The 43,751-nt window shown below is 64.6% G+C and carries 40 protein-coding genes; 19 read left to right on the forward strand and 21 right to left on the reverse strand.

Annotated features, from left to right (window positions below; genetic code table 11):
- Positions 1–160: 160 nt before the first annotated feature.
- On the forward strand, positions 161–970 hold the full coding sequence (locus AC0L3P_RS31665; protein ID WP_473308061.1) for an SDR family oxidoreductase: 810 nt from the start codon (positions 161–163) through the stop codon (positions 968–970).
- 208 nt (positions 971–1,178) lie between these two features.
- Here AC0L3P_RS31665 and boxB read toward each other — a convergent pair whose 3' ends face one another.
- The 4 genes from boxB to AC0L3P_RS31685 all read right to left on the reverse strand — a co-directional run bounded on the left by boxB (position 1,179) and on the right by AC0L3P_RS31685 (position 7,001).
- Positions 1,179–2,630, reverse strand: coding sequence for a benzoyl-CoA 2,3-epoxidase subunit BoxB (gene boxB, locus AC0L3P_RS31670; RefSeq protein ID WP_473308063.1), 1,452 nt, complete (start codon positions 2,628–2,630; stop codon positions 1,179–1,181).
- Between the two features lie 121 nt (positions 2,631–2,751).
- Positions 2,752–4,440 (reverse strand): 2,3-epoxybenzoyl-CoA dihydrolase, encoded by a 1,689-nt coding sequence (gene boxC, locus AC0L3P_RS31675; RefSeq protein ID WP_473308065.1) that lies wholly within the window; start codon positions 4,438–4,440, stop codon positions 2,752–2,754.
- A gap of 81 nt (positions 4,441–4,521) precedes the next feature.
- Positions 4,522–5,343 carry an alpha/beta fold hydrolase gene (locus AC0L3P_RS31680; RefSeq protein WP_473308066.1) on the reverse strand — a complete coding sequence of 274 codons (822 nt, stop codon included), beginning with the start codon at positions 5,341–5,343 and terminating at the stop codon, positions 4,522–4,524.
- A gap of 116 nt (positions 5,344–5,459) precedes the next feature.
- Positions 5,460–7,001 carry a benzoate-CoA ligase family protein gene (locus AC0L3P_RS31685; protein ID WP_473308068.1) on the reverse strand — a complete coding sequence of 514 codons (1,542 nt, stop codon included), beginning with the start codon at positions 6,999–7,001 and terminating at the stop codon, positions 5,460–5,462.
- A 151-nt stretch (positions 7,002–7,152) separates the two neighbouring features.
- Between AC0L3P_RS31685 and AC0L3P_RS31690 the strand changes: the two genes are divergently transcribed.
- Entirely contained in the window at positions 7,153–8,061 is a 909-nt protein-coding gene (locus AC0L3P_RS31690) for a helix-turn-helix transcriptional regulator (RefSeq protein ID WP_354254598.1), read from the forward strand.
- Between the two features lie 12 nt (positions 8,062–8,073).
- Positions 8,074–8,466: a group II truncated hemoglobin gene (locus AC0L3P_RS31695; protein WP_473308071.1), complete on the forward strand. Its 393-nt coding sequence runs from the start codon at positions 8,074–8,076 to the stop codon at positions 8,464–8,466.
- Between the two features lie 5 nt (positions 8,467–8,471).
- Here AC0L3P_RS31695 and AC0L3P_RS31700 read toward each other — a convergent pair whose 3' ends face one another.
- Positions 8,472–9,257: an IclR family transcriptional regulator domain-containing protein gene (locus tag AC0L3P_RS31700; protein WP_473308074.1), complete on the reverse strand. Its 786-nt coding sequence runs from the start codon at positions 9,255–9,257 to the stop codon at positions 8,472–8,474.
- A gap of 109 nt (positions 9,258–9,366) precedes the next feature.
- Here AC0L3P_RS31700 and AC0L3P_RS31705 point away from each other — a divergent pair, with 109 nt between their 5' ends.
- The 4 genes from AC0L3P_RS31705 to AC0L3P_RS31720 all read left to right on the forward strand — a co-directional run bounded on the left by AC0L3P_RS31705 (position 9,367) and on the right by AC0L3P_RS31720 (position 14,051).
- Complete coding sequence (locus tag AC0L3P_RS31705; RefSeq protein WP_473308077.1) at positions 9,367–10,725, forward strand: aromatic ring-hydroxylating dioxygenase subunit alpha; 1,359 nt, start codon at positions 9,367–9,369, stop codon at positions 10,723–10,725.
- A 149-nt stretch (positions 10,726–10,874) separates the two neighbouring features.
- Complete coding sequence (locus tag AC0L3P_RS31710) at positions 10,875–12,323, forward strand: glutamine synthetase family protein (RefSeq protein ID WP_354063930.1); 1,449 nt, start codon at positions 10,875–10,877, stop codon at positions 12,321–12,323.
- A 56-nt stretch (positions 12,324–12,379) separates the two neighbouring features.
- Positions 12,380–13,363: an FG-GAP repeat domain-containing protein gene (locus tag AC0L3P_RS31715; RefSeq protein ID WP_473308080.1), complete on the forward strand. Its 984-nt coding sequence runs from the start codon at positions 12,380–12,382 to the stop codon at positions 13,361–13,363.
- A 322-nt stretch (positions 13,364–13,685) separates the two neighbouring features.
- Positions 13,686–14,051 (forward strand): hypothetical protein, encoded by a 366-nt coding sequence (locus AC0L3P_RS31720; RefSeq protein WP_473308082.1) that lies wholly within the window; start codon positions 13,686–13,688, stop codon positions 14,049–14,051.
- A 176-nt stretch (positions 14,052–14,227) separates the two neighbouring features.
- Here AC0L3P_RS31720 and AC0L3P_RS31725 read toward each other — a convergent pair whose 3' ends face one another.
- The 7 genes from AC0L3P_RS31725 to AC0L3P_RS31755 all read right to left on the reverse strand — a co-directional run bounded on the left by AC0L3P_RS31725 (position 14,228) and on the right by AC0L3P_RS31755 (position 19,573).
- Positions 14,228–14,956, reverse strand: coding sequence for an ABC transporter ATP-binding protein (locus AC0L3P_RS31725; RefSeq protein WP_473308084.1), 729 nt, complete (start codon positions 14,954–14,956; stop codon positions 14,228–14,230).
- Positions 14,949–15,716 (reverse strand): ABC transporter ATP-binding protein, encoded by a 768-nt coding sequence (locus tag AC0L3P_RS31730; RefSeq protein WP_473308087.1) that lies wholly within the window; start codon positions 15,714–15,716, stop codon positions 14,949–14,951. Before AC0L3P_RS31730 ends, AC0L3P_RS31725 begins: the two co-directional genes overlap by 8 nt.
- Positions 15,709–16,653, reverse strand: a complete 945-nt coding sequence (locus AC0L3P_RS31735; protein ID WP_473308090.1) for a branched-chain amino acid ABC transporter permease — start codon at positions 16,651–16,653, stop codon at positions 15,709–15,711. Before AC0L3P_RS31735 ends, AC0L3P_RS31730 begins: the two co-directional genes overlap by 8 nt.
- Positions 16,650–17,567: a branched-chain amino acid ABC transporter permease gene (locus tag AC0L3P_RS31740; protein ID WP_473308092.1), complete on the reverse strand. Its 918-nt coding sequence runs from the start codon at positions 17,565–17,567 to the stop codon at positions 16,650–16,652. Before AC0L3P_RS31740 ends, AC0L3P_RS31735 begins: the two co-directional genes overlap by 4 nt.
- Positions 17,568–17,878: 311 nt before the next feature.
- Positions 17,879–18,097, reverse strand: coding sequence for a hypothetical protein (locus AC0L3P_RS31745; protein ID WP_275168472.1), 219 nt, complete (start codon positions 18,095–18,097; stop codon positions 17,879–17,881).
- A 1-nt stretch (position 18,098) separates the two neighbouring features.
- Positions 18,099–18,758, reverse strand: coding sequence for an acyl-homoserine-lactone synthase (locus tag AC0L3P_RS31750; RefSeq protein ID WP_473308095.1), 660 nt, complete (start codon positions 18,756–18,758; stop codon positions 18,099–18,101).
- Between the two features lie 86 nt (positions 18,759–18,844).
- The gene (locus tag AC0L3P_RS31755; RefSeq protein WP_473308097.1) at positions 18,845–19,573 is read right to left on the reverse strand and encodes a helix-turn-helix transcriptional regulator; all 729 of its coding nucleotides are present in this window, start codon (positions 19,571–19,573) and stop codon (positions 18,845–18,847) included.
- Between the two features lie 166 nt (positions 19,574–19,739).
- On the opposite strand from AC0L3P_RS31755, the gene AC0L3P_RS31760 reads away from it, so the two are divergent.
- The 9 genes from AC0L3P_RS31760 to AC0L3P_RS31800 all read left to right on the forward strand — a co-directional run bounded on the left by AC0L3P_RS31760 (position 19,740) and on the right by AC0L3P_RS31800 (position 28,573).
- Positions 19,740–19,916 (forward strand): hypothetical protein, encoded by a 177-nt coding sequence (locus tag AC0L3P_RS31760; protein ID WP_007597932.1) that lies wholly within the window; start codon positions 19,740–19,742, stop codon positions 19,914–19,916.
- Between the two features lie 135 nt (positions 19,917–20,051).
- Positions 20,052–20,990, forward strand: coding sequence for a LysR family transcriptional regulator (locus AC0L3P_RS31765; protein WP_473308099.1), 939 nt, complete (start codon positions 20,052–20,054; stop codon positions 20,988–20,990).
- 144 nt (positions 20,991–21,134) lie between these two features.
- Positions 21,135–22,013 carry a shikimate dehydrogenase gene (locus tag AC0L3P_RS31770; RefSeq protein WP_473308101.1) on the forward strand — a complete coding sequence of 293 codons (879 nt, stop codon included), beginning with the start codon at positions 21,135–21,137 and terminating at the stop codon, positions 22,011–22,013.
- A 59-nt stretch (positions 22,014–22,072) separates the two neighbouring features.
- Complete coding sequence (locus AC0L3P_RS31775) at positions 22,073–23,203, forward strand: ABC transporter substrate-binding protein (RefSeq protein ID WP_354206093.1); 1,131 nt, start codon at positions 22,073–22,075, stop codon at positions 23,201–23,203.
- 142 nt (positions 23,204–23,345) lie between these two features.
- Complete coding sequence (locus AC0L3P_RS31780) at positions 23,346–24,221, forward strand: branched-chain amino acid ABC transporter permease (protein ID WP_354101187.1); 876 nt, start codon at positions 23,346–23,348, stop codon at positions 24,219–24,221.
- Positions 24,218–25,216 (forward strand): branched-chain amino acid ABC transporter permease, encoded by a 999-nt coding sequence (locus AC0L3P_RS31785; protein WP_354063906.1) that lies wholly within the window; start codon positions 24,218–24,220, stop codon positions 25,214–25,216. The genes AC0L3P_RS31780 and AC0L3P_RS31785 overlap by 4 nt, the downstream gene beginning before the upstream one ends.
- Positions 25,213–25,956, forward strand: a complete 744-nt coding sequence (locus AC0L3P_RS31790) for an ABC transporter ATP-binding protein (RefSeq protein WP_473308106.1) — start codon at positions 25,213–25,215, stop codon at positions 25,954–25,956. Before AC0L3P_RS31785 ends, AC0L3P_RS31790 begins: the two co-directional genes overlap by 4 nt.
- 11 nt (positions 25,957–25,967) lie before the next feature.
- Complete coding sequence (locus AC0L3P_RS31795; RefSeq protein WP_473308109.1) at positions 25,968–26,705, forward strand: ABC transporter ATP-binding protein; 738 nt, start codon at positions 25,968–25,970, stop codon at positions 26,703–26,705.
- Positions 26,702–28,573, forward strand: a complete 1,872-nt coding sequence (locus tag AC0L3P_RS31800) for a bifunctional sugar phosphate isomerase/epimerase/4-hydroxyphenylpyruvate dioxygenase family protein (RefSeq protein ID WP_354063903.1) — start codon at positions 26,702–26,704, stop codon at positions 28,571–28,573. The genes AC0L3P_RS31795 and AC0L3P_RS31800 overlap by 4 nt, the downstream gene beginning before the upstream one ends.
- A gap of 154 nt (positions 28,574–28,727) precedes the next feature.
- On the opposite strand, the gene AC0L3P_RS31805 is transcribed toward AC0L3P_RS31800, so the two are convergent.
- Positions 28,728–29,900: an ABC transporter substrate-binding protein gene (locus AC0L3P_RS31805; protein WP_275168483.1), complete on the reverse strand. Its 1,173-nt coding sequence runs from the start codon at positions 29,898–29,900 to the stop codon at positions 28,728–28,730.
- 308 nt (positions 29,901–30,208) lie between these two features.
- Between AC0L3P_RS31805 and AC0L3P_RS31810 the strand changes: the two genes are divergently transcribed.
- On the forward strand, positions 30,209–31,471 hold the full coding sequence (locus AC0L3P_RS31810) for an NAD(P)/FAD-dependent oxidoreductase (protein ID WP_473308112.1): 1,263 nt from the start codon (positions 30,209–30,211) through the stop codon (positions 31,469–31,471).
- Between the two features lie 166 nt (positions 31,472–31,637).
- Here AC0L3P_RS31810 and AC0L3P_RS31815 read toward each other — a convergent pair whose 3' ends face one another.
- Together AC0L3P_RS31815 and AC0L3P_RS31820 are read right to left on the reverse strand one after the other, a co-directional pair.
- The gene (locus AC0L3P_RS31815; protein WP_473308114.1) at positions 31,638–32,849 is read right to left on the reverse strand and encodes an ABC transporter substrate-binding protein; all 1,212 of its coding nucleotides are present in this window, start codon (positions 32,847–32,849) and stop codon (positions 31,638–31,640) included.
- 35 nt (positions 32,850–32,884) lie between these two features.
- Complete coding sequence (locus AC0L3P_RS31820) at positions 32,885–34,105, reverse strand: cytochrome P450 (protein ID WP_473308116.1); 1,221 nt, start codon at positions 34,103–34,105, stop codon at positions 32,885–32,887.
- A gap of 84 nt (positions 34,106–34,189) precedes the next feature.
- On the opposite strand from AC0L3P_RS31820, the gene AC0L3P_RS31825 reads away from it, so the two are divergent.
- A complete protein-coding gene (locus AC0L3P_RS31825) occupies positions 34,190–34,696 on the forward strand; it encodes a MarR family winged helix-turn-helix transcriptional regulator (protein WP_275168487.1) in 507 nt (168 codons plus the stop codon).
- A 364-nt stretch (positions 34,697–35,060) separates the two neighbouring features.
- Here the strand turns inward: AC0L3P_RS31825 and AC0L3P_RS31830 are convergent, their stop codons facing one another.
- A complete protein-coding gene (locus AC0L3P_RS31830) occupies positions 35,061–36,911 on the reverse strand; it encodes a feruloyl-CoA synthase (protein WP_473308121.1) in 1,851 nt (616 codons plus the stop codon).
- Between the two features lie 307 nt (positions 36,912–37,218).
- On the opposite strand from AC0L3P_RS31830, the gene atzF reads away from it, so the two are divergent.
- Positions 37,219–39,024, forward strand: a complete 1,806-nt coding sequence (atzF, locus tag AC0L3P_RS31835; RefSeq protein ID WP_473308137.1) for an allophanate hydrolase — start codon at positions 37,219–37,221, stop codon at positions 39,022–39,024.
- A gap of 110 nt (positions 39,025–39,134) precedes the next feature.
- On the opposite strand, the gene AC0L3P_RS31840 is transcribed toward atzF, so the two are convergent.
- Genes AC0L3P_RS31840 through AC0L3P_RS31860 form a run of 5 tightly spaced genes read right to left on the reverse strand, consistent with a single transcriptional unit; the run spans position 39,135 to position 43,605 of the window.
- On the reverse strand, positions 39,135–39,857 hold the full coding sequence (locus tag AC0L3P_RS31840; protein ID WP_473308123.1) for a GntR family transcriptional regulator: 723 nt from the start codon (positions 39,855–39,857) through the stop codon (positions 39,135–39,137).
- Between the two features lie 4 nt (positions 39,858–39,861).
- Positions 39,862–40,254: an oxalurate catabolism protein HpxZ gene (hpxZ, locus tag AC0L3P_RS31845; protein ID WP_473308125.1), complete on the reverse strand. Its 393-nt coding sequence runs from the start codon at positions 40,252–40,254 to the stop codon at positions 39,862–39,864.
- 1 nt (position 40,255) lies between these two features.
- On the reverse strand, positions 40,256–41,653 hold the full coding sequence (locus tag AC0L3P_RS31850; RefSeq protein WP_473308127.1) for an AtzE family amidohydrolase: 1,398 nt from the start codon (positions 41,651–41,653) through the stop codon (positions 40,256–40,258).
- Between the two features lie 7 nt (positions 41,654–41,660).
- The gene (locus AC0L3P_RS31855) at positions 41,661–41,840 is read right to left on the reverse strand and encodes a DUF4089 domain-containing protein (protein ID WP_473308129.1); all 180 of its coding nucleotides are present in this window, start codon (positions 41,838–41,840) and stop codon (positions 41,661–41,663) included.
- A 19-nt stretch (positions 41,841–41,859) separates the two neighbouring features.
- Positions 41,860–43,605, reverse strand: a complete 1,746-nt coding sequence (locus AC0L3P_RS31860) for a dipeptide ABC transporter ATP-binding protein (RefSeq protein WP_473308132.1) — start codon at positions 43,603–43,605, stop codon at positions 41,860–41,862.
- Positions 43,606–43,751: the final 146 nt, after the last annotated feature.

The following is a 43,751-nucleotide window of genomic DNA, read 5'->3' on the forward strand; positions in this document are numbered from 1 at the left end:
CCGCCGCCCGCCCCGTGTGGGGGGGTGTTTCTCCCCCCCCTCCCCCCCCCCCTCCCCCCCCCGCGGGGCCGGCCCCCCCCCCCCCCCCCCCACGATGCAGCGCCTTCCTTGACTCCCCTCCCCGCCCGCGCTCAAAACGTCGCCAACAAAGGGAGGCACCATGTTCGACGATCTGTTCTCGCTCAAAGGCCGTGTCGCGCTGGTGACCGGCGGTTCGCGCGGCATCGGCAAGATGATCGCGGCGGGATTTCTCAGCGCAGGGGCCGCGAAGGTCTACATTACCGCGCGCAAGGCCGGGCCTTGCGAAGCGACCGCGAACGAGCTCTCCGCGCAGTATGACGGCGAATGCATCGCGCTGCCGATCGACATCTCGACGCTGGCCGGTGCCGAGCTGCTCGCAAGCGAATTCGCCAAGCGCGAGCCAAGACTCGACATCCTCGTCAACAATGCGGGCGCGGCCTGGGGCGCGGAGTTCGACGAGTTTCCGGAGAGCGGCTGGGACAAGGTGATGAACCTCAACGTCAAGGCGCCGTTCTTCCTGACCAAGGCGCTGGCGCCTACGCTGCGCGCGGCGGCCTCCGCAGAGCGGCCGGCGAAAGTGATCAACATCGCCTCGATCGACGGCATCTTCGTCAATCCGGGCGAGACCTATTCCTACGCGGCGAGCAAGGCGGGGCTGATCCATCTGACGCGGCGCATGGCCGTGAAATTGATCGGCGACCATGTCGTGGTCACTGCAATCGCTCCGGGCCCGTTCAAATCCGACATGAACCGCGCCGCACGCGATCATGCCGACGAGGTCTCGACGCGCGTGCCCGCGGGCCGCATCGGCACCGACGAGGACATGGCGGGCGCTGCGATCTATCTCGCCTCGCGCGCGGGGGACTATGTGGTTGGCGCGACCATCGCGGTGGACGGCGGCATTGTTTATGCGAACCCGGGGATCAAGGGGAGCGGGTGGGATAGTTGAGGCAACGGCCCGCGCCTCAAATTCCGGCGTCGTCCCGGCGCAGGCCGGGACCCATACCGCGTGATCTATCGGTTGCGGTTGGTAGGAGTACCGAACAAGTAGCCCGCCGCCAAACTTCTCCCTGTGGTTATGGGTCCCGGCTTTCGCCGGGACGACATGGGAGGCTTTGCGCCTCCCTCGCGTGTATCAGCCGGCAGAGAACCAGCTCCTACGACTCGATCCTCACATACTCGAAATCGCCCGGCTTGTTGTCGATGCCGACTTTCGGGGGCGAGATCCAGGAGGCGAACTGGCCGGTCTCGGTGACGGGCTGCATCAGCGAGGTGATGAAGTCGCCGTCCGCGGTGGAGGGCAGCCATTCGTCCTTGCGCCGGGCCCAATTTGCGTCGTCGATCAACAGACCATCCGGCGTCGCGTGGATGCCCTTGAACTCGCCGATATGGCGATGGAAGGCGACGTTGGGCAGCTTGAGCTGAAACTGGTAGCCCGCGGTCGAGATCACCTTGTTCCAGCGCAGCATGCCCTTGACGCAATCCTGGCTGTAATCGTCGCGCAGACGCATGTTGAGCGCGGTCAGCGCCGGCTCGTCCACCAGCTTGATCTCGCCGTCGATGAACTTCAGCACCGGATAGGTGGCGTTCTTGAGCTGATGATCGTCGTCGATCTGGGTCTCGTGATAGCGACCCTTGATGCCGGTGTTGAAGGCGTTCGCCGCGTTGGTCGAGACTTCCGAGCCAAAGAGATCGAGCGACAGCGTATAGTGCAGGTTCAGCTTCTTCTGGATGGTCGGCAGGTCGATCACACCGAGCGCGCGGACCTTCGCGATATCGGTGGGATCGGTGATGCCGGCTTCCCGCATCGCATCGCAGGTGCGCTGCACGACACGGGTGATGCCGGTCTCGCCGACGAACATGTGGTGCGCTTCCTCCGTCAGCATGAAGCGGCAGGTGCGCGACAAGGGATCGAAGCCGGACTGCGCCAGCGAGTGCAGCTGCATCTTGCCGTCGCGATCGGTGAAGTAGGTGAACATGAAGAAGGACAGCCAATCCGGCGTCGCCTCGTTGAAGGCGCCCAGCATGCGTGGCGAGTCGGCGTCACCCGAGCGGCGGCGCAACAAATCGTCAGCCTCTTCACGTCCGTCGCGACCGAAGTACTTTTGCAGCAGGTACACCATCGCCCAGAGGTGACGGCCCTCCTCGACATTGACCTGGAACAGATTGCGCATGTCGTACAGCGAGGGCGCGGTCTTGCCGAGGTGGCGCTGCTGCTCGACGGAGGCAGGCTCGGTGTCGCCCTGGATCACGATCAGGCGGCGCAGCATGGCGCGATATTCACCCGGGACTTCCTGCCAGGCCGGCTCGCCAAAATGCTCGCCGAACGGCACGACGCGGTTCTCTTCCTGGGGAGCAAGGAGAATGCCCCAGCGATACTCGGGCATTCGCACATAGTCGAACTTGGCCCAGCCGCGCGGATCGACCGAATAAGCGGTTCGCAAGTACACCAGCGATTCCTGGAAGCCTTCCGGCCCCATGTCTTTCCACCAGTCCATGTAGCCGGGATGCCAGCCTTCCAGCGCCTTGAGCACCTGGCGGTCTTCGGCCAGATTGACGTTGTTCGGAATCTTGGTCGAGTAGTCGACGTTCATGATGTTCATGTTCATGGCCGTGCTCCTTGGATTTCTTTCGTCATGCCCGGCCTTGTGCCGGGCATCCACGTTCTGGCTTGCTCAGCCAAGGACGTGGATGGCCGGGACGAGCCCGGCCATGACGCAGCAAATGTCATCACACCCGCGTCATATCGAATTTCGGCTTCTGACCGCTGCCGTAGCGGCGCAGCGCGCCTTCCTCGCCGACCGCGTTCGGGCGCTGGAAGATCCAGTTCTGCCACGCGGTGAGGCGCGAGAAGATTTTCGATTCCATCGTCTCGGGGCCGACGAAGCGCAAGCTCGCTTCCATGCCGGTGAGGCTGTCGGGCGAGAAGCTGGCACGCTCCTCCAGGAACACGCGGACCTCGTCGTCCCAGTCGATGTCGTCGAGCGCGAAGGTGACGAGACCGAGCTCTTCGGCCTGCTCGGCGTCCAGCGCCGTGCCCATCGTGGCTTCCGTGCGTTCCACATCGGACGGATCGGCCTGGAAGCGCGACTGAAGCCGCGTCAGGCCATGGCTCATCGGATAGGGGCCGAAATTCATGGCTGACAGTTCGATCGACGGCGGCGGGCGGTTGTCGCCCTGGCGCGTGCCGATCAGCATGTAGGAGCGATCGGCGGCGAAGACGAGTTCGGCGAGCGTCCCGGCGAAGCAGGAGCCGGGCTCGACCAGCGTCACCAGCGTGCGCGAGGTGACGTCGATGCGCTTCAAGACGCGCTTCCAGTAATGCCTGATTTCGTTGACCAGCCAATGCGCCTTGTTGGCTTCGAGGAAGGCATCGCAGGCGAGCACATGGGCGCGGTCGCCATGGCTCTTGAACACCAGCATGGCGATCTCGAGCTCGTTGATGCGCAGATGCAGGATCGCGTCGTCGAGTTCGCGCGCGACCTGGAGCGGCCAGAACGCGACACCCTGTGCCATCATGCTGTCGATGTCGGCGGGCGGCGCGGCTTCAGGCGCCTTGATCGCGATCGTGGCGATGCGCGCGGCGCGGTCGATGTCGACGGTGACAAAGTCATAGCGGATGCTGGTCTCATCGATGATGCGCTTGAGCGGCGTCAGCGCGATGCCCTTGCCGCTCCCCTTGCGCTTCGAGGCCTGGGCGAATTCTTTGGCGCGCTCGGCAACCTTGCCTTCGAGCTTGCTGTTCGGCGCGATCTCGTCGACCAGCCGCCATTGCACGGCGCGCTTGCCCTTCACGCCTTCCTCGATGGTGCAGAAGAAATCTGCGTGATCGCGGCGCACCTTGCGCTTGTCGACCACACGCGTGAGGCCGCCGGTGCCCGGCAGCACCGCGAGCAGCGGCACTTCGGGCAAGGCGACGGCGGACGCGCCGTCATCGGCGAGCATGATGTAGTCGGTGGCGAGCGCGAGCTCATAGCCGCCGCCCGCGGCCGAGCCGTTCACGACGGTGATGAAGCGCTGGCCGGAATTCTCCGACGAGTCTTCCATGCCGTTCCGGGTCTCGTTGGTGAACTTGCAGAAATTGACCTTGTGGGCGTGCGTCGAGCCCGCGAGCATGCGGATGTTGGCGCCGGCGCAGAACACGCGGTTCTTGGCCGAGCGCATCACCACGACCTTCACCTCGGGGTGCTCGAAGCGCAGGCGCTGGACCGCGTCGGCAAGCTCGATGTCGACGCCGAGATCGTAGGAATTGAGCTTGAGCAGATAGCCCTCGAACAGGCCGCCATTCTCGTCGACGTCCATGGTCAGGGTGGCGACGTCACCGTCGACCGCGAGCTTCCAGTGCCGGTAGCGGGACGGCTCGGTCTGGAAATCGATGAATGTCGCGCCGCCTGCGAGGCGCCGATCTTCCCCGGCCATGGGCCACCCTTGAGCTTGATTATGCGTCTTGGCTATAGCGTTAGGTGCACAATAGTGCACATTCCTGAGCGCGTCTACCCCTTAAGCGAGTGAACATGCATTTTGTTTCATGTCTTCGCGCAGGGCCGCTGCTGCAAATTGCTCAATCGCGTCAAGCGTCTGTCCCGGAGCTTCGCGGTGGGGAGAATGCGCCGCGCCTGAAATGACTTCCAACTCGACCGGGCAATAGCATTCTTGCTGCGCGATCTCGGCCTGATGCAGCGTCCCGTATTGGTCGTCCACGCCTTGAAGGACCAGCACCGGAACGCGGATATAGGCGAGATATTCCGAGATATCCCAGTCGCGGAATTTCGGATCGAGCCAGGCGGCGTTCCAGCCGTAGAAGGCGTTGTCGACGTCCTTGTGCCAGCGCGCGAGCTTCGCCTTCAGGTCGGTGGTCTCGAAGGTCGTCTTGATCGCGGTGATGGATTTCACTGAGATGTCCTCGACGATGAAATGCGGCGCGATCAGCACGAGGCCGCTCAGGCGATGATCCTGATGCGCGCCGGCATAGATGGTCGCGATCGAGGCGCCGTCGGAATGGCCGAGCAGCAAGCCGCGCCTGAAGCCGATCGCATCGAGGATCTTCGGCAGTACGTCCAACGCCTCGCGCTGCATGTAATCGAGCGGCCGCGGCAGCGAGACCTTGCTCGACTGGCCATAGCCTGCACGCGAATAGGCGAAGATGCCGGCGCCGGTCGCCTGCTGCAGCTTCTCGGGGAAGTCACCCCAGAGCCCGACCGAGCCGAGGCCTTCATGCAGCATGACGATGGTGGGTGCATCGGCGGATTGCGGCGCCAGCCATTTGTATTCGAGGCTGGCGTTGTCGATGCTGAGAAAGCCGGTGGGGGTGAGGTCGGTCATGTTCTGTCGCTCTTCTCTCAGTCGTCATGCCCGGGCTTGACCCGGGCATCCACGTCTTCCCTCAATTGCAGACGCACGTGGATGGCCGGGTCAAGCCCGGCCATGACGACCTGTTGTCAATTCGCCCCGTCCCGCAGCTTGAACCGCTGGATCTTGCCCGTCGCCGTCTTCGGCAGCGAGTCCACCACGTCGATCCAGCGCGGATATTTCCACGGGCCGATCTTCTGCTTGACGTGGTCCTTGAGCATCTCCTGCAGGCCCGTCGTCGTCGCGCCGGGGCGCAGCACGACGAAAGCCTTCGGCTTCAGCAGACCTTCCGGATCGGCTTCCGGCACGACGGCAGCTTCCAGCACGGCGGGATGCGTGATCAGCGCGCTCTCGACCTCGAAAGGCGAGACCCAGATGCCTGAGACCTTGAACATGTCGTCGGCGCGGCCGCAGAAGGTGTAGCGGCCCTCGGCATCCCTGACATATTTGTCGCCGGTGCGGGTCCACGGTCCCTCGAACGTGCGGCGGCTCTTGTGGCGCTGGTTCCAGTAGCCCTCGCCGGCGGAGGGCGCATCGACCAGGAGCTCGCCGACCTCGCCGTCGGCGACATCCTGTCCGGCCTCGTTGACGAGCCGCACCGCATAGCCCGGCACCGGTTTGCCGGAGGAGCCGTATTTGATGTCGCCGGGAGCGTTCGACAGGAAGATGTGCAACAGCTCGGTCGAGCCTACGCCGTCGAGGATGTCGACGCCGAAGCGCGCCTTCCAGCTGTTGCCCACGGATTCCGGCAGCGCCTCGCCGGCCGAGGTGCAGATGCGCAAAGACTTGCCGCCGCGCTCGCCCTTCATCGCCTCGTCGTTGAGCATCGCCGCGAACAACGTCGGCACGCCGTAGAAGATCGAGGGATTATAGCGGTTCATCAGATCGAACATGCGCGCCGGTGTCGGCCGCTCGCTGTTGAGCACTACGGTGGCGCCGACCGACATTGGAAAGGTCAACGCATTGCCGAGACCATAGGCGAAGAACAGCTTTGCCGCAGAAAGACAAACGTCGTTCTCGTGGATGCCGAGCACCTGCTTGGCATAAGTGTCCGCGGTCGCCTGCATGTTCGAATGGATGTGGCGTACGCCCTTGGGCATGCCGGTCGAGCCTGACGAGTACAGCCAGAACGCCGGCTCGTCCGGATGCGTCGCAGCGGTGGTGAACCGGTCGCTCTCGTCCGCAATCTCCTCGGCGAGCTGCTTGTGGCCGTTCTGCTTGGCGCCGGACACCACGACATGCTCGAGATCCGGCATGCGACCGACGACGTCCTTGATGACGGGATAGAGCGCTTCCGAGACGAACAGCACGCGCGCGCGACAGTCGGCGAGGATGTAGGCGTATTGATCCGATGTCAGCAGCGTGTTGAGCGGCACCGGCACAATGCCGGCGCGGATCGCGCCCAGGAACACGATTGGGAAATCTATCGTGTCCAGCATGATCATGGCCACGCGCTCTTCGCGGCGGACGCCGAGCCGGCGCAGCATGTTGGCGGCGCGCCGCGTTTCGCGCTGGAGCTCGCCATAGGTGAGCCGTGAGACGGTGTCGTCGAAGGCGAGCTTGTTGCCGCGTCCCTCCTCGACATTCCGGTCGAGCAGCCAGGTCACCGCGTTATAGGATCCCTCGCTCACGGACTTCTCCCCTGAATTTAGAATTATAATTCATAGAAAGACACCGCATCGGCTTGCTGTCAATGCCAGCAGGCACTATGTTTCATTAATACGCGCCGCAGGACACCCCTAAAAGAAGACCTCCGCACAAGAAGCCCGTGATCCGTAGTCCATGACCGACAGTCCCGACGCCGAATCCCGATTTCTCGAACAGCTCGGCCAGCGCGTGCGCAACATGCGCGCGCTGCGCGGCATGTCGCGCAAGGTGCTCGCCAAGGTATCAGGAATATCGGAGCGCTACATCGCGCAGCTCGAAAGCGGCAAGGGCAATGTCTCCATCGTGCTGCTCCGCCGCGTCTCCGACGCGATGGGCGCGCATCTCGAAGATCTGCTTCCCTCGGTCGATCCGACCCCGGACTGGCAGATGTTTCGCGATCTCTTGCGCAAGGCGACGCCGGCGCAGATCGCGCAAGCCAAGGATTTACTTGCGGGCGGCAGCGCAACCGCGCCGCGGCGCGCGCCGTTCTGCGGCATCGCGCTGATCGGCCTGCGCGGCGCCGGCAAATCGACGCTCGGCAGGATGCTGGCGAAGAAGGTCGGCTGGAGTTTCGTCGAGCTCAACAAGGAGGTCGAACAGCAGAACGGCCTCTCGGTCGCCGAGATCATCGCGCTCTATGGCCAGGAAGGTTTTCGCCGCATGGAGCAGGCGGCGCTGCAACAGCTGCTCGCGCGCAACGAGCTGATGGTGCTGGCGACCGGCGGCGGCATCGTGTCGGAGCCCTTGACCTTCGACCAGATCCTGTCGTCGTTCTACACGATCTGGCTGAAGGCCGAGCCCGAGGAGCACATGGCCCGCGTCCGCCGCCAGGGCGATTTGCGCCCGATGGCCGACGACCGCTCCGCCATGGCGGAGCTGCGCAACATCCTCCTGAGCCGCGAGCCGCTGTATGCACGCGCGACGGCGGTGGTGGACACGGCCGGGCTTTCCGTCGATGCCGCCGCGGCAAGGCTGATCGATGCGGTGCGGCCGGTGCTGCAGAACGAAGCGCGCAGCTTCGGGCTGCGCAGCGTGGCGCTGTAGGTCCGAACTCCCATGACCGATAGCGACGTCGCAATCTCCATGTTCGAGCGGATCGGCGGCAGCGCCACCGTCGAGCGGCTGGTCGATCGCTTCTACGAGCGGATGGATGCGCTGCCGGAGGCCCAAATGATCCGCGCGATGCACGCCGCCGATCTCGGCCTCATCAGGGACGTACTGAAGCGCTATCTTACCGAATGGACCGGCGGCCCAAAACTCTATTCCCCCGAGAAAGGCCATCCACGGCTGCGCCAGCGCCACATCGGCTTTGCCATCGGCGATGCCGAGCGCGACGCGTGGATGCTCTGCATGCGCGGCGCGCTGGAGGAGACGGTGACGGACGCCGCTGCGCGACAGGACCTCGATCACGCGATATCGGGCCTCGCCGACTGGATGCGCAACCGGTAGCGCAGCTACAGCAGTTGCGAGCGCACCGACTCCGCCCCCTCTCGCAACAGCGGCAGGAAGCGATCGATCAATTCCTGTGCCGGCACGCGATCGACATGCGCGCCCATGTTGATGGCGGCGACGATCACATTGTCGTAACGGCGCACCGGAACCGAGATCGAGCGGAAATGCGGCTCGGCCTCGCGGTCCACCAGCGAATAGCCCTGCGCGCGGTCGGCGACGATGCGCGCGAGCAATGCCTTCGGATCCGTCACCGTCTGCGGCGTCAACGCCTCGCGCTTCATCGCTTTCAGCCGTGCGGCGAGATCGGCATCGCCGAGCTGGCCGAGCATGGCGCGACCGACGGAGGTGCAAAACGCTGGAAGCCGGTAGCCGATGTCCAGCCCACCCGAAAACATCCGCGCCGGACTGCTGCGCGCGATGAACACGACCTCATTGCCGTCGAGCACCGCGAGTGAGGAGATTTCGTTCGCCGCGATCGCGACGCGATCGAGTACTGGTTGCAGGACCGTGACGAGCTGATTGGATCGCAGATAGGACGCGGCGAGTGTCAGCACATGTGGCGTCAGCGAGAACAGCTTGCCATCGCCGCTGACGAAGCCGCCGCGCTGGAGCGTGAACAGCATGCGCCGCGCGGTGGCACGTGGGAGCTCCGCGGCGCGGGCGAGATCGCTGAGCGTCATCGGCCCGGCCGTGGTGCCGAAGCACTGCAGCAGGCGCAGCCCGCGGTCGAGGCTCTCGACGAAATCCGTCGCGCGCTCGTCGCTCTCGCTTCGTTTCAGCTTGGGCATGATGTCAGGGTCCTGCAAAATAGTGCTTGCTGGCGGATCAAGGCATGTCATAATTCGCCCATTCGTTCAATAGGCGAACAACCGCCACTCCACAGAGGATGCACTCGCCATGATGAGCCAGGAGCAGAACGACTTGATCACCCGCACCGGGCCGAAGGACCCATGCGGCAAGCTGATGCGGAGCTACTGGCAGCCGGCGGCGCTGGTGGACGAGCTCGACGGCGATCGTCCGATCCGTCCCATCAGATTGCTCGGCGAAAACCTGGTGCTGTTCCGCGACGAGACCGGGCGCTACGGCCTGATCGATCGCCACTGCGCGCATCGCGGCGCCGATCTCGCTTTCGGACGGCTCGGGCACGGCGGCCTGCGCTGCGCCTTTCATGGCTGGCTGTTCGACGCCACCGGCCAATGCATCGAAACCCCGGCCGAGCCGAAGGACTCGAAGCTCTGCCAGAACATCCGTCAGCGCTCTTATCCCGTGGTGGAGAAGAGCGGCATCCTCTGGGCTTATCTCGGCGAAGGCGAGCCGCCGGCATTTCCCGAGCTCGATTGCTTCGTCGCCCCCGGCACGCACACATTCGCGTTCAAGGGGCACATGGCCTGCAACTGGCTCCAGGCGCTCGAAGTCGGCATCGATCCCGCACATGCCTCCTATCTGCATCGCTTCTTCGAGGACGAGGACACCTCGACGGCCTACGGCAAGCAGTTCCGCGGCGCATCGGCAGGCTCCGACTTGCCGATGACGAAGATTTTGCGCGAATACGATCGTCCGATCATCAATGTCGAGCACACCGAATACGGCCTGCGGCTGATCGCGCTGCGCGAAATTGACGAGGAGCGCACCCATGTGCGCGTCACCAACCAGCTCTTCCCGCACGGCTTCGTCATCCCCATGAGCACGGAGATGACGATCACGCAGTGGCACGTGCCGGTCGACGACGAGAACTGCTACTGGTACGCGATCTTCACCAGCTATTCGAATCCGGTCGACAAGAAGAAGATGCGCGACCAGCGGCTCGAGCTCTATGAGCTGCCGGACTACAAATCTCGCAAGAACAGGACCAACGATTACGGCTTCGACCCGCACGAGCAGCAGACGGCGACCTATACCGGCATGGGCACCGACATCAACGTGCACGACCAGTGGGCGGTGGAATCGATGGGCGCGATCCAGGATCGCACCAAGGAGCACCTCGGCACGAGCGACAAGGCGATCGTGCAATACCGCCGCCTGCTGCGGCAGGAGATCGAGAAAGTCGCAGGCGGCGAGAAGCCGATGCTGCATCTCGACGAGGCCACCGCACGTTCGATCCAGGGCCCGGCGACCATGGACGGCATCGGGCCGACACGAGGCTGGGAGATCTACTGGATGGAAGTCGACGTCAAGCGCCGCCGCAGCGCGCCGTGGACGGCGCCGGTGCCGAAGGAGATCGCGGACAACGTGCATCGGCTGACGGCGGCGGAGTAGCACGGAATGCAGGTGCCTCCTTCGTCATTGCGAGCGCAGCGAAGCAATCCAGATTGTTTCCGCGGAGGGAATCTGGATTGCTTCGCTGCGCTCGCAATGACGGAATGTGTTGCAGCAGCGTCGCGCCTAACGACCAAGGAGCAATCAAAGTGACTTTCGTCGCGCGTCATGCGCTGTGGTCGGATGAGCAGACGGACGCTGCATCGCGCATGCGCCGCATCGTCGAGGAGAAGAACCTCGAGGTCATCCGCCTCGCCTTCCCGGACCAGCACGGCATTTTGCGCGGCAAGACCATCGTCGCCGCCGAGGCGATCGCGTCGCTTGAGAGCGGCTGCTCCATCACCACCACCATGCTCGCCAAGGACACCTCGCACCGCACGGTGTTTCCGGTGTTCACCTCGGGCGGCGGCTTCGGCATGAAGGAGATGGAGGGCGCGGCAGACGTGCTGATGGTCGCAGATCCCACCAGTTTTCGCGTTTTGCCATGGGCGCCGACCACGGGCTGGGTGCTGTGCGACCTCTATTTCAATGACGGCCGTCCCGTGCCATTCGCGACGCGCGGGCTGTATCGCAAGGTGCTCGACGAGCTCGGCACGCGCGGCCACGATTTCGTGGCGGGCCTCGAGGTCGAATTCCACATCTTCAAGCTCGAAGACGCGCATATGCGCCCGGAAGATGCCGGCCAGCCCGGCACGCCGCCTTCGGTGAGCCTGCTCAGCCATGGCTATCAATACCTCACCGAGCAGCGCTTCGATCAGATGGAGCCGGTGCTGGAGATCCTGCGGCGTGACATCGTCGCGCTCGGATTGCCTTTGCGCTCGGTCGAGGTCGAATTCGGGCCGAGCCAGTGCGAGTTCACCTTCGCGCCGAAGAAGGGTCTGGAGCCTGCCGACAACATGGTGCTGTTCCGCTCCGCCGTGAAGCAGATCGCGCACCGCCACGGCTATCACGCCACCTTCATGTGCCGGCCGAAGCTGCCGAATTTGTTCGCGAGCGGCTGGCATCTGCACCAATCGGTCGTCTCACGCGCGAGCGGCGAGAACCAGTTCATGGCCAAGGGAACGGCCAAGGAGGGCGGCGAGCCGCTCAGCGCGTTCGGCCGGGCCTGGCTTGCGGGCCTGCTCGACCACGCCCGCGCGTCGACCGCGTTCACCACCCCGACCATCAATGGCTACAAGCGCTACCGCTCCTATTCGCTGGCGCCGGACCGTGCGATCTGGGGCCGCGACAATCGCGGCGTGATGATCCGCGTGCTCGGCGCTGCCGGCGATGCGGCCACGCGCCTGGAAAACCGCATCGGCGAGCCCGCCGCCAATCCCTATCTCTACATGGCCTCGCAGATTCTCTCCGGCCTCGACGGTGTCGACCGCAAGCTCGATCCCGGCCCGTCGGCCGACACACCCTACGAAACCAAGGCGCCGCTCTTGCCGAAGTCGCTGCGCGACGCGGTCAGCGCGCTGAAGGACGATCCGTTTTTCCGCGAAAAGCTCGGTGCAGAGTTCGTCGATTACTACACCCACATCAAGAATGCCGAGATCGACCGCTTCCTGTCCGAGGTGACCGACTGGGAGCACCGCGAATATTTCGAGGTGTTTTGAGCCGCCGCCAACCGGCCGCTGATCCCCGCAACACGGCCGGATTTTCCAGGAGTACCATGATGCGGTTGCGCCCGGCGGTCCTGCTATTTTCCCTGACCCTGTCCGCGCCAGCCCTGTCCGCGCCAGCCCTGGCCGACTGGCAGGCGGGCACCGTGCGCGCCCCCGGCCGCGTCAGCGAAATTGACTTAGCGGATAGCGACGTCCGAATTGCAATCGGCACGAATTGGTACCAGTTCGACGCGAAAGCGATGCGCATGGTGCCGGCCGCGGCGCTCGAACGTCCGGCGCCGCCGCCCGGGGCCCTTGCGGATGGGCGCGTCGCGACAGGCCGCGATACCGTCGCGCGTGCCTGGCTCGCTGAGCCGACCGAACGCTATCACCACGGCGTCCTCGGCGATGCCATCGAGGCCGGTAGCCTGGTGATCGAGCCGCGCGGGGGCGGACAACGCACGCTGCGCCTGGATGGTGACGCCGTGTTCGAAGACCTCGAGCCGCGCGTCGCTGCGATCGGCGGCCGCGAAAGGATTGTGCTGGTCAAATCCTATCTGAAGCGCGGCTCCGCGCTGGCTGTCATCGATCCCACCTCGGCGGCCATCGTTGCGGAGACGCCTCCGATCGGCCACGCCCATGCTTGGCTCAATCCGGCCGGTATCGCCGATTTCGACGGCGATGGCACCACGGATATCGTGCTTGTCCGCCAGCCTCATGTGGCCGGGATTCTCGAAATGTGGTCGTGGCGGCATGATCGTTTGGAAAAATCGGCGGAAATTTCCGACGTATCGAACCATTTCATCGGCTCGCGGTCGCTGCACATGAGCTTTACGGCCGATTTTGATGGCGACGGCCATCCAGATCTCGCGGTGCCGGACCTCGAACGGCGAACGCTGCGGCTCATCGGGTTCGTCGCTGGCCCGCATGACATCGCGCGCATCAGACTTCCGGCAAGGATCGCGACGAATATCGGCGGCGTGAAATACCGCGATCGTCCCGCACTCGTGTTTGGCCTCGAGGATGGCCGGCTGATGTTGGTCCACGATTAGGATCGCCGGGGGGCCGAGCCCACGATCGTTACCGACAGGCCCTCACGCCGGCGTGAGCCGGTTTCGCGCCGGTGCTTCCGACGAAACCTTTGACATTGCCGACGAAGTCATTTTTCCGCCCCCGCGAAGATGGCCGGAAACGATGGAGGGTCACAATCCCCGGACTGATCAACAACGGAGTTCGATCATGTGGGGCCATCTGTTCAGCTTGATCTATCGCCTGTCCTGCCGTGCCACCCTGATCGAAATCGGGATGGGCCGCTCGTCGCGATAGAGGCAAGCGAGTTAGGTAAGACGGATTGTCCAGATAACGGAGGGTGTCATGCGAAAGCTGATCCTGATCACGGCAATGTCGCTGCTGGCAAGCCAGGCCTATGCCGGCGGACCGCGGAGCCTCAGCCTTGCAGCGACAAATGCGAGCCAGCAGACCGCCGACCCGGCAACGGCAGCAGCAACGCCGCCACAAGCTCCGGCGGCAGCGCCTACGAATGTCCAGACGGCGACCACCGCCCCAGCTTCAACGCCTCCGGCAGCGACTGCCACAACAAGTGCGGCCGCTCCGGCCGCAACTCAGCCCAGCGCCGCGCCGGTTGCCAGCGCGAGAGAAACGGCAAAGCCGAAACGTCGCCAGCCATCCACCGAGGCACGCGTGATCCGCGAACTGCATCGGCATGGGATTTATTGGTGATTGCCAAGGTCGTCCTGGCGAAAGCCAGGACCCATTACCCCAAAAAGTGTTTGGCGAAGACCGTTGTTCGGTACTGATACTGCCCTCATAGGGAGACCTCGCGGTATGGGTCCTGGCTTTCACCAGGACGACACCATGGGAAGCGGCCACGGCGTACCTCACCTCACCGCCCAGCCTCAGATCCCCAGATATTTGTGCTGCAGATCCGGCTCTGCCATTAGCTCTTCAGAGGTGCCGCTCCACACCGTCTTGCCGCGCTCGATAATGGTGTGGCGGTCGCAGATGCGGGCAAGGTGGTCTACGTTCTTGTCCACGACCAGGATCGACTGTCCCCGGCTCTTGAGCAGCGACAGGCAGCTCCAGATCTCTTCGCGGATCAGGGGCGCCAGGCCTTCGGTCGCTTCATCCAGGATGAGGAGCTTCGGGTTGGTCATCAGCGCGCGGCCGATTGCGAGCATCTGCTGCTCGCCGCCGGAGAGCTGGTTGCCCATGTTGGAAGCGCGCTCGGCGAGGCGCGGAAACATCACGTAGATCGCCGCCAGCGTCCAGGGATTGCTGCTGTCGAAACGATCGGCGGCGGCTGCAACCAGGTTCTCGCGCACGGTGAGGTTCGGGAAGATCTGCCGCCCCTCGGGGACGAGGCCGACACCGAGTTGCGCTATCCGGTAGGACGGTTGCGTCCGCACTTCCGAGCCCGCAAAGCGGATGCTGCCTGCGCGCGCCGGCGTCAGGCCCATGATGGAGCGGATGGTCGTGGTCTTGCCCATGCCGTTGCGGCCCATCAGCGAGACCATCTCGCCTGATTTGACCGACAGGGACAAGCCGAACAGCACCTGGGACAGGCCGTAGCAGGTCTCGATGCCGTCGACCTCGAGCAGCGTGTCAGCCACCATTTTTTCAGACATGGTGCGTCACCACATGCGCCTCGCCGAGATAGGCGCGCTTGACGTCCTCGTTCGCCCGGATCGCGGCCGGATCGCCGGAGGCGATGACGCGGCCATAGACCAGCACCGAGATACGGTCGGCCAGCGCAAACACCGCCGGCATGTCGTGCTCGACCAGCACGATGGAGACCTCTTTGCGCAGCTCCTGGAGCAGCTGCACCATGCGCTGGGACTCGGTGACGCCGAGGCCCGCCATCGGTTCGTCGAGCAGCAAAAGCTTCGGCTTGCTTGCCAGCGCAACCGCCAGCTCGATCTGGCGACGCTCGCCATGGCTGAGCCTGGACACCAGGACATCGGCACGATGGGCGAGACCGACGCGGTCGAGCGCGGCATGCGCGGCATCGCGCAGGCCCTTCTCCTTGCGCGCATTGGCGAAGAAGCGGAACGAGGTGCCGGCATGCGCTTGCGCCGCGAGCGCAACATTGTCAGCGGCGGTGAAATCGAGCAGCAGCGAGGTGATCTGGAACGAACGTGCCAGGCCCAGCGCGCAGCGGCGATGAGCCGGCAGATAGGTGATGTCGCGCCCCGCCAGCGAGACGCTACCGGAATGCGGCTCCAGATGCCCGGTGAGCTGGCTGATCAGCGTGGTCTTGCCGGCGCCGTTCGGGCCGATGATGGCGTGCAGCTCACCCGCCGCGACGTCGAGCGAGACGTTGTCCGTCGCAATGATGCCGCCGAAGCGGCGCACCAGCCTGTCGACGCGAAGCAGCGGCTCAGCCACGATTGAGTCTCCCGAGCAGGCCCATGATGCCGCCACGGCCGAACAGCACGATCAGCAGCAGCATCGGGCCCATGATCAGCGCCCAATATTCGGTGAGCTGCGATAAAAACTCTTCCAGCAGCAAATACACCACCGCGCCGATGACCGGACCGAGCAGCGTGCCCATGCCCCCGAGGATCACCATCACCATGAGGTCGCCGGAGCGCGTCCAGTACATCACGGCCGGGCTGACGAAATCGGTGTTGTTGGCGAGCAGCGCGCCGGCGAGGCCGCACATCATGCCCGAGATGACGAAGCAGACCAGCTGGTAGCGTTTCGAGGGAAAGCCGATCGCCTGCATGCGCTGCTCGTTGGAGCGCAGGCCCTGCAGGACGAGACCGAAGCGCGAATTTACGATGCGCCAGATCAGGAAGACCACGCCGAACAGGCAGGCGAGGCAGAGATAATAAAACTGCGTGCGGTTCGACAGATTGATCAATCCGGAGAAGTCGCTGCGCTTGTAGACGGTGAGGCCGTCATCGCCGCCATAACGCGCCAGCCCCGAGGCGACGTAATAGGCCATCTGCGCGAAGGCGAGCGTGATCATGATGAAGTAAACGCCACGCGTGCGAAGCGAGAGCGCGCCGATCACCAGCGCGTAAGTCGCGGATGCCGCGAGCGCGACCGGAAACTGGATGAAGCCGCTTCCGACGCCTTCCTGCGCCAGCATGCCGACCGCGTAGCCGCCAATGCCGAGATAGGCGGCGTGGCCAAAACTCATCATGCCGCCAAAACCCATGATGAGGTTGAGGCTCGCGGCCGCCAGCGCCAGAATGACGATGCGGGTGAACAGCGTCAGGATGAAGATGTTGCCTGAGAGTTGCGAATAGAGCGGCAGCAGCACGAGGCCCGCCAGCATCAGGGCCGTCACGGCCTTGCTCACAGTGAATGACTTCATCGACGGTTGGCCGGAAACAGCCCCTCCGGCCGCAACACCAGCACGATCGCCATCAGCAGATAGATCAGCATGGACGACAGCGCGGGCGCGGCGGTGGAGGCCGCGGCGCCGCTCAGCACCTGCCGCAACAAATTGGGCAGGAAGGCGCGGCCGAGCGTGTCGATCATACCGACGAAGATCGCGGCCAGGAACGCGCCGCGGATCGAGCCGATACCGCCGATCACGATGATGACGAAGGCGAGGATCAGGATGTTCTCGCCCATGCCGATCTGCACGGTGAGGATCGGCGCCTGCATCAACCCGGCAAGGCCGGCGAGCGCGGCACCGAGGCCGAACACCAGGGTGTAGAGCAGCTTGATGTTGATGCCGAGCGCGCCGATCATCTCACGGTTGGAGGCGCCGGCCCGGATCAGCATGCCGATGCGGGTGCGCATCACGCCGAGATAGAGCAGCAGCGCAACCAGCAGCGCCACGACGATGATGGCAAGGCGATAAGCGGGATAGTGAATGCCCGGCAGGATCGGCACCGGCACGGTGAGCCAGGCCGGGAGCGGCAACGCAAGCCCGGCCGGGCCCCAGATCAGCCGCACGGCCTCGTTGAAGAACAGGATCAGGCCGAAGGTCGCGAGCACGTGGTCGAGATGGTCGCGTCCGTAGAGATGCCGCAGCGCGGTCATCTCGAGCACGATGCCGAGCACCAGCGTCGCGCCGAGCGCCAAAAGCGCGCCGAGCAGGAAGCTGCCGGTCCAGGCTGCGAAGGTCGCGGCGAAATAGGCGCCCATCATGTAGAGCGAGCCGTGCGCGAGGTTGACGAGATCCATGATCCCGAACACCAGCGTCAGGCCGGCGGCGAGCAGGAACAGCAGCAGGCCGAACTGCAAACCGTTCAAGAACTGTTCGACGACGAGCAGCATCAAAACTCTTTCAGGCGCACGCAGGTTCGCGCCGATGTTCGAACACGGTCGCCATCAGTGAAAGAGCTCCCCCTGCCTGTACAAGGCGGAAAAATGGGTAATGGCAGTATCGTTCCGAGGCAAGAGCGATTCGACATCCAACATGCACTTTGTTGCATGCCGATGCATGCGATCGATCCTGGCCCTGTAATCGGCCCTTGCAAGAAGACTGCCGCGCAGGATGGGTCAACCTGCCGCACCCAAACGGATCACCCTCCCTCCGTTGCCGGAGAGAGGGTGTGAAAATCGTCGCAACGTTGGGAAGGAGACGCCTAGTGCGACGTCATCTGCCGGGAATGGTCATCCGGTTCGGCGAGCACGCTGTTGGCTGTCGAGGCCTCCAGCGCCGCCATCCGGAAAAGATAGGCGAGCGTCGCCAATCCGGTGTCTTCCGCCATCTCCGCGAGTTCGAGCGCCATGTCGGACATGTAGCCGAGATTTTCGTCCTTGATTTGCGCCATGATCTGGCTGTCCCGCATCATATTCGACATCTCAGGCGCTCTTTCGTTGCGCGGCAGCGAGGCCGCAGAGGTTGGCAAGGGCGATGCAATCGATACGCGGACCGTCCTGATGCATGACGTTTGTCATTCCGATACGGTCACACACGGCATCCAGCGACTCTTGACGGATCTCGATCGTGGCCGCCATCGTCCAGGAATTCTCGACCAGCGCCGGCAATCCCAGCGGCGTGACGATGAATCCGATCTCGTGGAAGCGCGGCAGCCACCAGGTCTCCATGACAAGACAGAGACGCTCGATGCCCTGATCGAGACAGAACTCTTGCGCCGCTGCCATCAGTTGCCAATTGAACGCACCGTCGCGGCGCTCGCGCGAAACGAAGAAGCGTGACCACTCCCAGACGAGCGGGTTGGAGGGGCAACCGCGCACCGCGGCGAGATGCGGGAAGACCTCGCTCATCATCGTCGGCTTGGTGGTGGGATACAGGCGGGAGCCGCCGAGCACCCGGCGATTTTCGAGAGCCAGCAGGTAGATCGCGTCCTCATTGTCGTAGCTATCGAGTTCGCGGCCATCGGGCTTGCGCAGCGCCTCCCATTTCCGCTCCTCGACAAAAATCTCGTGACGCATCCTGAAATGTTGCTCGAGAACATCCTCGTAGAGGTGCCGGTTGGCGGCAGAAATCACATGAATCATTTATTCCCCCATTGTTCGAAATAAGGGGAACACTCACGGAAAACGGCCAAAGCGACTACTGGGAAATTTCCCAGTAGGCGCGGATTTCAGGGGGTGATGATTCTCTGGCGGATCGCGATCGCAACCGCATGCGTCCGGTTGACGGCACCAAGCTTGCGCGCGGCAGTTGCAAGATGCTCTTCGGCGGTGCGCTGCGTGATGTGCAGGATCTCGCCGATTTCCCAGGCCGACTTGCCCTGCGAGGCCCAAGCGAGCACCTCGCGCTCGCGCGGGGTAAGGCGCATCGATCGATGCGGCGCCGGATGGAGCAAGCGGCGAATGTGATCGAAGCCGTACATGCCGATCAGGTGCAGCGCCGGCTTGCTGCGCGCATTGAGGTCGAGGTGAACGCCACCGAGCGAGACGCCGGCCTCGTAGCCGGTCAATCCGTGGATCGGCACGACGAAGCCGCGCGACATGCGGAAATCGGCAGCGCGCCGCATCACCTCCACCGCGCCTGGCTCCAGCTCTGGATCGTACGGCGCCTCGGACCACTCGAAAGGGTTCACCGTCTGCCGGCATTTGCGGATTACGGGATCGACGCGGTCGTAGCCTTTCTGGGTATAGAGGCTGAACCACTCCGCCGGCCACTTCTTGGCGAGCACCATCTGGGAGAAGCGCTGATCGGGATTCGGCAAGCCGGTTACGATGATGTGCTCGAAGCCGTAGCGCCCGAACGCGGTCGCAAGCGCGTCCATGGCGTCAGGAACCTTGGTATAGGCTCCAAGCCCCTCAATGAAGTCGAGCGCTTCCCGGCCATAATCCACGGCGGACATCGGTGCGTTTCCTGACCCTCGCTGTCCGTTATAGCACGTCTTTGGGCACTGCCTCAATTCAGCGTTTCCGTAGTTTCCCGGTATCCCATTGACCCCGAAGGTTTAATCTACTTGTGGAAGAAGTGACGTCAAGATACACCTACGATGTCGAAGCGGGAACACCACGATGGAAGATGAGGACATCGCCCTCAACAGCGTGCTCGGCCTGGAACTCAACCGCGTGTTTTTTGCTGTCCGCGAAACGGCAAACAAGCAGAAGATCATCGAGTTCGCACGCGGAGTGTTGCAAAGCGAGCGCAGCAAGCCGGCGGAGAGCGCCTCGCCGGACGGACCGGCGAGCTAGAACGCAATTGAGGCAACCGACGCCGCTACAACAGATCGCGCGCCTTCCTGACCGCTGGCCGTCCTTACCGCTGGCTGACATCATGGCTCTCGTGAGATAATCGCCGCCAACGATTATCTTTCGGATGCCCGGGACATGATGACGCTGCGCCAGGTTGAAGTGATCCGTGCCGTGATGGTGACGGGCACTATCGGCGGCGCGGCGAAGCTGCTGAATGTTTCGGCGCCGGGTATCAGCCGCCTCGTCAAATACACCGAGCGCTCGCTCGGCATCCGCTTCTTCCAGCGCCAGAACGGCCGCTATTTCCCGACGCCGGAAGCCGAGAACATCTTCGAGCAGATCAACGGCGTCTACAAGAAGGTCGACGACCTCTCCGAGATCATCTCCAAGATCGGCCGCGGCGGATTGTCGGAGCTGCGGATCGGCTCGGTGCCGAGCATTTCGCAAGTCATGGTGCCGCGCGCGATCGAGCGGGTCCGGCGGCGCTATCCGGATCTCGGCATCGACATCAACATCCTCAAGCTCGAGGAAGCCATCGACTATCTCCTGCTCGGCCGCGGCGAGTGCGTTGCGATGAGCTACCGGCTCGAACATTCCGGGCTCGAGTTCATGCCGCTCGCCTCGGGCGAACTCTATTGCATCGTGCCGCCGGGCCACGAGCTCGCCGGCCGCAAGCAGGTCTCCGCCGCTGAGATCACCCGCTATCCGCTGATCGGCATCGATCCCAACGACCCCTACGGGCGGATCATGGCCGAGATCTTCGCGCGCCACCGGCTCGCGTACAACATCACCATCCGCGCCCGCTTCGGCACCACGGTCTGCGCGCTGGTGAAGGCGGGGCTCGGCATCGCCATCATCGACCAGTTCACGGTGGCCCATGGCGGCTATCCCGGCATCGAGCTGATCAAGATCACCGAGCCGACGCGGTTCGACACCTATATCGCGGTGAAGCGCGGCGCGCCGTTGTCGCTCCACGTCGAGTATTTCATCGAGGCCCTGCGCGCCGAGATGCGCGCGGTCGAGCCGTCGCGGGGCAAAGGCAGGGCCGCGCCGCCACGCGGTCGGAGGAAATAACATTATGTTAGGTTTGCAGGACAAGAGGGTAATTGTGTTAGGCGGGGGAAGCGCTATCGTCGCACGCGGAAGCCCCCTTGGAATTGCGCGGATTTCTCCGCTAATGGCCGGGACCGAACGCTCCCAACGAGACGATAGCGAACCATGTCAAAGCCCGGACACGCCGCCAGCAAAAAGCTTCTCACCGGCTTGATCGGCGCTCCCATTGCGCATTCCGCATCCCCCGCCATGCACGAGCGCGCCGCCGAGGCGCTGGGCTTGCGCGGCCATTACCAGCTCATCGAGGTGGCCGGCGCCGGCTCGGCCGAGCTCGCCATGATGCTGGAAGGCGTGCGGCGCCTCGGCTTTGCCGGCGTCAACGTCACTTTTCCCTACAAGGAGGCGGTGGTCCCGCTGCTCGATGAACTGGCACCGGGTGCGGCCGCCATGGGGGCGGTCAACACCGTCGTCGTCAGCCACGGCCGGCTGATCGGCCACAACACCGACACGACGGGCTTTGCGCGCGCCGTCGCGCCGCTGCTGGCTCCCTCTGGAAACGCGGTCGCCGTGATCGGCACCGGCGGCGTCGGCAAGGCGATCGCCTTTGCGCTGGCGAGCCTTTACGTGACCGACATCCGCATCTTCGACAGCGAGCCAGCACGCGCCGAAAAACTCGCCGCGCTGCTCGTCAAGCAGGGAGGCGCCAAGGTCGCCGCAAGCGTCGAGGCCGCGCTCGACGGCGCAACGGGCCTCGTCAACGGCACGCCGGTCGGCATGCTGCCGAACCGGGAAACGCCGGTCGCGCCGACGCTGCTGCGTCAAAACCTGTGGGTCGCCGATGCCGTCTACTCGCCGCTGATCACGCCGCTGCTGGCAGCCGCCCAGGCCAAGGGCGCGCGGATCATGACCGGGCGGGAGCTTGCGATCTACCAGGCCGCCGACGCTTTCGAACTGTTCACGGGCCTCGCCCCATCGACCGAGGTCATGGGAGAGGCATTCGACGAGGTGATGGCGGCACGAAGCTCGGCCTATCACGCAGCGTAATCGAAACGGCCGGACACAAGGCCGCGCACAACATCAACGAAAAAATCGGAGGAGAGACCATGAAATCGACCATTCTGGCAGGCGCCCTGCTTGCCTTCGCGACCGCAACCAGTGTCCACGCCCAGGCGATCAAGCTCGCCGACGTCGCTGAGCTGTCCGGCGGCGGCGCCACCGTCGGCACCAATTGGAAGAACGGCATCGACCTCGCGATCGAGGAGATCAATGCCAAGGGCGGCGTGCTCGGCCGCAAGCTCGAAGTCACTCATGCGGACTCGCAATCGAACCCGGGCGTCGCGCGCGCGCAGGTGCAAAAGGCGCTCGACGCCGAGCCCTATGTGTTGCTCGGACCCGGCTATTCCGGCTCCGTGAAGGTGACCGCGCCGCTGGCGGCCGAGGCCGGCATCGCGCAGATCATGGGCGGCGAAGCCGCCGAGCTGACGCAGGCCGGAAACAAATTCCTGTTCCGCACCTCGTTCGGCCAGCAATCGTCGATGCCGAAGGTCGCCAAATACATTCACGACGACATGAAGGCGAAGTCGGTCGCTGTGGTCTGGGTCAACAATGACTTTGGCCGCGGCGGTCGCGATGTCGTCGTCAAGGAGCTCGACCGCCTCGGCTCCAAGGTCGTCGCCGATCTCTCCACCGAGGCGGGCCAGGCCGATTTCGCCGCCGACGTCGGCAAGATCAAGGCTGCCAATCCCGACGCCGTGTTCGTCTATCTCAACGAAGAAGAGAGCGCACGCATCCTGAAGGAGCTGAAGCGCCAGGGCGTCACCGCGCCGCTGATGGGCGAGACCACGTTGATCGGGCAGAAGGTGATCGAGCTTGCGGGCGATGCCGCCAACGGCGCGCGCGGTCATGTCGGTCTCACCACCGACGCGCCGGTCGACCTGATCAAGGCGTTTCGCGACAAGTTCGCGAAGAAGTACAATTACGTGCCCGACCATAACGGACTGAAGGGCTATCTCGCGGTCTATATGGTGAAGGCCACGACCGACAAGATGGGCAAGGTCGATTCCAAGGCGTTCGCCGACAATCTGCATGGCCTGACCATCAAGGCCGCGGACGAGCCGGGCATCCTGATGGACGTCACCTTCAGCGACACCGGCGACATCGACCGCCAGAGCTTTCTGGTCGAGGTGGTCGAAGGCAAGCAAGTGGTGAAGCAGGTGCTGCCGAAGGTGAAGTGAGGTCTTTGCCCCTCGCCGCGCCTGTCCGCCGAAGCTTTAGCGAAGGCGGATCCGGGGGGAGATCTTTCGTCTCCCTCGCCCCGCTCTTCGCGGGGAGAGGGAGAAAAAGAAGGGCGGTGAGAGGGAGAGGAAAGAGGGGAAAATGTCCAATCTGTTCGATCTTCTGGTCGCGGGACTTGCCACCGGCGCGATCTATGCGCTGGTTGCGGTCGGCTTCACGCTGCTATGGCAGACCTCGCAGACCATCAATTTCGCGCAAGGCGAGTTCGTGATGCTGCCGGCGTTCCTGATGCTGGCGGCGATGCATGCCGGCGCGCCGTTCTGGCTCGCGATCATCCTCGGCATCCTGCTCTCGATGCTCCTGCTCGGCCTCGCCTTCAAGATGCTGCTGGTGGATCCGATGATGCGCCATGGCGTGCTGCCGCTCGCGATCGCGACGATGGCGCTCGCGATCGGCCTCAAGGAGGCCGTAAAACAGTTCTTCAGCGCCGAAGCCTCACCGTTCCCCTCGATCGTGCCGACCGGCGACGTTTCCATCCTCGGCCATGCCGTCTCGCTGCAAAGCATCGGCGTCCTCGTCCTCGCCATCCTTGCCGTCTTCGGCTTGACTGCGCTTCTCAACCGCACCTCGCTCGGCCACCAAATGCAGGCGGCGGCGCAGAACCCGACGGTGGCACGCATCATCGGCGTTCCCGTCGAGCGCATGATCCTCCTGACCTTCCTGATCAACGCGTTCCTGGTCGCTCTCGCCTCGCTGTTGATCACGCCGATCTACCTCGCGAAGTTCACGTCCGGCGAGGTGCTGGGCCAGGCCGCGTTCATCGCCGCGATCGTCGGCGGGTTCAACCAGGTGCGCGGCGCGATCGCAGGCGGTCTCCTGATCGGCGTGCTCGACAATCTCGCGGCCGCCTATGTCTCGACGCAGTACCGCACCGCCGTGCCGATGATCTTCCTGATCGCCGTCATCCTGTTCCGGCCACAGGGCCTGCTCGGCCGCGCCGAGGAGCGCACCGTATGAGCGGCTTCGCCAAACCTCTGAAGATCGCGTTCGGCCTCATCGTGATCGCTGCGCTGATCGTCGTTCCCATGAATTTCAACCGCTATGGCCTGTTCATCCTGAGCCAGTGGGCGGTGATGGCCATCGCTGCGATGGGCCTCAACCTCACGCTTGGCTATGCCGGCCAGGTCTCGCTGGCGCAGGGCGCCTTCGTCGGCATCGGCGCCTACGCCGCGGCGATCATGACCACGCATGGCTGGCCGCTGCCGGCGGCGATCGTCGTCGCGATCGCCTTGAGCTTCGCGGTCGGCTGGGTGCTCGGCTATCCCGCGCTGCGGGTGCAGCACCACTACCTCGCTTTCGTCACGCTCGCCTTCTCCACGCTGGCCTTCCTGGTGTTTCGCAACGAGAGCTGGCTCACCGGCGGCATCTACGGCATCTCCAACATTCCGCGCCCGCACATCTTCGGCATCGCGACCAACAAGCCGCTGCCGTTCTACTATGTCTGTCTCGGCTCGCTCGCGATCGTGTCGCTCGCGGTGTGGTGGCTGATCCGCTCGCCCTGGGGCCGCGCCTTCATGGCGCTGCGCGAAAACCCGCTGCGGGCGCAGTCGCTGGGCGTCGACACGCGACGCTATACGCTGATGGCGTTCGCGATCGGCTCGGCGCTCGGTGGGGTCGCCGGCGCGCTCTATGCGCCGCTGACGCAATATATCGATCCCGTGCCGTTCAACCTGTCGCTCTCGCTCGACCTCCTGATGATCGTAATCGTCGGCGGCGCCGGATTCTTCCTGGGTCCGTTCCTCGGCGCGATGATCGCGGTGCTGCTGCCGGAATGGCTGCGCTTCACCGAGGGCTATTATCTGATGCTCTACGCGATCGCGGTGATGGGGCTGCTGATCTGGTCGCCGACCGGCATTTTGGGAATCCTCGACCGCTATCTCGCCGAGCGGCGAACCAAGGCGGCCTCGGCCCAGCGCGCCGTCGCAAAGTCCCGGCTGGAGACGGTGCAATGAGCGCGGTCCTCGAGGTCACCGACATCAAGAAGAATTTTGGCGGGATCAGCGCCGTCGGCGGCGTCTCTTTCGACGTCCGCGAGGGCGAGATCCTCGGCCTGATCGGCCCGAACGGCTGCGGCAAGTCGACCCTGTTCAACTGCATCCTCGGCCAGCTCACGCCGAGCGGGGGCGAGGTCAAGCTCGACGGCAAGGTCGTCACGGGGTTGCGACCCGCCGAGCTCAACAAGCTCGGGGTCAGCCGCACCTTCCAGCTCCTGCAGGTGTTTCCAAAACTCTCGGTGCGCGAGAACCTGATCCTCGCGGGACAGGAGCACCAGGGCAGCATGGCCTCGCGGCTGGTCGGCCGCTCCGACGCCGGACTGACGGAGGCCGCCAACCAGATGATGGGCTTTTTCAAGCTAGATCATCTCGCCGAAGAGCCCGCCGGCGGGCTCTCCTATGGCCAGCAAAAACTGCTCGACGCCGCCATGGCGTTCATGGGCGGACCACGGCTGGTGCTGCTCGACGAGCCCGCCGGCGGCGTCAACCCGTCGATGCTGACGGACCTGAAGGAGCGGCTGGTCGCGATCAACCGCGAAAAGAATGCCACCTTCGTCGTGATCGAGCACAACATGGAATTCGTGATGTCGCTGTGCTCGCGCGTGATGGTGATGGCGGAAGGCACGGTGCTGGCGATGGGACGGCCGGACGAGGTCCGCAAGGACCCCGCCGTGATCGAAGCCTATCTCGGACACTAGGGAGAGACATCATGAGCGATCCGATCCTCTCGGTTCACAATCTCGTCGGCGGTTACGGCAAAATGACCATCCTGAACGGCACCACCTTCGCCGTGCCGCAGGCCACCATCACCACCATCATCGGCCCGAACGGCGCCGGCAAGTCCACCGTGTTCAAGGCGATCTTCGGCCTGCTCAAGCTGCGCGAGGGCAAGGTCAGCTTCGCCGGCCGCGACGTCACCAGTTTGAGCCAGCGCGCGCTGCTCAATGCCGGAATCTGCTACGTGCCGCAGGGCCGCAACATCTTTCCCGAGCTGTCGGTACGCCATAACGTCGAGCTCGGCGGCGTTTCCGCAGGCAAGGGCATCGACCTGCAGAGCCGGACCGAGGCTGCGCTCGACCTGTTCCCGGCGCTGCGGCGAAAATCGACGCAGCAGGCCTCCACGCTATCCGGCGGCGAGCAGAAGCAGCTCGAAATCGCCCGCTCGCTGCTGCTCGAGCCAAAGCTGGTGCTGATCGACGAGCCCTCGATCGGCCTGTCGCCGCTGATGGTGCAGCAGACTTTCGACATCCTGAAATCCTTGCGCGACCGCGGCGTCACCATTCTGATGATCGAGCAGAACGCACGCTCGGCGCTGGAGATATCCGACATCGGCATCGTGCTCGAGCTCGGCCAGACCCGCATGGTCGACGGCGCGAAGCGCATTTTGAATGATCCCCGCATCGGACAATTGTTCCTCGGCGGCGCGATGGAGGACAACGCAGCATGAGTAAACGCTCGATCGCAACGGTCTCTCTCTCCGGCGCCCTTGACGAAAAGCTCCGCGCCATCGCCTCCGCCGGCTTCGACGCGGTCGAGATTTTCGAGAACGACCTGCTGTCGTTCGGCGCAAGCCCGCGCGAGGTGGCTCAGCTTTGCAAGGACCTCAATCTCGAGATCTGCGCGTTTCAGCCGTTCCGCGATTTCGAGGGCATGCCGGAGCCGCAGCGTTCGCGCAACTTTGCCCGCGCCGAACGCAAGTTCGACCTGATGCAGGAGCTCGGCACCGATCTGCTGCTGATCTGCTCCAACGTGTCGCCGGCCTCGCTCGGCGGCATCGACCGCGCCGCGGATGATTTTCGCGAGCTTGGCGACCGCGCGGCCAAACGATCTTTGCGCGTCGGCTACGAGGCATTGGCCTGGGGACGCCACGTCAACGATTACCGCGATGCCTGGGAGATCGTGCGGCGCGCCGATCACCCCGCGATCGGCGTCATTCTCGACAGCTTTCATGCGCTGGCCCCCGGCTTTCCGGTCCGCGCGATGGCCTCGATCCCCGGCGACAAGATCTTCCTGGTCCAGCTTGCGGACGCGCCGAAGCTCGAGCTCGACATCTTGTCCTGGAGCCGGCACTTCCGCTCCTTCCCCGGCCAGGGCGATCTGCCGGTCGGCGAGTTCATGGCGGCGATCGCGGCGACCGGCTATGCCGGGCCGCTATCGCTGGAGATCTTCAACGACCAATTCCGCGCCGGCTCGGCGGTACAGACCGCGGTCGACGGCCTGCGTTCGCTGATCCTGCTGGAGGACCAGCTTGCACCGGATTGGCCAAAGCTCATCAGCGAGCCCTTGGCACCGAAGCCCAAAAGTCGCGGGACGGGCTTCATCGAGTTTGCCGTCAACGAGACCAAGGCCGGCGAACTCGCCCACCTACTTTCGCAGCTCGGTTTCCGAAAGACCGGCAAGCATCGCAGCAAGGCGGTGGAGCGCTGGTCGCAGGGCAAGGTCGAGCTCGTCGTCAACTCCGAGACCGATGGCTTTGCGCATTCGCACTACGTGACGCATGGCCCCGGCGTCTGCGCCATCGCGCTCGACGTCGACAATGCCAGCCTCGTCATGCAGCGCGCCGAGACGCTGAAAGCGCGCACCTTCTACCAGCCGGTCGGGCCGGGCGAGCTGGAGATTCCCGCAATTCACGGCGTCGGCGGCAGCCTGCTGTATTTTCTCGATCAGGCCGGCAAGAACTGGGACACGGATTTCGAACAGGTCCCGAGCGACGCTCGCGCGGACGCCCTGCTCGCTGTCGATCACATCGCGCAGTCGATGCCCTATGACGAGATGCTGTCGTGGCTGCTGTTCTACACCGGCATCCTCGACCTCGAGCGGCTGCCGCAGATGGAAATCGCCGATCCCAGGGGCCTTGTGCAAAGCCAAGCCGTCATCAACGGCGACCAGAGCCTGCGCTTCGTGCTCAACGGCTCATCCGCCAACCGCACGCTGCCGGCCCGCTTCATCTCGGAGTTTTTCGGCTCGGGCGTGCAGCACGTCGCGTTCACGTGCCCGGACATTTTCGCGGCGGTCGCGGAGATGCGCAAGCGCGGTGCGGATTTCCTCGATATTCCGGACAATTACTACGACGACATCGAAGCCAAATACGACCTCGCGCCCGACCTGATGGCGCAGCTGCGCGCCAACCACATTCTCTACGACCGCGAAGGCGACGGGGAGTTCTTCCAGGTCTACACCCACATCTTCGACGAGCGGTTTTTCTTCGAGATCGTGGAGCGGCGGGATTATCAGGGATTTGGTGCAGCCAATGCCGGCATCAGGCTCGCGGCGCAAGCCCGAGAGGTGCGGCCTGTGAGCATGCCGCGGGTGTAGCTGCCTCCACGCCGTCATTGCGAGGAGCCCTTGCGACGAAGCAATCCAGAATCCCTCTGCGGAAAGATTCTGGATTGCTTCGCTGCGCTCGCAATGACGGGAGAGAGAGCTGAGAACCCTCTCCCCGCGAGCGGGGAGAGGGAAAGCAGAGATCTCACTTCATCGCGCATTTGTCGTGGAAACGATCCTGGTCGTTTTCGACGATGGTCGCGACCGTCTTCAGGGAGAGTTGGCCTTCGCCATCCTTGACCACGTCCTGCAGGTAGAAGTTCTGCACCGGGATGTGGTTCTTGCCGTACTTGAACGGGCCGCGCAGCGACTTGAAGTTGGCCTTCTCCATCTCGGCCTTCATCGCGTCCTTCTTGCTGGTGTCGCCCTTCACCGCGACCACCGCGCTGTTGATGAGCTGGGCCGCGTCGTAGGCTTGCGCGCCGTAATAGGTCGGGCGCAGGCCGGGATACTTCTTGCGGTAGTCGGCGACGAAGCGCTTGTTCTGCTCGTTGGGCAGATCATTCACCCATTCCTGCGCGCCGGGAACGCCGAGCGCGTTCTCCTTTTGCAGCGGCAGCGACAGCTCGTCGACGGTGAAAGCCGTGTAGAGCGGCATCGTGCTCTTCAGCCCGGCCTGCGCATATTGGTTGAGGAACTGCACGCCGGCTGCACCCGGATAGAACACGAAGATCGACTCGGCACCCGAGGCGCGCGCCTTGGACAGCTCGGCGGAGAAGTCGAGCTGGCTCGGCCAGACCGTGTATTCCTCGCCCTTGACCTCGCCCTTGAACGTGCTCTTCACGCCCGCGAGCATGTCCTTGCCGGCGGCGTAGTTCGGGCCAATCAGGAACACGCTCTTGACGCCCTTCTGGTTCATGTAGAGACCCATCGCGGCCGGGGTCTGGTCGTTCTGCCAGGAGGTCGAGAACACGTAGGGTGAGCAGAGCTCGCCCGCGAGCTGCGACGGACCGGCATTGGCCGAGATCAGGATGGTCTGCGAATCCACGGCGGTCTTGAGCGAGGCCAGCAGCACGTTCGACCAGATGTAGCCGACGATGAAATCGACCTTGTCGGACTGGACCAGCTTCTCGGTCTTCTGCTTGCCGACGTCGGGCTTCTGCCCGTCGTCCTCGTAAATCACCTCGACCGGCTTGCCGTCCATCTTGCGGCCGATGTGATCCAGCGCGAGCTCGAACGAGTTGCGCATGTCGTTGCCGATCACGGCGGTCGGGCCGCTGAAGGTCGAAACGAAGCCGATCTTGATGGTGTCGCCGGCGGATGCCGGACTTGCCAGCACCAGCGCCGCTGCGCCTGCCAGCCAGAATGCCGTCCTCATAACAACTCCCCTCCATATTATTACGCCCGGAAGCGGGGTGATTGCCGCCCCGGGTCATCTCTATTGAACGCAAAATCTGTCGCGCCGCCAATGGCTCAGCGCCCGCCCCTGCACCATATTTCGCCCCGATCGGCGATAGCAAGAAATATAATTCTACTTACTTAGACGGAGGCTGCGGCGCTTTTTCGCGGGACGGCGATACACTCGATGCCCTTGGCCTATCCGTCCATTGATGATGGCTATTGGACCGCCACGCCCAATCCGCACTTAAATGAGAGAATAGAGCAGCGAGATTCGAGGGGCGCATCATGACCACGACACCGCATCGCGTCGTCATCGTCGGAGCCGGCTTCGGCGGGCTGGAGACGACCCACCGGCTCGCCGGCAGCCCGGTCGAGATCACGCTGATCGACCGCCGCAACCATCATTTGTTCCAGCCGCTGCTCTACCAGGTCGCGACCGCCTCGCTCGCCACCAGCGAGATCGCATGGCCGGTTCGGCACCTGATGCGCGACCGGCGCGATGTGACGACGCTGTTTGCGACCGTGAGCGGCGTCGATGCGGACAGGCGTTGCGTGCTGATCGACGACGGCAGCGAGGTTCCTTACGATACGCTGGTGCTCGCCACCGGCGCGCGGCATGCCTATTTCGGCCACGACGAATGGGAGCAGTTCGCGCCGGGCCTGAAGACGCTGGAGGACGCGACCACGCTGCGCCGTCATATCCTGGTGGCGTTCGAGCGCGCCGAGCGTGAGACCGATCCGACCAAGCGCGCGGCACGATTGACCTTCGTCATCGTCGGCGCCGGCCCCACCGGCGTGGAGCTCGCGGGGACCATCGCCGAGATGGCGCACCACACCTTGCCGGCAGACTTCCGCAACATCGACACCAACAAGGCGCGCGTGGTGCTGATCGAGGCCGGACCACGCGTGCTGGCAGGATTTCCCGATGATCTCTCGGCCTACGCGCAGGCTTCCCTGGAAAAAATCGGCGTCGAGGTCGTGCTCGGACAGGCCGTCACCGAGATCAATCGCGAGGGCGTGGTGTTCGGCGGCAAGCTGCTCGAAGCCAAGACACGAATCTGGGCCGCCGGCGTGCGCGCCTCGCCCGCGGCCGAGTGGCTGGGTGCGCCGGCCGATCGTGCCGGACGCGTGGAGGTGGAGGCGGACCTGACGATACCGGGGCATCCCGAAATCTTTGCGATCGGCGATACCGTTTTGATCAACGCCTGGGACGGCAAGCCCGTGCCCGGCATCGCGCCGGCCGCCAAGCAGCAGGGCCGTCACGTGGCCGACACGATCAAGGCGCGGCTGCGCCAGGAGCCGACAGGCCCGTTCCGCTACAAGCACTCCGGCAGCCTCGCGCAGATCGGCAAACGGCTCGCGGTGATCGACTTCGGCCGCATCAAATTGCGCGGCACCATCGCGTGGTGGATCTGGGGCATCGCCCACATCTACTTCCTGATCGGCTTGCGCCACCGCCTCAGCGTCGCGCTGAGCTGGCTCTGGATCTACGCCCGCGACCAGCGCGCCGCCCGGCTGATCACGCAGGGAAGCAGCAAGGTGGTGTAGGGGCTTCTTCTCCCTCTCCCCGTTCTTACGGGGGAGAGGGTTGGGGTGAGGGGCCTCTCCGCGAACGAGATATTGGTGAGACCTGTACCCCCTCACCCGGATCGCAAGAGCGATCCGACCTCTCCCCGCGAGCGGGGAGAGGTTAAGTGAGGCGCGTTCGCCGCCCCTACTTCACCAGCTCGCAGCCGCCCTCCGTCAGCGGGCGGAACGCCTGCTCCGCCGAGATGGTCGAGACCAGCTTGTAATAGTCGTACGGATATTTCGACTCCTCCGGCTTCTTCACCTCGAACAGATACATGGGATGCACGACGCGGCCGTCCTGGCGGATCGTGGTGTCGCCGAACAGCTTGTCCTTGCCCTTGAACTTCTTCATCTCGGGCACGGCGTCCTTGGCATTGTCGCTGCCGGTCGCGGCAACCGCGTTGAGATAAGCGAGCGTGGAGGCATAAACTCCGGCCTGGTTGCCGCTCGGCATCTTGCCGTTCATGCCGGGCCGCGCCGCGAAGCGCTTGGCGAAGGCGCGGGTGTCGTCGTTCATGTCCCAGTAGAAGGCCTCCATGAGCTGGAGCCCTTGGGCCACCTTGATGCCCATGCCGTGGACGTCGTTGATGAAGAGCAGGAAAGCGACGAGCTTCTGTCCGCCCTGCTGGATCCCGAACTCCGCCGCCTGCTTCACCGCGTTGATGGTGTCGCCGCCGGCATTGGCGAGCCCGATCACCTGCGCCTTCGAGCTCTGCGCCTGCAACAGGAAGGAGGCGAAGTCGGACGTGCCGAGCGGATGCTTGCTCGAGCCCAACACCTTGCCGCCATGCGCCTCGATGTATTTCTGGGCTTCCGCCTCGATGCCCTTGCCGAGCGCGTAATCGACCGTGAGGAAATACCAGTCCTTGCCGCCGCGCGACATCATCGCGGCTGCCGTGGTGTTGCCGGTCGCCCAGGCGTCGTTCACCCACTGGATGGTGTTGGGCGAGCAGGCCTTGCCGGTGAGATCGGAACTCGCGGTGGACGACGCCAGGAACGTCATGCGACTGTCGCGCAGCAGCGTGTTGATGGAGAGACCGACGGCCGAGTTCGGCACGTCGACGATGGCGTCGACGCCCTCGACATCGAGCCATTTGCGCGCGATGGCGTTGCCGACGTCGGCCTTGTTCTGGTGATCGGCATAGACGATCTCGACCTTGATGCCCTTGCCGCCGCCGTTGAAATCCTCGGCGGCCATGCGCGCGGCCTCGACTGAACCCATGCCGTTGGTATCCTGGAAGATGCCTGAGATGTCGTTCAGCACGCCGACGCGCACGACATTGTCCGAGATCTCGGCATTTGCCGCGCCGCCAATCAAGCTCGCGGCCAGCGCAAGCGTCCACTTCAAGTTCTTCATTGTTCCCTCCCCTGTTGTTTTCGATGCCGCCAGCGTCAGACCGGCGTGATGCTCACAGGCAGGCTGTCGAGCCCGCGCAGCGTGTTGTTGAAGCGGCGCTGTGGCTCGCCCGTGATCTCGATTTTCGCGATCCGGCGGGCCAGCGCCGCGAGCATTGTCTCGCCTTCGAGCCGCGCGACCAGCTGGCCGACGCACATGTGAATACCTGAGCCATAGCCCACATGGCCGGACGTGCGGCGGGTGATGTCGTAGCTGTCCGGCTTGTCCCAGCGCCGCGGATCGCGATTGGCAGCCGCCAGAAACATCAACACCTTCTCGCCCTCACCGATGGACGCGCCTGACAGTTCGACCTCGCGCGTTGTCGTGCGGAAGAAGGTCTGCACCGGGCTTTCAAAACGAACCGCCTCCTCGAAAGCGTTGCGCGCCAGCGTGAAATCGCCGCGCAGGCGCTGCCACTGCTCCGGGAAGCGCGCCAGACAATAGACCGCTGCACCGATGCCGTTGACGGTGGTGTCGAGGCCCGCCGACAGCAGCGAGCGCACCAGCAGCGGCGCTTCGGTGGCGGTGATGGCACCCTCGTCGACATGGGTGTGGATGCAGGCGCCGATGCCGCCGGGCGTGAGGTTGTCCCGCTGGCACTGATCGGTGACGTAGGCCTGGTGCGGCGCCGAGCGCGCGATCGCCTCCTGGCGCAGCTCGTTCGGCGGGCCGAAGGCGTTGAACACGACACTCGCATAGGGAATCAGATGTTCGCGGCCCTCCGGCTTCAGCCCGAGCGCATCCGGGAAGATCGACAGCGGATAGGCCTCGGCGAGGTCCGTGATGGCATCGAAGCTGCGCTTCTCCAGCAGCGCGTCCACACGCTTTTCCGCTGCCGCGGCAAAGCGGTCGCGGAGCCCCTTCATCACCGTCGGCGACAGCACCTTTGAGAGCACCGCGCGGGTGCGGGTGTGCGCGGGAGGATCGGCTTCGAGGATCAGGCTCGGCGGCCGCCACGGCGTCTCCTTCTTGAAGTCGGAGAGGCCGACGCCGCGGCTGGAGCAGAAGGTCGCGGGATCATTCAGGACGGCATGGACCTCGGCATAGCGCGCCACGCCATAGACGTTCCACTTGTCGAGATAGACGACAGGTCCGGCCTCCCGCAGCAGCTCATGCGTGGGATAGGGGTCGGCGAAAAAATCCATTGCGAAGGGGTCGACGTCGAGATGCGGGACGGCCGACGAACCGTTGATTTCCGGGGAGCTGGAAGCGCTCATGGAAGTCCTCCCTTATTTTGATCTTGTGAAAGGACGGCGCTTACCCTTAGGTCTTTCGGACACGCCGCGAGACAGAATCCCGATATGCCGCCGTCTTCGACCAGAGCCCGCCAAAAGCCTGCGCCCACTGAAACGGGACCGACGCTCGATCTCGACCGCTACGTCCCGGCGTTCATCACCTTCATCGCCAACAAGCTCTCGAACAGCGCCACCGCGTTCTATCAGCGGCAGTTCGGCGTCAACGTCACGGAATGGCGGATCATGTCGCTGCTGGCGATCGAGCCCGGCATTCCAGCCTCGCGCATCTGTCACGTCATCGGCTTCGACAAGGGTCCGGTGAGCCGGACGCTGGCCGGTCTGGAAAAGCGGGGGCTGATCTCGATCCGTACCGATCCAAACGACGGGCGCACCCATTCGATCTCGCTGACGGCGAAGGGCCGCGCCATCCATGACAAGGTGATCGTCGCGGCATTCGAGCGCGAACGGCGCCTGTTGTCCTGCCTGGACAAGGACGAGCGCGAGGTGCTGATCGACCTGTTGCGCCGCCTGCACGAGAATCTCGGCGCGGTGACCGGCAGCACCGAGACCTGACCGGCCACGCAGCGGGCGCCGACCTCTGTCAGTTCCAGGCATGCGCCGGTATTCGCCCGCGGCACCCTCTCTGCCGAGCATTGCTTCCTCCGATCCGACGCGGCGGTTCCTCCGCCGTCATCCTTGTCTGGAACCGTTCGCATAAATTAGTTGCTTAAGCAACAAAAGAATCATGCAGGATAATGCGGCAGCGTGGCTGGCTTAACGGCGAGCTGTTTCAGCCCTGTCATTTGCGAGCGCAGCGAAGCAATCCAGAATCCCTCCGCGGAATGACTCTGGATTGCTTCGCTGCGCTCGCAATGACAACAGGGAGAGAGGAGGCCTACGGCCGCCCACCTAACGCGAAGAGCTGCCTTTTCAACTGCTACAGACCAATCCATTCACCCGAGACATCGTCATTCAACCGCGCCAATGCATCGGCACGGCGCGTCAGCACGGCGCGCTGGTTGATGTAGCCCTTGTCGGTGATCTCGCCGCCGTCCACTGACGGCGGCGAGGCGAGCAGCAGCGCGCGCGTGGCGTGGCCGGAGGAGTTGGCGTTCTGTTGCTTGAGTTTCGCCAGCCCCTGTGCGATCGCGGCTCTGACCTCGTCATGCGCGAGCACGTCGTTCACGCCTGCGGTCTCGGGCAGGCCGGTATGCGCGCGGCACGTAGCGATGTTCGGGAACACCAGGAAGCGCACCTCGTCGCCGCCATGACCGGTGACGACGATGTCCTGCGCGAGCGGCGCCAGCGCGGCGATGCCGGCGAGGCGCAGCGTGCCGACGCTGACCCAGGTGCCGGAATTGAGCTTGAAATCCTCCGCGACGCGACCGTCGAAGAACAGGCCGCGCTCGGGCCGCTTCGCATCGGCGAATTTCACGGCGTCACCGATGAGATAAAAGCCCTCGTCGTCAAAAGCCTGCCTGGTCAGCTCCGGCGCCTTCCAGTAGCCCGGCGTGACGTTGGGGCCGCGCACGCGCACCTCCAGCTTGTCGCCGGAGGTGACGAGCTTCAGTTCGGTGCCGGGGATGGGCACGCCGATATTGCCCGACCGCTCCGCGAGGAAATGGCAGTCGGTGGCCAGCGGCGAGGTCTCGGTCGAGCCCCACGCCGAGACCATCGGCATCGCGCGGCGAACGGTCTTGACGGAAAGCTCTTCGAGCGCGTCCCACAGATTCTGCGGCAGCGCTGCACCGGCGTAGAACGCGAATTTCACCTCGCTGAAGAAGCGGCGGCGCAGTTCCTCGTCGCCGCGCAACGCCGCAATCAGCATGTCGAAGCCGCGCGGCACGTTGAAATAGATCGTCGGCATCACGCTCTTCAAATTGGCGAGTGACGTCGCAAACAGGCCGGGCGCCGGCTTGCCGCCGTCGATATAGAGCGAGCCGCCATTGCGCAGCACGAGATTGAAATTGTGGTTGGCGCCGAACGTGTGACTCCAGGGCAGCCAGTCGAGAATGACGAGATCGTCGCGCCCCTGTTCGAGAAAAGTCCAGGTCTGCGCCTTGGCCTGCTGGCTCGAGCACAGCATGCGCTGGGTGTTGATGACCGCCTTCGGCGTGCCGGTCGAACCCGAAGTGAACAGGAGTTTTGCGATCGTCGCGGGCGTCACCGCGGCGAAGGCCTTTGCGACGTCGGGGCTCTCGGGCGTTGCCGCGATGGTGCGGAAGGCCAGCGCATCGGTATCGTCCGCATTGCCACTGATGATCTGCGCGCTATGCAGCGGCTTGATCGCGGCCAGCGCCGCCGCAAACGGCCGCGTCGCGGAGACATAGATCGCGGCGGGCTCAAGCAGCGTGATCATGCTCTTGAGCTTGTCGAAATCCTTGGACATCAACGAATAGGCCGGCGAGATCGCCGCCGAGGGCACGCCGACATGCTGGGCCGCCAGCGCCAGGAGCGCATGATCGATGCTGTTGTCGGAGAGGATCGCGAGCGGGCGCTCCGTACTGAGACCTTGCGCCAGAATCCACGACGCTGCCGCGCGCACCTGGCGCAGCGCCTGCGCGTAGGTGACGGTGGTCCACGGCGACTCGGCACTGCTGCGCTCCGCGAGGAAAGTCGCATCAGGCCTCTGCCGCGCCCATTGCTCCAGCCAGTCGCCGACGCAGCGCGCGCTATCGCGCAGGGGCTCCGGCGAGCGCAGCAGAATGCTGCCGTCCGCGCGATACTCGGCAACGGTTCTGGGTGTCGCGAACAGGCTCGAAGCATCACCGCGAGGGGCGGCTGTCATGGTTTCCTCCTCACCCGGAAGCCGGGATCGTCGCAGCCTCGTCGCGGACCGCGTTGGCCGGCATGTTGGCCACGACAATTGTTGGGGCGCAAGCTCAAGGCCGGTGAGCTGCCCGTTATTTGTGCAAATGCTCGCAACAGGGCGCTGACACGAAGGTCCGCCGGCGCTCGAAATATCCCACAAGCCACTGATCGCTCGATAATATCCGCAGCGCTGGTCCTGCCCGGATTCTGTACACAATGGCACATCGCTTGCTTCGATCCGGGTGAAGAGGCGTAGCCGGAGTTTTGTCGCCATGGGGGCTGAAATGGGGGCTGAGCAGCCTGAAACGATTGCCGCGATCGTGGCCGCGCATCGCGCGGGCACGCTCACGCCGGCGCAGACGGTCGCGCGCACCTATCAGCGCATCCGCGACCACAACGATCCCGCCGTCTTCATCAGCCTACGCGACGAAAAGGACGCGATCGCCGAGGCCGAGAAGCTCGCCACCAAGGAGGCCGCCACCCTGCCGCTCTATGGCGTGCCGGTCGTGGTGAAGGACAATATCGACGCCCTGGGATTTCCGACCACCGCTGCGTGCCCGGCCTTCACGTATACCCCGACACACGACTCGACCGCGGTTCAGCGGCTGCGCGCCGCCGGCGCCATCATCATCGGCAAGACCAATCTCGACCAGTTCGCGACCGGCCTTGTCGGCGTGCGCTCGCCCTACGGCATCCCCAGGAACGCGATCCGCGATGACCTCATTCCCGGCGGATCGAGCTCGGGATCGGCCACCGCCGTCGGCGCCGGGCTGGTCCCGCTGTCGCTCGGCACCGACACCGCCGGCAGCGGCCGCGTGCCGGCGATGCTCAACAACATCGTCGGGCTCAAGCCAAGCCTCGGCATGATCTCGACCGCTGGCCTCGTGCCGGCCTGCAGGACGCTCGACTGTATCTCGGTATTCGCTTTGACGGTCGACGACGCCGCGCTCGCACTGTCGGTGATGGCAGGTCCAGATCAGGCCGATCCGTTCTCGCGCGACCGGCCGCTTGGCCCGATCACCCCGCTCCCGGCAAACCTGCGCCTGGGCGTGCCGCGCAGCGGACAGCTGATCTTTTTCGGCGACAAGAAGGCGGAAGCGGCTTACGCCGAGGCGTTGAAGCGCTGGACCGCGCTTGGCGCAACGCTCGTCGAGTTCGATCTCGAGCCGTTCTACGAGACCGCGCGGCTGCTCTACGAGGGACCGTGGGTCGCCGAGCGCTATCTCGTGATCCGCGACCTGCTGGCGTCCGCGCCGGATGCCATCCATCCCGTGACGCGCGAGATCACCGCGGCCGGCGCGCGGCTGACGGCGGCGGACACCTTCTCCGCGCTCTACCGCTTGCAGGGCTTGCGCAAGATCGCCGAGCGCACCTTCACCAATATCGACGCGCTGGTGCTGCCGACGGCGCCCACGGCCTATACGACCGCGCAGGTGCTGGCCAATCCGATCGAGCTCAATAGCCGGCTTGGCACCTATACCAACTTTGTCAATCTGCTCGACCTCTGCGGCCTGGCGCTGCCGGCGGCAATGCGCGCCGACGGTATCCCGTTTGGGATCACACTTCTTGCACCCACGGGTCACGACGCGCTGCTCGCGAGTATCGGCCGCGTATTCCATGCCGATACCAAACTGACGCTTGGCGCAAAGGGCGTGGCGCAACCCGCGCTGGCGCCGCTTGCCGCAAGCGGCATCGACGAGGTTCCAATCGCCGTCGTCGGCGCACATCTCTCCGGCATGGCGCTGAACGGCGAGTTGAAAGCGCTGAACGGCCAGTTGATCGAGGCGACCAGGACCGCGGCTGACTACAAGCTCTACGCATTGAAGACCACGCCGCCGAAGCCGGGCATGCTGCGCGTCGAGGCCGGCAAGGGCGCCTCGATCGAGCTGGAGATCTGGTCGCTGTCGTCGTCCGCCTTCGGCAAGTTCGTCAACGCGATTCCCGCGCCGATGGCGATCGGCACGGTACGGCTGGCGGATGGCCGCAGCGTGAAGGGATTTCTCGTCGAGCCCGAAGTGCTGGGCGATGCGCGAGATATCACGGCGTATGGTGGGTGGCGGAAGTATATGGCGGAAACTGCTACGGCGTAGGTCTCGTAGGGTGGGCAAAGCGCAGCGTGCCCACCACACCGTCAGCTTGGGTAGATGGTGGGCACGGCGCTTTGCGCCTTTGCCCACCCTACGGCACCGTGCGCGCGGCCCTACACCGAGACCGCGTAGATCTCGTACTCTCCGCGCACCAGCTCGATATGCGCGCGCATCGCGGCGGCGGCGCCCTGCTTGTCGCCGCGCATGATGGCGACTACGACGCGGTCGTGCTCGGCTTGGGATTTGGCGAGGCGGCCGAGATTGCGGAACTGGGCGCGGCGGAACGGCTGCACACGCACGCGCGTCGCCAGCGTGATCTCGGCGATGTAGCCGTTCTGCGATCCCGCATAGATCGCATTGTGGAAGCGCTCATTGACCTCGTGGAAGCGATCGGGATTGCCGGCGTAGCTCAACACCCGCAGCTCTTCGTGGATGGCTTCCAGGCCGTGACGCTCGGTAGCTGACATGCGCTCGGCGGCCAGACCCGCGCACAGCGCTTCCAGCTCCGCCATCGCCTCGAACATGCCCGTCAGCCGTTCGAACGAGGGCTGCGCCACCACCGCGCCGCGATGAGCACGCGCTTCGACGAGGCCGCTTGCCACGAGCTGGCGCAGTGCTTCCCGCACCGGCGTGCGCGAAACGCTGAAGCGGCGCGCGATGTCGGTCTCGTCAAGCGGCGCGCCGGGCGGCAGAGCTCCGCGCACGATCTCGTCGGCGAGCTGCAGGCGCAGCTCCTCGGCGCGCGTGACCTTGTGCGCTGATGGCGACGCCCGGTCGACACGCGGCACCGCCGGTTCGACTGGCAGCGTTCCGGGCGGAAGATCGTCAAGCGTCATACGGTCAGGTCTCTTTCGACTCGTCGATGATGCTGACATGGGCGGCGACGACGCGCCAGCCCTCCGGGAATTTTACCCAGGTCTGCATCTGCCGGCCGACCTTGCCCGGCATCGTGTCGCGATAGAACAGGGTGGAGGCGACCGCTGTGTCGCGGCCATAGCTGGTGATCACGGTTTTCGCGGTGCGGCGATTGAGACCGACCGGCGAGCGCCCGGCGCGAAAGCCGGAGATCGCTTCATAGCCGTAGAGGTTCTCGCCGATGCCATAGCGCAGCGTGCGGGGATCGTTGCGGAAGAGCTCGCCGAGCACTGCGACGTCGTTGGTGATCAGGGCCTGCTCATAGCGCTCGAACGCGGCTTTGGCGTCCGCGATCACGTCCGGGAGATCGATCTCCATCTCAAAATCCTTTTGGGCTGGGCGCGGCGGCGACGCCCATCTTCTCCAACGCGTACGCAACGCGCAACGCGATGTCCTCGCGCCATGGCGCGGCGATGATCTGCACGCCGATGGGCAATGGCTCGAGCGGCACGGGGACTGCGACCACTGGCAGGCCGATGAAGGAGATCGGCTGGGTGTGGATGCCGATATTGGCGCGCACCGGCAGCTCGACGCCGCCAAGGTTGAAATTGACCTGGCCGAGCTTCGGCGCGGTGCATGGCGTCGCGGGCGCAAGCAACACGTCGACGGATTTGAAAATCTCAGCGAGCTGCGCACGATACCAGCGGCGGAATTTTTGCGCGCGGTCGACCAGCGGCGCCGGCACCATGGCGCCCGCGATCAGCCGGTCGCGCACGGCGGGATCGAAGTCGTTCGGCCGCTTGCGCAGCCGATCGAGATGCAGCGAGGCGCCCTCGGTGGTGGTGATGACATAGGCCGCGGCGCGGGCGCGCGCGGCTTCGGGCACGTCCACCACGCGCGTTGCGCCCAGCGCCTTGGCGACGCGGCTGACGGCTTCGACCGCTTCCGGAAACAGATTCTGCTGGAAGTAGCCGCCGGCAATCGCGATGCGCAGGTCCGAAACCGGATTGGCAAGCAGCGGCTTCGTCGGCTCCAGACCACGTGTGGTGGTGCAGGCGGCATCGTCGGGATCCGGTCCCTGCATGGCGTCATAGGCCAGCGCGAGATCGGTGGCGGAGCGCGCGAACGGTCCGAGATGATCGAGGCTTGCGACGAACGGAAAGGAGCGCGCACGCGAGAGCCGGCCATAGGTGGGCTTCAGACCGAAGATGCCGCAGAACGAGGCCGGCACGCGGATCGAACCATTGGTGTCGGAGCCGAGCGCGATCGGCACCAGCGAGCCGCCGACGGCGCTGCCCGAGCCGCCGGAGGAGCCGCCGCTCATCCGCGTCGTGTCATGCGGATTGCGCGAGGGACCGTCATGGACGTTCTCGCCGGTGAAGTCGTAGGCGTATTCGCCCATGTTGAGGGCACCGACCAGCACGGCGCCGGCCGATTCCATGCGCTCGATCAGCGTGGCGTCGCGCGTGGCGGGCACGCGGTCTCGGTTGATCTTCGAGCCGGCTCGCGTGGCGAGGCCGGCGACGTCGAACAAGTTCTTCACCGCGAAGGGCACGCCGGCCAATGGGCCGACGGTCTTGCCGGCTGCGATATCGGAATCGATCGCGCGCGCTTTGGCGCGGGCGCGATCGGCGGTGAGGTCGGTGAAGGCGTTGAGGATGCTGTCGTGCTGCTCGATGCGCGCAAGCGCTGCTTCGGCCGCATCGAGCGCGGACATCTTGCGGCCCGCAACCGCGCTCGCGATCTCGGAGGCCGTCATCTCTGGCTTGGTCGTCATGGCGGCGTCAGACCGTGAACACGGGCGCCGGCTCGGTCTCGTCCGGCAGCGCGAATTCGTCGACGAGGCGACCGAGCCGCAGCGAGACCTCGAGATTGGCGCGTATGGACGACCTCCATGCTTCCTCGAAGGGCAACGCCAACGCTTTCGTGACAGCGTCGATATAATCGTCCAGCGGTTCGGCCATCACGCTCCCAAACAAGTTCTCAGTGTGCGCCCAGGGTCTGCAGCGGCGGGTGCGGGATCGCCGTCAACAGCTCCTTGGTGTAATCGTCCTGCGGATCGCTCAAGACCCTCTCGGAAGATCCTTCCTCGACGATTCGACCCGACCGCATGACAATGACACGATCGCACAACAAGCGCACTACGTTCAAATCATGCGAGACGAACAGATAACTCATACCTAGCCGCGCCTTGAGGTCCTGGAGCAGATTGAGGACCACGGCCTGGACCGAAACGTCGAGCGCGGCGGTCGGCTCGTCCAGGATGACGAGTTTTGGGTGCACGGCGATGGCGCGGGCAATGCCGACGCGGGCCTTCTGGCCGCCCGACAATTGGTGCGGGAAGCGATCCAGCAGATTGTGCGGCAGGCCCACCATGGTGGCGAGCTCCTCGCAGCGGGCGCGGAGCGCGTCGCGCCCCCTGATGTCGCCGAGCTGCATGATGGGATCGGCGATGGCGCGCACAGCAGTGAAGCGCGGATTGAGGCTGTCGGTCGGATCCTGGAACACCATCTGGATGCGGCTGCGCTGCGGCAGCCGGGCAAAGCCGGCGGGCGCGATGGCGCCGATGTCCTCGCCGTCGAACTGGATCAGGCCGGAGGTCTGGTCCAGCAGCCGCATCACCATCATCGACGTGGTCGATTTGCCGCAGCCGGACTCGCCGACCAGACCGACGCTCTCGCCGTGACCGACCGAGAAGCTGATACCGTCGACCGCGCGGAACACATCCGGCTCCACCGGCGGCTTGCGGCCGAACAATTTGCCGAGCGTGGCGGTCGCGCCCTGGCGGGGATATTCCTTGACTAGCTTGTCGATGAGGAGAAGTGGCTGCCCGCTCTTCTTGGCCTCGTCTTGCGAAGCCTGATGGATGGCCAGGCCAGGCCCGGCCACGACAGCTGAGCCCTCCTCCTCCGGCAACAGATCCCGCAGGCTCACGCCGAGCCGCGGCGTCGCGCGCATCAGCTTCTTGGTGTAGGGGTGCTGCGGGTTGGCGAAGATGTCGGCGGCCTTGGCGGTCTCGACCACCCGGCCCTTCTCCATCACCACGACGCGGTCGCAATAGGCGGCGGCAAGGCCGAGGTCGTGCGTGATCAGGATGGTGGACATCGCCTTGCGCTTGGTCAGCTCGACGATCAGATCCATCACCGCCTTCTGCGTGGTGACGTCCAATCCGGTCGTCGGCTCGTCCGCGATCAGCAGCTGCGGATTGCAGGCGAGCGCGAGCGCGATGACGACACGCTGGCACATGCCGCCGGACAATTCGAACGGATAGGCGTGATAGCGCTCGCGCGGGCGGGCGATCTTGACCTGCTCCAGCGCCTCGATCGCCTTCTCGCCGCGGTCTGAAACCATGGCCTGCTGGACATGGGTGCGCAGCACGTCTTCGATCTGGTCGCCGACCTTCCGGATCGGGTTGAGCGCGGCGCGCGGATTCTGGAAGATCATCGAGACTTCGCGACCGCGCAAATCGCGCATCTGGTCTTCGCTCGCGGCCTTCACGTCGATGCCCGAGAACATCACCGAGCCCTCGGCGATCCGCCCTGCACGGTCGAGGATGCGCATCACCGCATACGACGTCACCGACTTGCCGGAGCCAGACTCGCCGACGATCGCCAGCGTCTCGCCCTTGGCGACGGAGATGTTGACGTGCTGCACCGCTTTCACGATGCCGCGGCGGGTGGTGAATTCGACGGTGAGGTCCTGGACGTCGAGCAAGGGCTGGGCGGTCATGGATGCGTCCCAAACAAAAACGTCGAAAACAACCCCATGCACAGTAGAACGAGATTGATTTCATTGGAGAATTTCGAGCGAAAATTTGCCTGTGAGGCAGTCACCGCTCTCTCATTCCCTCCCCCCTTGTGGGGGAGGGTTGGGGA

The organism is Bradyrhizobium sp. WSM4874 (genome assembly GCF_055811835.1).

Excerpts from the sequence above, each read along its gene's own strand:
- AC0L3P_RS31765 (WP_473308099.1), top strand. The coding sequence starts at position 20,052 with ATGATGACGCTGCGCCAGGTTGAAGTGATCCGTGCCGTGATGGTGACG.
- AC0L3P_RS31680 (WP_473308066.1), bottom strand. The coding sequence starts at position 5,343 with ATGACCGACCTCACCCCCACCGGCTTTCTCAGCATCGACAACGCCAGC.
- AC0L3P_RS31805 (WP_275168483.1), bottom strand. The coding sequence starts at position 29,900 with ATGAGGACGGCATTCTGGCTGGCAGGCGCAGCGGCGCTGGTGCTGGCA.
- AC0L3P_RS31825 (WP_275168487.1), top strand. The coding sequence starts at position 34,190 with ATGCCGCCGTCTTCGACCAGAGCCCGCCAAAAGCCTGCGCCCACTGAA.
- AC0L3P_RS31800 (WP_354063903.1), top strand. The coding sequence starts at position 26,702 with ATGAGTAAACGCTCGATCGCAACGGTCTCTCTCTCCGGCGCCCTTGAC.
- AC0L3P_RS31775 (WP_354206093.1), top strand. The coding sequence starts at position 22,073 with ATGAAATCGACCATTCTGGCAGGCGCCCTGCTTGCCTTCGCGACCGCA.
- AC0L3P_RS31760 (WP_007597932.1), top strand. The coding sequence starts at position 19,740 with ATGGAAGATGAGGACATCGCCCTCAACAGCGTGCTCGGCCTGGAACTC.
- boxB (WP_473308063.1), bottom strand. The coding sequence starts at position 2,630 with ATGAACATGAACATCATGAACGTCGACTACTCGACCAAGATTCCGAAC.
- AC0L3P_RS31665 (WP_473308061.1), top strand. The coding sequence starts at position 161 with ATGTTCGACGATCTGTTCTCGCTCAAAGGCCGTGTCGCGCTGGTGACC.
- AC0L3P_RS31770 (WP_473308101.1), top strand. The coding sequence starts at position 21,135 with ATGTCAAAGCCCGGACACGCCGCCAGCAAAAAGCTTCTCACCGGCTTG.
- AC0L3P_RS31795 (WP_473308109.1), top strand. The coding sequence starts at position 25,968 with ATGAGCGATCCGATCCTCTCGGTTCACAATCTCGTCGGCGGTTACGGC.
- AC0L3P_RS31860 (WP_473308132.1), bottom strand. The coding sequence starts at position 43,605 with ATGACCGCCCAGCCCTTGCTCGACGTCCAGGACCTCACCGTCGAATTC.
- AC0L3P_RS31840 (WP_473308123.1), bottom strand. The coding sequence starts at position 39,857 with ATGACGCTTGACGATCTTCCGCCCGGAACGCTGCCAGTCGAACCGGCG.
- hpxZ (WP_473308125.1), bottom strand. The coding sequence starts at position 40,254 with ATGGAGATCGATCTCCCGGACGTGATCGCGGACGCCAAAGCCGCGTTC.
- AC0L3P_RS31850 (WP_473308127.1), bottom strand. The coding sequence starts at position 41,653 with ATGACGACCAAGCCAGAGATGACGGCCTCCGAGATCGCGAGCGCGGTT.
- AC0L3P_RS31725 (WP_473308084.1), bottom strand. The coding sequence starts at position 14,956 with ATGTCTGAAAAAATGGTGGCTGACACGCTGCTCGAGGTCGACGGCATC.
- AC0L3P_RS31780 (WP_354101187.1), top strand. The coding sequence starts at position 23,346 with ATGTCCAATCTGTTCGATCTTCTGGTCGCGGGACTTGCCACCGGCGCG.
- AC0L3P_RS31705 (WP_473308077.1), top strand. The coding sequence starts at position 9,367 with ATGATGAGCCAGGAGCAGAACGACTTGATCACCCGCACCGGGCCGAAG.
- AC0L3P_RS31720 (WP_473308082.1), top strand. The coding sequence starts at position 13,686 with ATGCGAAAGCTGATCCTGATCACGGCAATGTCGCTGCTGGCAAGCCAG.
- AC0L3P_RS31820 (WP_473308116.1), bottom strand. The coding sequence starts at position 34,105 with ATGAGCGCTTCCAGCTCCCCGGAAATCAACGGTTCGTCGGCCGTCCCG.
- AC0L3P_RS31810 (WP_473308112.1), top strand. The coding sequence starts at position 30,209 with ATGACCACGACACCGCATCGCGTCGTCATCGTCGGAGCCGGCTTCGGC.
- AC0L3P_RS31830 (WP_473308121.1), bottom strand. The coding sequence starts at position 36,911 with ATGACAGCCGCCCCTCGCGGTGATGCTTCGAGCCTGTTCGCGACACCC.
- AC0L3P_RS31695 (WP_473308071.1), top strand. The coding sequence starts at position 8,074 with ATGACCGATAGCGACGTCGCAATCTCCATGTTCGAGCGGATCGGCGGC.
- AC0L3P_RS31715 (WP_473308080.1), top strand. The coding sequence starts at position 12,380 with ATGATGCGGTTGCGCCCGGCGGTCCTGCTATTTTCCCTGACCCTGTCC.
- AC0L3P_RS31855 (WP_473308129.1), bottom strand. The coding sequence starts at position 41,840 with ATGGCCGAACCGCTGGACGATTATATCGACGCTGTCACGAAAGCGTTG.
- AC0L3P_RS31750 (WP_473308095.1), bottom strand. The coding sequence starts at position 18,758 with ATGATTCATGTGATTTCTGCCGCCAACCGGCACCTCTACGAGGATGTT.
- AC0L3P_RS31700 (WP_473308074.1), bottom strand. The coding sequence starts at position 9,257 with ATGCCCAAGCTGAAACGAAGCGAGAGCGACGAGCGCGCGACGGATTTC.
- AC0L3P_RS31790 (WP_473308106.1), top strand. The coding sequence starts at position 25,213 with ATGAGCGCGGTCCTCGAGGTCACCGACATCAAGAAGAATTTTGGCGGG.
- AC0L3P_RS31690 (WP_354254598.1), top strand. The coding sequence starts at position 7,153 with ATGACCGACAGTCCCGACGCCGAATCCCGATTTCTCGAACAGCTCGGC.
- AC0L3P_RS31740 (WP_473308092.1), bottom strand. The coding sequence starts at position 17,567 with ATGCTGCTCGTCGTCGAACAGTTCTTGAACGGTTTGCAGTTCGGCCTG.
- AC0L3P_RS31785 (WP_354063906.1), top strand. The coding sequence starts at position 24,218 with ATGAGCGGCTTCGCCAAACCTCTGAAGATCGCGTTCGGCCTCATCGTG.
- AC0L3P_RS31735 (WP_473308090.1), bottom strand. The coding sequence starts at position 16,653 with ATGAAGTCATTCACTGTGAGCAAGGCCGTGACGGCCCTGATGCTGGCG.
- AC0L3P_RS31815 (WP_473308114.1), bottom strand. The coding sequence starts at position 32,849 with ATGAAGAACTTGAAGTGGACGCTTGCGCTGGCCGCGAGCTTGATTGGC.
- atzF (WP_473308137.1), top strand. The coding sequence starts at position 37,219 with ATGGGGGCTGAGCAGCCTGAAACGATTGCCGCGATCGTGGCCGCGCAT.
- AC0L3P_RS31745 (WP_275168472.1), bottom strand. The coding sequence starts at position 18,097 with ATGTCGAATATGATGCGGGACAGCCAGATCATGGCGCAAATCAAGGAC.
- boxC (WP_473308065.1), bottom strand. The coding sequence starts at position 4,440 with ATGGCCGGGGAAGATCGGCGCCTCGCAGGCGGCGCGACATTCATCGAT.
- AC0L3P_RS31755 (WP_473308097.1), bottom strand. The coding sequence starts at position 19,573 with ATGTCCGCCGTGGATTATGGCCGGGAAGCGCTCGACTTCATTGAGGGG.